A 43,530-nucleotide genomic window follows, 5' to 3' on the forward strand; every position below is an offset into this window, starting at 1 on the left:
CCACACCGTCTTCGCGTTGACGAACGCCGTCGGCCCGAAGTCGGCGAGCTCCCGGCCGTAGCCGGAGTTCTTCGCCCCGCCGAAGGGCACCTCGGGGGTCGAGGCCGTCAGGCTGTTGATGTAGACCATCCCGGACTCGATCCCGTTCATGAACCGCTCCTGCTCGTCCGGGTCGGTGGTCCAGGCGCTGGCGCCGAGGCCGAACGGGGAGTCGTTGGCGATCCGGAGGGCGTCGTCGGCGTCGCGAGCGCGGAAGATCAGCGCGACCGGGCCGAACAGCTCCTCGCGGTGCGCGGGCGACCCCGCCGGGATGTCGGTGAGCACGGTCGCCGGGTACCAGTTCCCGGGGCCCTCGAGCGGCGTCCCGCCGGTCAGCACCCGGCCCCCGGCGGCGACGGTGTCCCGTACCTGGGCGTCGAGGTCCGCGACGCCCTGGGCCTGGGACAGCGGGCCGAGATCGGTGCCCTCGTCCATCGGGTCACCGACCCGCAGGGCCTCGAACCGCTCGACGAGCCGGCGCTCGAAGTCGTCGGCGACGTCGTCGTGTACGACGAACCGCTTCGCGTTGATGCAGGACTGGCCGTTGTTCAGCAGCCGGGACTGCACGCCCTGGTCGACCGCGGCGTCCAGGTCGGCCGAGGGCATGACGACGAACGGGTCGCTGCCGCCCAGCTCCAGCACGCTGGTCTTGACGTTGCGCCCGGCGCGCGCCCCGACCTCGCGACCGGCCGGTTCGGACCCGGTCAGCGTGACCGCGCGGACCCGCTCGTCGTCGATCACGCCCTCGATCGCCGACGACCCGACCAGCAGGGTCTGGAAGGCGCCGTCCGGCAACCCGGCGCGGCGCAGCACGTCCTCGATCGCCAGCGCGACCTGCGGCACGTTCGACGCGTGTTTGAGCAGGCCGACGTTGCCCGCCATCAGCGCGGGCGCGGTGAACCGGAACACCTGCCAGTACGGGAAGTTCCACGGCATCACCGCCAGCACCGGGCCGAGCGGCTGGTACCGGGTGAAGACCCGGGCACCGTCCGGTGCCGACCCCGGTGACCACCCGACGTCGGCCAGGATCCGTTCCCCGTTGTCGGCGTACCAGCGCAGGCCGAGCGCGGACTTCGACACCTCGGCCCGCGCCGCGCCGAAGGTCTTGCCCATCTCCAGGGTCGCCAGCCGGGCGAGGTCGTCGGTCTCGTCGTCGAGGATGTCCGCGGCCCGGCGGAGCCAACCGGCGCGCTCGGCGTACGTCGTGCTCCGGTAGCTCCGGAACGCCTCCTCGGCGCGCTGCAGCTTCTGCTCGAGGTCGGCGTCGGTGAGCGCGTCGAACTCGCGGACCGTCTCGCCGTTCGCGGGGTTGGTCGTCGCAATGGCCATGTCCGGCGGTTACCCGCGCACGCCGCCGGAACACACCGGACGGCCGGGCGGCCTCACCCGCGCAACCGGTCCAGGCCGGGCCAGACCAGGGTCATGAGCAGTCCGGCGAGCACGTCCGGGTCGTCCGAGCCGCCAGCCGCGGACCAGTCGGCCAGCCCCTCCGCGGCCCCGACCAGCGCGGCGGCGACCGGCGTCGCGATGACGACGGGGTCGGCACCGGCCGGCACGGCGAGCTCGTCGGCCAGCAACCCGGCGACCCGCTCGACGATCCGGGACCGGGCATCGTGCACCTCGTCGGCGATCGAACCGGCGCGGGCCTGGCGGTAGAGCACCGACCAGCCGTCCCGGTGCGAGGTCAGCGTCGCGAAGAACGCCCGCAGGCCGTGCCGCAGCCGGTGTTCCGCGTCCGGGCCGGTGTCGGCCGGTGCGGCAGGCGTCCGGGCCCCGGTGGGCAGCGACGCGGCGGTCCGCGACCCCGCGGCCTGCGAGACCGGGACCAGCAACCGGTCGGCCTCGCGCCGGATGCAGCGGCGCAGGAGTTCCTCCTTCGAGCCGCCGCCGTGCGTGTACACCATCGGCTTCGACACCCCGGCCTGCTCGGCGACGTCGTCCATCGACGCGTCGTGGAAACCGGACCGGGAGAACACCCGGACGGCCGCGTCCAGCACCTGGCGTTCGCGCTGCTCCGGGGACAGCCGCCGGCGGCGCTGCGCCGCGGCCGGCGCCGGGTCGGTGGTCACCCTCGACACTCTATCTACTACTACGTAAAGTACCGCCCGTCCGAGCCGGTACGGCGAGTACCGGACACTTCTCCGGAGCCGCAGCCGTCCGGAATCACAGCGAGGTGGAGCGATGGCCGACACGGTCGATGTCAACGAACTGGGCCGCAGCGTCGACCCGCAGTCCCTGTCCGACGAGCAGCTGGTCGCCACGCTCGGAACCGCGCTCCGTGACGGTGACCCGAACGACGTCGACCCGTCGCTGTTCGCCCGGTTGGTCAAGACCGCGTCCAAGCAGCAGCTGGCGACCGTCATGTCCTCCGACGTCCGGCGGCCGGTGCTGGAGGCGATCTTCGGCCGGATGAGCGAGTTCTACTCCTCGAAGGGGGCGAGCGGGAACCGCCAGGTCGTGCACTGGCACATCAAGGACGGGGGACGCGTGGACAGCTTCCAGACCGTCCTGCACGACGGCACCTGCACCGTCACGGAGGGCACCGACGAGGAGCCGCGGACCGCGCTGACCATGCCCGGGACCGAGTTCCTCAAGGTCGTCACGAACAACGCCAACCCGGTGACGCTGTTCATGACGCGCAAGCTCAAGGTCACCGGCGACGTCGGTTTCGCGACCGCCCTGCAGAAGATGTTCACGATCCCGTCGGCCTGACGACAACACACGGAGACCAGCAGATATGACGTCGTTCGAGCTGTCCGAGGAGCACCGCGAGCTGCAGGAGTGGGTGCGCGGCTTCGCCACCGACGTGGTCCGCCCGGCCGCGGCCGAGTGGGACGAGCGCGAGGAGACCCCGTGGCCGATCCTGCAGGAGGCCGCGAAGATCGAGCTCTACAACTTCGAGACGCTCGCGTCGTTCTGGGGTGACGAGACCGGGCTGTCCATGCCGCTGGTCAACGAGGAGCTCTTCCGGGGCGACGGCGGCATCGGCATGGCGATCTTCGGGACGACGCTCGCGGTGGCCGGGATCTTCTCCTCCGGCACCCCGGAGCAGATGGTCGAGTTCATCCCGCAGTGCTACGGCGACGCGTCCGACCCGAAGGTCGGTGCGTTCTGCTCGTCCGAGCCCGAGTCCGGATCGGACGTCTCGGCGATGCGCACCCGCGCGGTGTACGACGAGGCGCGCGACGAGTGGACACTGACCGGTCAGAAGGCCTGGGCCACCAACGGCGGCATCGCGAACATCCACGTCGTTCAGGCCGTCGTCGACCCGGGACTCGGCAGCAAGGGGCAGGCGGCGTTCGTCGTCCCGCCCGGCACGCCGGGCCTGGAGTCCACCCGGAAGATCAAGAAGATGGGCCTGCGGGCCTCGCACACCGCGGACGTCTTCCTGGACGAGGTGAAGCTTCCCGGCAGCTGCCTGCTCGGTGGCAAGGAGAAGCTCGACGAGCGGCTGGCCCGGGCGCGTGAGGGTGTGCAGAGCAAGGGTTCGGCTGCGATGCAGACCTTCGAGCTGTCCCGGCCGACCGTCGGTGCGCAGGCGATCGGCATCGCCCGGGCCGCCTACGAGTACGCCCTCGAGTACGCACGCGACCGGGTCGCGTTCGGCCGTCCGATCATCGAGAACCAGTCGATCTCCTTCACCCTCGCGGACATGAAGACCGAGATCGACGCCGCCCGGCTGCTCGTGCACCGGGCCGCCTGGATGGGGCGCAACAACGTCCCGTTCACGGCGGGCGAGGGCTCGATGTCCAAGCTGAAGGCCGGCCGGGTCGCGGTGTGGGCGACCGAGCGCGCGATCCAGATCCTCGGTGGTGCGGGGTACTCGCGGGAGCACCCGGTGGAGCGGATGCACCGGGACGCGAAGATCTACGACATCTTCGAGGGCACCGAGCAGATCCAGCAGCTCGTCATCGCCCGCGCGATCTCCGGGATGCACCTGGCCTGAATCGGACCGCTCGCCCGGTGATCACGGATCGGGAAGCGGAGCAGTCACGAATGGCCAGATCCTTTCCCGATCCGTGATCAGCGGTCGACGCGCCCGGTGCGCCGGCGAATTTCTTGTCGACCCGACGACAACGGCGGTCCCGTGCACAGGGGCCGGAGATCCTCTTCGGTCCGGCCGGTGATCCGCGCATCCCCGGGCGCGACCGGGTGGCCGGTCGGCCACCCGGCTGGCCAAGATGGAGTGCGAGCCGGGCCCGCCGACGGAGCCCGGCCGTGTTGCGAGGAGGACGCGTGCCGAGCCTGACGTTCCGCGGACGCACCTGGAACCGCGACCGGGCGATGGTCATGGCGATCGTCAACCGGACCCCGGACTCGTTCTACGACCACGGGGTGACCTTCGCCGAGCAGGCCGCCCGGGACCGGATCACCGCCGTCGTGCGGGAGGGTGCCGACGTCATCGACATCGGGGGCGTGCCGGCCAGCCCCGGCACCGAGGTCACGGAGCAGGAGGAGATCGACCGGGTGGTGCCGACGGTCGAGTGGGCGCGCCGCGAGTTCCCGGACGTCGTGATCAGCGTCGACACCTTCCGCGCCGGGCCCGCCGACGCCGTCTGCGCGGCCGGGGCCGACCTCGTCAACGACAACTGGGCCGCGTCCGACGCGGCGATCCTGGACGTCACGGCCCGCTACGGCGTCGGCTACGTCAGCGCGCACACCGACCACGTCACCCCGCGCACCGAGCCGCACCGGCCGCACTACGCCGACGTCCTCGGCTCGGTGATCGCGCAGACCGTGGCGCTGGCCGAGAAGGCCGTCGCCGCCGGCGTCCCGGCGGCCGGGATCCTGATCGACCCGGCGATCGACTTCTCGAAGAACACCCTCCACAGCCTCACGGTGCTGCGCGGCGTCGACCGGATGGTGGCGACCGGCTGGCCGGTGCTGCTGGCGATGTCGAACAAGACCGTCGTCGGGGAGTCCCTGGCGGTGCCGCTGGAGGAGCGGCTCACCGGGACGCTGGCCGCGACCGCGCTGGCCGCGGACCGGGGCGTGGCGATGGTGCGCGCGCACCAGGCCCGCGCCACCCGGGAGACCTGCGAGATGGTCGCGACCGTGCGCGGCGAGCGGAACCCGTCGCGCGCGGTGAGGCTCCTCGCGTGAGCACCATCGACCAGATCTACCCGCCCGACGTGGCCGGACCGCTGACGACCGCGGCGCTGGAGGCCCTCTACGCCTACCCGGACGACGACCGCATCCGGATCTGCGCCAACTTCGTGTCCAGCGCGGACGGCGCGGTGGCGGTCGCCGGCACCTCCGCGGGCCTGTCCACGCCTCCGGACCGGACGGTGCTCCATCTGGGCACCGATCTCGCCGATGCCGTGCTGGTCGCCGCCGGCACCGCGACCGCCGAGGGCTTCTCCGGGGTACGGCCGGGTGAGCGGATGGCCGACCGGCGGCGCCGGTTCGCGCTCGCCGAGGTCCCGGTCACCGCCGTGGTGACCGGGTCCGGGCGTTCGCTCGCCCCGACCGCGCCGGTGCTCACCGACACCCTCGTGCCCACCGTCGTGCTCACCTGTGCCGCGGTGCCCGATGGCCTCCGTAGCCGGTGGTCCGACGCCGGTGCGGATGTCGTGCTGGTCGGCGACGGATCGGTGGACCTGCACGCCGCCGTCGCCGAGCTCGACCGCCGCGGCCTGCGCCGGGTCAACTGCATGGGTGGCCCGGAACTGTTCGGCGGTCTCGCCGCGGCCGGCCTGGTCGACGAGCTCCGGCTCACCCTGGCGCCGTTCCTGGTCTCCGGCGGGGCCGGACGGATCGCCCGCGGCGCCATGGACCCGTCCCGGCTCGAGCTGATCTCGGTCCTGACCGGGGACGACACGCTCCTGATGCGCTACCGGGTGCGCGGGCCGGCGATCCTGGGATCGTCACACTGACGACAACACCGGATCACCTTGATGGTAGGGGTCGGTCACGCACGGCGACCGGCTGATGCTTCGATGGCCGAGTGCCGCTGCCCCCGAACACGCTGTCGGACGACGTCGTCGTCCTCAGCCCGCTCGGGTGGGACGACGTGGAGCCGCACCTCGAGGGTGAGGACGCCGAGCTGGTCCGCTGGCTCAGCGGCGGGCGGGGCAGCCGCGCGACGGTCCGCGCGCACGTGCGCCGGTCGATCGAACGGTGGGCCGAGGACGGTCCCAAGCTGTGCTTCGGGATTCGGTTGCACGGCGGCGCCGTCCTCGCCGGGACGATCGACGCCGACCTGGACCCGACGCCCGGGTCGCGCCGGGCCGGGCTGTCCTACGGCATCTATCCCGCGTTCCGGCGGCAGGGACTGGCCACCCGGGCGGTGCGGCTGGCGTCGCGCTACCTCGCCGAGCGCGGGGACGTCGACCGGATCTGGATCGACGTCGACCGGGCGAACGTGGCGTCGGTCGGCGTCGCCCGCCGGTCCGGTTTCCGGTTCCTGCGCCACGTCGACGACGACGAGCAGGACTTCGACCGTTACGAGCTGATCGTGCGCGCGCCCGTCGCCCCGGCTCCGCCGCCCCCGCGACACGGCCGGCGACCCTCCTGAGCCGTGCCGGACGTTCCGGTACCCGCACACGACGACGGCCGCCCGCCGCCCCACCGCGGGGAGCCCCCGCAAAGCGGGCGCCGGTGGGGTGCGGACGGCCGTCGGACGCCGGTGGGGAGACCGGCGCGGCCCGTGCGGGACCGGTCCGTGCGGGACCGGTTCGTTCGGGACCGGTTACTGCATCGAGACGGTGGGCGCCTCGACGTACATGACACCCGGGATGTCCATCTTCGGCAGCGAGTCGGCCGAGGGGAGCGCTTCCGCGGGCGCGTCCAGCGGCAGGGCGTCGGTCGGCAGGGCGTCGGTCGGCAGCGCGTCGAGGGGAAGCGCGTCCAGCGGCAGGGCGTCGGTCGGCAACGTGTCGGCCGAGGGCATCTGCAGCTCGCCGAACGCGGACGAGCCCTCTCCGGAGCCGGAGTCCTCGGAGCCGGAGCCCTCCGAAGACTCGGAGCTGTCCGAGCCCTCGGAGTCGGACCCGGAGCCGGCGGAGTCGTCCGAGGTGCTCGGCATCTCGGGAATGTCCGGCAGCTCGGCGGCCGAGGCCTGGCCGACCAGGCCGGCACCGAGCACGGCGGCACCCGCGCCGGCCACGGACAGCCGGAGGGCGTTGCGGGCGAGCGAGTTCATGTCGCGCGTCCTTTCCTTGGGGGTTGGGGAGCGGAGGGCGCGAGACCCTCCGATGGCGCAACGAGAGGCCGTCGACCCGGTTCCGCTCCGCAGTGATCACGGACGCATGTTCACCCGAACGAGTGGCAACCTCGCGCGATATCGCAGAATCGCGACCAGGCGATGACGCGGAGTGCGCAACCGGCCGCGGCCCGGGTGGCGTGATCGGGTGGCACTACTCGACGGTGCTGCTGCACCCCACGTCGAGCCCGGGACTGCCCGAGCGGGTGCTCGAGGCCGATCAGGACGCCGTCGTGCTCGGCCGGTCACGGTTGGCCGCGCAACCGGGGGTGTGGGGACTGCGCGGCGCGGCCGGGCTCGCCGTCGTCGGGGAGGTCGTGAGCGGGGACCGTCGGCGGGTGCGGCGCGGCTGCTGGCCGGCCCGGTGCCGGTGCCGGGTCCTGCGGTCGTCGATGCCGGGCCGTTCGATCCCGACCCGGGCGCTCGCGGCCTGGCCTTCGACGACGTCGCGGTGCCGACCGCACTCGGTCCGGCACCGGCCTGGCACGTGCCGCCGGCCGGTGGTTCGGACATCTGGGCGTTGTGCGTGCACGGCCGTGGGGGCACCCGGCGCGAGGCGCTGCGGATCCTGCCCGCGCTGCACGTGGCCGGGCTGCACCAGCTGGTGCTCAGCTACCGCGGGGACGGCGCGGCGCCGCCCTCGCCGGACGGGCGCTCGCACCTGGGCGACACCGAGTGGCACGACGTCGCCGCCGCGGCCCGGTACGCGTACGAGCGGGGCGCGCGCCGGCCGGTCCTGGTGGGCTGGTCGATGGGCGTCGTCCTGGGCGGCGCGTTGCTGGACCGTGCGCCGGAGGCCGCGGGCGTCGCGGCCGTCGTCTGGGACGCCCCACTGCTGGACTGGCGCCGGACGTTGCGCAGGCAGGCCCGTAGCCGCGGCCTCCCGCCGTCACTGGCCCGGGTGGCCGCGGTGCTCACCGAACGCCGGATCGGGACCGACCTCGACCGGTTCGACCTGGCCCGGCGGCCACCCGCGGCGCGGCCGCCGACCTTGCCGCTGCACAGCGACGGCGACACCGCCGTACCGGTGTCGCTGAGCCGGGAACTGGCCGCGGCCGCCCCCGGGGCCGGGTGGCCGATGACCTACCGCGAGTTCGCCGGGACCGAGCACACCGGTAGCTGGAACGCCGACCCGGAGGGCTACGAGCGCGCCGTCACCGGGTTCCTGCGGAGTGTCCTGCGAGCGGTCCTGCGAGCGGTCCTGTGAGTGCCGTCCGGTGAGCGTGCCCGCGCGGAACGCCGGCTACGGCCGGCTCGGCGGCTGGGTCGGCGTCGTCTTGCCGTGCAGCTGGTCGGTCGACGGCGGGGTGGTCGAGACCGGGGTCCCCGGGTCCGCCGGGCCTTCGCGGCGCAGCAGCGTCGCCCACGCGTACGCGGCCAGCCCGGAGAGGACCAGCACGGCCAGGATCCACGGGGCGCGGCGGACCTTCACCGGCGTCGGATCGATGGCCTCGGCCAGCGCGTGCCGCGCGTCGTCCACCCGCCCGGACAGCGTGCCGGACAGCTCCGAGACGCTGCTGCCGACCGACGCGGCCGTCGAGCCGGCGACGATGCGGCCGGCGTCGGCGAGCGTGTGCACGGCCTCGGCGGCGTCCTTGCGAGCCTTGGCTCGCGCGACCTTGGTGCTCATGGACAGACCTGCTTCCCACGGATGAGGCTGGTTGCTGGCACGATGGTAGCCGTGACGGAACCAGGAAACGCCAAGACGACGGCCGTCCTGCACACCTCCGAGGGCGATATCCGCGTCGAGCTTTTCGGCGACCACGCGCCCAAGACGGTCGCGAACTTCGTCGGCCTCGCGGAGGGGTCCAAGGACTACACGGGGCCGAATGCGAGCGGGGGCGACACCGGGCCGTTCTACGACGGCTCGATCTTCCACCGCGTGATCAGCGGCTTCATGATCCAGGGCGGCGACCCGACCGGTACCGGTCGCGGCGGGCCGGGCTACCAGTTCGGGGACGAGTTCCACCCGGACCTCAAGTTCGACCGGCCGTACCTGCTCGCGATGGCCAACGCCGGCCCGGGCACGAACGGCTCGCAGTTCTTCATCACGGTGGGCCTGACCCCGCACCTGAACCGGCGGCACACCATCTTCGGTGAGGTGGCCGACGCCGAGTCGCGCGCCGTCGTGGACGCGATCGGTCAGGTGACCACCGGTCAGGCGGACCGCCCGCTGACCGACGTGGTCATCGAGAAGGTCGAGATCGAGCGGAGCTGAGTCCGCCCTGACCGAGAGATCAGACTCCTCCGGCCCCCCGTGGGCCGGCTCCCCGGGATCCGGCGCAGGGCCGCCGTCCGGTCCGGCCGGCGCCCACGGCGGGGCCCCGGCCTGCGCCCGGCACCCGGACCGGCCGACCCGTCTGCAGTGCACCCGGTGCGGCCGGCCCGCCTGCCCGGAGTGCCTGCGCGACGCCTCGGTCGGCCAGCACTGCGTGGACTGCGTCGGCGCGGCCGCCCGGGTCGCGCCGCGCTGGCGCAACGTCGCCGGGGCCAGCCGCACCGGCCGCCCGGTGATCGTCCCCGGCCTGGTCGTGATCAACGTCGCGATCTTCGTGCTGACCGTGGTCCAGGCCGGCAGCCTGAACCGCAACTTCGCCTCCGGCCTGTTCGACGTCGGTGCCCTGGTCCCGGTCCTGGTCGCGGACGGCGAGGTCTGGCGGCTGGTGACGGCGGGCTTCCTGCACATCGGGCCGCTGCACCTGGCGTTCAACATGATCGCGCTGTGGATCATCGGCCGGGAGGTTGAGAGCGTCCTGGGCCGGGCCCGCTTCCTCGCCGTGTACGGCGCCGCGCTGCTCGGCGGGTCCGCCGCGGTGATGCTGTTCGGCGCGGCCGGCACCCCGGTCGCCGGTGCGTCGGGCGCGGTGTTCGGCCTGATGGGTGCGCTGGTGGTGCTGCTGCGCCGGCTGCGGATCCCGGCGGGTCAGGCATTCACGATCATCGCGGTGAACGTGGCGATCAGCGTCGTCGTACCGGGGATCTCGCTGACCGCGCACCTCGGCGGCCTGGTCGTCGGCGCCCTCGTCACGATGGTGCTCGTGCACCTCGGTGTGAGTTCCCCGCACCGGCGCCGGATCCAGATCGCGGCCGTCGGCGGGATCGTGCTGCTCACCCTGCTGCTGAGCACGGGCGCCCTGCTGCTGCTGTGAGGCCCCGGGCGGCGCTGTTGCTGTGAGTCAGTCCGGGCCGGGTCGCAGACCGGCCAGGATCTCGACGACGTCCTCGGGGTCCGCGCCGAGTTCCGGCCGGCCGAGGACGACCAGGCGCTCGGTACCGTCGGCGTCGCGCAGGTCCAGCTCCAGCAACGACGACTCCCGGCCCAGCCGCCGGGTCCGGAGTATCCGGACGTCATCCACCCTGGCCCACGGTGTGTACCGGGTCCAGGTCAGCCGCCGCACCACGAGCCCGTCCGGGCCCGCCTCCAGGCGCGGCCGCGCCCGGGTACCGGACACCGCGGCGAGCCCCAGCCCGACCGCGGCCACCCCGGCGATCAGCTGGCCGGGCCGGTCGGCGGACAGGACCAGCAGGCCTGCGCACCAGGCCGCGGCCAGCACGGTGAGCGCCCACAGCAGCCCCACGGCCCCGGCCGGCGTGGCCCAGGAGTACCGCTGCGGTTGATCACTCATCGTGTCCGAATGGGAGTTGTCCACAGCCGCCGTCCACAGTGAGGATAACTCACAATCACGTGTTTCCGCTGCTCAACGCCAGCGCATGGTCATCAGGAGGCCAATCACGATGAGTGAGAACCCGATGACGAAGTTGGCGTTCCCCAGCGCGGCCATGAACGGGATCTGTGGACCGGCCAGGTAGTTCACGACCAGCCATGCCAGGCCCAGGATCCCGAACGCCAGCATGACGGCGATGTAGGCGGGGTGGGTCGGCCCCGCGACCTTCTGCGGGGTGCGGCTCACCGGCGGTGGGGTGTAGGCCGCCTTCTTGCGGACCTTCGACTTCGGCATCTGCAGACCTCTGGGCGTGCGGGGTCGGACACGGGTCCGGCCGGTGCGCCGGCCGGAGGCGGGACCCGCACAGGGCGGTCACCGGGGAGCGGCGCGGCACGGGCGGATCCTGGCACCACGGTAGCGCGGATCGTCGCGGGGCGTTGGGCCGTCCGGGTGCACGGAGCCCAACGCGCACCGGATCAGACGCCGGCGACCAGCCCGGCCATCTCGTCGGAGAGCTGCTGCACGACCGCCTCCGGGACGGCGAACCCGGCCGCGGTCAGCCAGTTCGCCAGCAGCCGGTGCCCGCCGTGCGTCAGCACCGACTCCGGATGGAACTGCACGCCCTCGATCGGCAGCTCGCGGTGCCGGACGGCCATGATCAGCCCGGTCTCGGTGCGTCCGGTGACCTGCAGCTCGGCGGGCAGGCCGTCGGGAGCGATCGTCAGCGAGTGGTAGCGGGTCGCGGTGAAGGGCGAGGGCAGCCCGCGGAGCACGCCCACCCCGTCGTGCAGGACCTGCGAGGTCTTGCCGTGCAGCAGCTCGGGTGCCCGCTCGACGACGCCGCCCCAGGCCGTGGCCAGCGCCTGGTGGCCCAGGCAGACCCCCAGCAGCGGAGTCCTGCGCTCGGCGGCCCCGCGGATCACCTCGACGCTGCGTCCGGCCCCCTCCGGGGTGCCCGGCCCGGGGCTGACCAGCACCGCGTCCACCCGGTCGAGCTCGTCGAGCTCGACCTCGTCGTTGCGCCGGACGACCGGATCGGTGCCGAGCTGGGCCAGGTACTGGACCAGGTTGTAGACGAAGCTGTCGTAGTTGTCGACGACGAGGACACGCACGGTCGGTTCCCTCCGGTCGTGGTCGGTCAGTTGAACGGGAACCCGGAGTCGGTGCTGTTGGGCTCGCTGCTGCTGCTACTCCCGCCGGTGTCGTCATCGCCCCCGTTGTCCCCGGAGTTCGACGCCTGCCCCACGGTCAGGGTGACCTCCTGGCCGTCCGAGGCGCCAGAGCCGCCGGACGGCGACTGGGACAGCACCCGCCCGTTCTGCCGGGAGTCCGACACGTCCTGGGTCTGGATCCGGAAGCTGAGGCCGGCCTGCTGCAGGGTCTGCACGGCGTCGTTCACCTGGCGGCCGGTCACGTCCGGCACCCGGCTCTGGTTGCCGCGGCTGACCTGGACGGTGATCGTCTGATCCTTCGCCACCCGGCTGCCGGCGGCCGGGGTGGTGCCGACCACCGAGCCGGCCTCGCCGCCGCCGTCGACCTGGCTGGTGGTGACCGAGGTGAACCCGGCGTCGCGCAGCGCGGCCTGGGCCTGCTCGGCCCGCTGGCCGGTCACGTCCGGCACCGCGATCGTGGTCTGCTCCTTGCCGACCACGATCGAGACCGGCGAGTTGCCGGCGACGGTCTCGCCCGGACCCGGCCTGGACGAGATCACCTTGCCGATCTGCGACGAGTCGGAGGTCTCCTGCTCGGTGGTGCCGCCCAGTTGCAGGCCGGCGTCGCGTAGCAGACCCCCCGCCTCGGTCGGTGTCCGCCCGTTCAGCGAGGGCACCGTGACCTGGGCCGGACCGGTGCCGACGAAGAGTGTCACCGCGCTGTTCTCGGCCACCTGGTTGCCGCCGCCCGGGTCGGTGCGGACGACCCTGCCGACCTGGCCGACGTCCGAGGGCTGGTTCTGGATGTCCACCAGCAGCCGCGCACCGGTGATCGCCTGTCGTGCCTGCTCCGGTGTCTGCCCGAGCACGTCCGGCACGGTGATCTGGTCCGGCGAGGAGCTCGAGAACATCTGGAAGCCGACGTAGCCGAGCAGTCCGAGCACGGCCAGCACGGCGATCCACAGACCGACCTTCTTCCCGCGGCCGCGGGGTTCGTCGTCGTAGTCCGGGTGGCCAGGGGGCATCGTGTGCCGGCCGGTCGGTGGCCCGGCGGTACCGCCGTTGAGCCGGCGGGTGGCCATCGCCGTCGTCGCACCGTCGTCGTGCGCCATCATCTCGGTGCGCTCGTGCTCGCTCATCACCAGCGGCGCGTGCACCGGCTCGCCGTTGCGCACCCGCACCAGGTCGGCCCGCATCTCGGCGGCCGACTGGTAACGGTTGGCCGGGTTCTTGCTCAGCGCCTTGAGCACCACCGCGTCCAGCGCCGGGGGCACCGACGGGTTCAGCTCGGACGGGGCCCGCGGGTCCTCCCGCACGTGCTGGTAGGCGACCGCGACCGGGGTGTCGCCGGTGAACGGTGGCTCGCCGGTGAGCAGCTCGAACAGCACGCAACCGGCGGCGTAGACGTCCGACCGGGCGTCCACGGCCTCGCCGCGGGCCTGTTCCGGGGACAGGTACTGCGCGGTGCCGATCACCGCGGCGGTCTGCGTGACGTTCTGGCCCTCGCCCAGCGCACGGGCGATGCCGAAGTCCATCACCTTGACCGCACCGGCACCGTTGATCATCACGTTGGCCGGTTTGACGTCCCGGTGGATGATCCCGTTCCGGTGGCTGAAGTCGAGCGCCGCGGAGACGTCGGCCATGACCTCGACGACACGCTGCTGGGTCAGCGGCCCCTGGGTCTTGACGATCTCGCGCAGGGTCTGGCCGTCGACGAACTCCATGACGATGTAGGGCAGCGGTCCGAACTCGGACTCGATCTCCCCGGTGTCGTACACCGCCACGATCGCCGGGTGGTTCAGCGATGCCGAGTTCTGGGCCTCCCGTCGGAAGCGCAGCTGGAACTGCGGGTCCCGGGCCAGGTCGGCGCGCAGCACCTTGACCGCCACGTCCCGGCCGAGCCGCGTGTCGAGGCCACGGTGGACCTCGGCCATGCCGCCGTAGCCGAGCGGGTCGCCCAGCTCGTAGCGCTCGGAGAGCAGTCGCGGTGTCGTCATCGGTTCAGGTTCCCGGGGTCGGAGGCGTACTCATCATGCCGGTCGGATGGGAGGGTCACGGCCGCTCGGCCGTCACGTGCGCCGGATCGCCGGTTCCGTGGGATCACCGGAGGTCCTCCGGTGCACCACGGGGCCACGGCGCGGCGAGCGGCCGTGGAACGGCCGCCGGTCCCGCGGCACCGGCCTCCTGCCCGGCCACGGTACCCGGGGCAGGCCCCAGTGAGCCGGTCCAGATGCCGCCGGGTGACGTCTCGCGCAGGATCATCACCGCCAGCAGTACCGCGGCGACGGTCAACAGCACGAACAGCACCGCCAGCCACGCCCGGCTGCGCCCGGACCGGCGCGGGGTCAGGTCCAGCGGCCCGGAGGGATGCTGCTCGGGTGCCCGGTCGGGGCCGGGCCGCCGGACCGGCGGCCGGGCCGGGACCTGCCGCTGCTGCTCGGGCGTCACCGGCCGGACCGGGCCGTGCGGTCGCCGGGGCGGCTGCTCCTCGGCTCGGAGGCCGTCCGGTCGAGGCCCGCCGGGCCGGTGCGCGGGCGGCGGTCCGGCGGGCGGCGGCCCGGCGTGCGGCGGGACCGGGCCGGAACCCGGCCGGGCCACCTGTGGGGGGCCGGGTGGGCGCCCGCCAGGGTCGCCGGGTCCGGCGTGCTGCGGACCGGTCGCGGGCCGGGCCTGCGGGAGGCCGCCGGAGCGCGGGTCTCCGGGTCCGGCACCGGGGGCGGCACGGCCGTGCCGCCCGGGCCGGGGCTCGTCGATGCCGGCCTCGTCCGGGCCGGGCTCGCGCCGGAAGCCGGGGGCGTCCCCGGACGGCGCCGGGATGCCGGCCGGCGGCGGCCGGTGCCCGCGGCGGACCGCGGCCACCGCCTCGGCGAACTCGGCGCCGTCGGCGTAGCGATGCTCGGGGTCCTTCACCAACACCGAGGCGATCAGCTCGCGGACCCGCTCCGGGAACTCGCCGGGCAGCGGCGGGGGATCGTCGCGGACCTGCATCATCGCGACCGCCACAGCGCTCTCCGCGCGGAACGGGCGCATCCCGGCCAGGCACTCGTAGCCCACGATGCCCAGCGAGTAGACGTCCCCGGCCGGCCCGGCCTCGTCCCCGGAGGCCTGCTCGGGCGCGATGTAGTGGGCGGTCCCCATGACCATGCCGGACCGGGTGACGGGGACGGCGTCGGCGGCCTTTGCGATGCCGAAGTCGGTCAGCTTCACGACCCCGTCGGTGCGCAGCAGGATGTTTCCCGGCTTGACGTCGCGGTGCACGAACCCGCGCTCGTGCGCGGCCTGCAGCGCCCGGGCGGCCTGCTCGAGGATGTCCAGCGCCTCGTCCGCCGGGATCGCGCCGCGCCCGATCCGCGTCGACAGCGGCTCCCCACGGACCAGTTCCATCACCAGGTAGGCGGTCCGGCCGCCGCCGGCCGGACCGTCGTCCTCGCCGTAGTCGTGAACCGCGGCGATGCCCGAGTGGTCCAGCGAGGCCACCGTGCGGGCCTCGATCCGGAAGCGGTGCAGGAACTCCGGATCGTCGGACAGGTCCGCCTTCAGCACCTTGACGGCGACGTTGCGGCCCAGGCGGGTGTCCTCGGCCTCCCAGACCTCTCCCATCCCACCGACGGCGATCCGCCGGTCCAGCCGGTACCGCTCGGAGATCAGCTGCCCGGCCGCGAGCGCACTCACCCGATCACCAGCGGCCGGTGGCGGGGGGACTCCGGGCTCACTGGGCGTCCCGGAGCGCTTCGCCGATGACCGCACGGCCGATCGGCGCGGCGACCGAGCCGCCGGTGGCCTCCAGCGCGCGGTTGCCTCCGTTCTGGACCAGCACGGCCACCGCGACCTTCGGGTCCTCCGCCGGGGCGAACGCCACGTACCAGGCGTGCGGCGGGGTGTTCTTCGGGTCGGTGCCGTGCTCGGCGGTACCGGTCTTGGACGCGATCCGGACACCGGTGATCTTCCCGCCGCCCTGGGTCCGCTCCTCCGAGCCGAGCATCAGATCGGTCAGCGTCCCCGCGACGTCGGCCGGCATCGACCGGGCCATCCGGTCCGGTTCGGTGGTGTCGACGGTGTCCAGGGTCGCGCCCTGGATCTCCTGGATGAGGTGCGGGGCCATGGTCTGGCCGCCGTTCGCGATCGAGGCACCGATCATGGCCAGCTGCATCGGGGTCAGCCGGACGTCACGCTGGCCGATCGCGGACTGCTGGGTGGACGGGGTGTCCTCCATCGGCCCCACCTGCGATGCGGTGACCGGCATCGGAATCTGCAGGTCGGTCCGGCCGATCCCGAACGCCTCGGCCTGGGCCCGCAGCTTGTCCGCGCCGACCTCCTGGCCGAGCTGGGCGAACGCGGTGTTGCAGGAGCGGGCCAGTGCCTCGCGCAGGGACGCCGTCGCGCCGCCGCCGCAGGTCGAGCCGTTGTAGTTCTCCAGCGTCGTCGTGGAGTCGGCCAGCGTCAGGTCGGGGGCCGCGGTCAGCCGGCTGTCCGGGGTGAAGCCGTTCTGCAGCGCGGCCGCGGTGGTCACCAGCTTGAACGTCGAGCCGGGCGGCTCGATCTCGCTGATCGCCCGGTTGACCAGCGGGGACGGCTCGGCGTTGTTGTACTCCCGCCAGGCGTCCTGCTGCGCGCCCGCGTCCGGCGCGGCCAGCGGGTTCGGGTCGTAGGACGGCGTCGAGACCATCCCGAGGATGTCGCCGGTCCGCGGCTCCAGCGCCACCACGGCGCCGGTGAAGTCCTGGGAGTTCATCCGGTCGTAGGCGACCTGCTGGACCTGCGGGTCGATCGTGGTCACCACGTTGCCGCCTGCCGGCTCCCGGCCGGTGATCAGGTCGGACAGCCGGCGCACGAACAGCCGGTCGTCGGTGCCGTTGAGCACCTCGTCGGCCGAGCGCTCCAGGCCGCCGCTGCCGTAGACCGTGGACAGGAAGCCGGTGACCGGGGCGAACGCCGGCCCGTTCGGGTACTGGCGCTGGTAGCGGAGCCGGCCCTCGGACTCCACGCTCTGCGCGAGCACCTGGCCGCCGCCGGTGATCTGACCGCGCTGGCGGGAGTACTCGTCGATCTGGGTGCGCTGGTTGCGCGGGTCGTCGCGGTACTGCCCGGCCATCACGACCTGCACGTAGGTGACGTTCGCGAGGAGCGCGACGACCATGATCATCACCGCGAGGGCGACGCGGCGGACCGGGCGGTTCACTGGTCACTCCTCTCCGGGGTGGTCGACGGCGCCTGGCCGGCGCTCGCGGGGCGCTGCACGAGCTCGGTGCCGGCCTCGGCGATCGAGGTCCGGGGCCGCTCCGGGCGCCGGGGCAGCGGCGCCCGGGCCACGTGCGAGATCCGCAGCAGGATCGCCACCAGCGCGTAGTTCGCGACCAGCGACGAACCACCGTAGGACAGGAACGGCAGCGTCAGGCCGGTCAGCGGGATCAGCTTGGTCACCCCGCCGATGACCACGAAGATCTGCAGCGCGATCGAGAACGCCAGCCCGGTCGCCAGCAGCTTGCCGAAGGTGTCCCGCACGGCCAGCGCGCTGCGCAGCCCGCGGGTGATCAGCACCAGGTAGACCAGCAGGATCGCGGCCAGCCCGATCAGCCCGAGCTCCTCGCCGAGCGAGGAGAAGATGAAGTCGGACGCGGCGAAGGGGACCAGGTCCGGCCGCCCGGCACCCAGCCCGGTCCCGCCGACACCGCCGGTGCCCAGGCCGAACAGCGCCTGCGCGAGCTGGTACCCGCCGCCGTCGAAGTCGGCGAACGGGTCCAGCCAGATCTGCACCCGGGTCTGGACGTGCCGGAACAGCTGGTAGGCGACCACCGCTGCGGCCGCGAAGATAGACAGACCGATGACCATCCAGGAGACCCGCTCGGTCGCGGTGTAGAGCAGCACCAGGACCAGGCCGAAGAACAGCAGCGAGCTGCCCAGGTCGCGCTCGATCACCAGGATGCCGACCGCGAGCACCCAGGCGACCAGCAGCGGGGCCAGGTCCCGGGCCCGGGGCAGCTCCATGCCGAGGAAGCGGCGCCCGGCGGTGGAGAGCAGGTTGCGCTTCTGCACCAGGTAGGCCGAGAAGAAGATGATCAGCAGGATCTTGGCGAACTCGCCCGGCTGGATACCACCGAGACCGGGGATCCGGATCCAGAGCTTGGCCCCGTTGACCTCGGAGATCGACGACGGCAGCAGGCCGGGCAGGGCGAGCAGCACGATCCCGACGAAGCCGACCGTGTAGCCGTAGCGGGCCAGCACCCGGTGGTCACGCAGGAAGAACAGCACCAGCGAGAACAGCGACAGGCCGAGCACCGTCCAGGCGATCTGCGGGGTGATCTGGGCGGACGGCACCTCCCGGCCGAGCAGCTCGGCACGCGCCGCCGCGGCCAGGTCCAGCCGGTGGATCATCACCAGGCCGATCCCGTTCAGCAGCGCCACCGCGGGCAGCATCAGCGGGTCGGCGTACGGGGCGAACCGCCGGACGCCGAGGTGGGCCAGCGCGAACAGCACCAGGTAGGCGAGGCCGATGAACAGCAGGTCGGTGGTGAGCGACTGCTCCTGGTTGGCCTCCACCAGCACCAGCGCGCCGGTGGTCAGCACCGCGGCCAGGCCGAGCATGAGCAGCTCGATCCCGCGCCCGGTGGGCATCGTGGTCTCGGCGCCGTCCGCCCCGTCGGTGCGGGCCGTTCCCGCATCCGTCCCGGCGGCGCGGTTCTTCCGGGCCGCCATCAGCCGTCGAGCCGGCAGTTCCGGCCCGGGTCCGGGGTCACGGTCGGCAGCGGGGTCGTCGTCACCGGGGGCTCGCCGGGCACGGCCGGTGGTACGACCACCGGTGTCGGTGGCGGGGCGAGCGTCGAGCAGAGCGGCAGCACCTTGGTTCGCAGCCGGTCCATCGTCGCGCGGGCGCCGGACTCGCCGTCGTCCGAGACGATCCCGTCCGCCACCTGGGCCCGCTCGGCCTGCGGGAGGTCGTCGAGGTCGATGTCGGACCGCTCCGCGACCCGCTGCAACGGGATCCCCAGCACGGTGCCGCGCACTCCCTGGTAGATCGCGACCTGGCTCTGATCGGCCGCCACGAAGTACTGCTGCAGCACCAGGGTCCGGGCGACGACCAGGCCCGCCACCAGCAGGACCAGCACCCCGAGCACCGCCACCAGCGGGCGCACACCGCGCCGACGGGACGGTTGCCGGGGCCGGTCCGGCTCGAGCCGCACCGGCTCGGTGCGGGGCAGCGTGGTGGCCGCGGCGCGCTGCGCCGACGATCCCGGCCCGCGGTCGTCGCGCCGGTAGTCGCCGTCGTCGCTGCGCGGGTTGCGCCCCGCGGACCCGCCGATGATCGGGGCGTCGTCGGCGTAGTCGACGTCGACGACGTCCGCCACGATGCAGGTGATGTTGTCCGGGCCGCCGCCGCGCAGCGCGAGCTCGATCAGGCGGTCCGCGCACTCGCGGGGGTCCGGGTAGTCCTCCAGCGTGTGGTGCAGCGTCTCGTCGCTGACCGGGCCGGACAGGCCGTCCGAGCAGAGCAGGAACCGGTCGCCGGCGCGGGCCTCCCGGATCGACAGCGAGGGGTCGACGTCCTGGCCGGTGATCGCACGCAGCAGCAGCGAGCGCTGCGGGTGCGTGTGCGACTCCTCCTCGGTGATCCGGCCCTCGTCGATCAGCGACTGGACGAACGTGTCGTCCTTGGTGATCTGGCTGAACTCGTCGCCGCGCAGCTGGTAGGCGCGGGAGTCGCCGACGTGCACCATGCCGAGCCGGGACCCGGCGAACAGGATCGCGGTCAGCGTGGTGCCCATGCCCTCCAGGTCGGGGGCGTCGGCCACGTGCCGGCTGATCGCGTCGTTGCCGTCGTGGGTCGCGGTACGGAGTTCGGCGAGCAGGTCGTCGCTGGGCACGTCGTCGTCCAGCGGGGCCAGGGCGGAGATCACCAGGGAGGAGGCGACCTCGCCCGCGGCGTGTCCGCCCATGCCGTCGGCGAGGGCGAGCAGGCGGGGGCCGGCGTAGACGGCGTCCTGGTTGTTCTGCCGGACCAGTCCGCGGTCACTGCGGGCCGAGTAGCGCAGCACCAGTGTCACGGGGCGGCTCCGGCTTCGGTCGGGGCACGTCGGGGCGATCCCGCGCCGCGGGATCGGTCGAGCGGCCGCGGCACCGGGGGAGCGGGCGGTCGCGGCAGTGTCGTCATGGTCGGTTCAGGCCCGTCACGATCGCAGCTCGATCACCGTCTTGCCGATTCGGACCGGCGTCCCCAGCGGGACCCGGGTGGGCCCGGTGACCTTATTACGTTCGAGATAGGTGCCGTTCGTCGACCCGAGATCCTCGACGTACCACTCGTCGCCCTGCTGCGAGATGCGTGCGTGCCGGGTGGACGCGTAGTCGTCGTCCAGCTTGAGGGTCGAGTCGTCGGCACGGCCGATCAGGATCGGCCGGGAGTCCAGCGTGATCCGGCTGCCGGCCAGCGGCCCCTGGGTGACGAGCAACTGGCGCGCGGAGCGGCTACGGCCACCGGCGCGGCCCCGGGACGGCTTGCCGGCCCGGCCCGGGACGGCGGCCTTCAGCCCGGACGCCGCGTACAGGTCCGAGCGGACCACCTGGAGCGCGAGCAGGACGAATAACCAGAGGAGGGCCAGGAACCCACCTCTGGTCAGCTGCAGCACCAGTTCCGGCACGCGCCCGCTCGCCTCTCTGTCGTTCCTCGTCCAGCACGGCCCGTGCCGCGCCCGCCCGGCCGCACCGGGCGGGCGCTCATCGTTCAGGGGCGGGTCAGCCCTGGGTCCGGAAGACCAGGCTGGAGTGCCCCACCCGGACCACGTCGCCGTCGGTCAGCTGGCAGGACTGCACCGGGCTGTTGTTCACCGTGGTGCCGTTGGTCGAGCCCAGGTCGTTCAGGGTCGCGACCTGGCCGTCCCAGGCGACCTCCAGGTGCCGGCGGGAGACCCCGGTGTCCGGCAGCCGGAAGTTCGAGTCCTGGCCGCGGCCGATGACGTGCGTGCCCTCGGCCAGCTGGTAGTTGCGGTTCGACCCGTCGTCCAGGATCAGCATCGCGGCCAGCTGCTGTGGGGCGCCCCAGCCGCCCTGGGGCGGGTAGCCGCCGTCGTAGCCCTGGTCGTACCCGCCCTGCGGGTAACCGGGGGGCGCACCGTAGCCCTGCGGCTGGCCGTAGCCGCCGTCGTAGCCCTGGTCGTAGCCGCCCTGCGGGTAGCCGGGCGGCGGCGCGTAGCCCTGGGGCTGGCCGTACCCGCCCTGCGGCTGGCCGTAGCCGCCGTCGTAGCCCTGGTCGTAGCCGCCCTGCGGGTAGCCGGGCGGCGGCGCGTAGCCGCCGTAGCCCTGGTTCGGGTCGGCGTAGCCCTGCGGGGGCTGGCCGTAGCCGCCCTGCGGCTGGCCGTACCCGGGGGGCGGCGGGGCGTAGGGGTCGTACCCGCCCTGCTGCGGGGGCTGGCCGTAGCCCTGCGGCGGCTGGCCGTACCCCTGCGGCGCTCCGTAGGCCTGCGGGTCGCCGTAGCCCTGCGGCTGGCCGTACGGGTCGTACCCGCCCTGCGGCTGGCCGTAGCCCGGCTGACCCTGCTCCTGGTCGTACCCCGGAGGCGCGTAGGTCTGCTGCTGGCCGTACCCGCCGGGGGCGCCCCGGTCGTATCCGTACTGCCCGTTCTCCTCGGGGTGGCCCGGTTGCTGGCTCATGGGTGCTTCTCCTGCGGTGCGAGCTCTGCCGGCGGCCCGACGGGAAGCGTCGGGGTCGACAGCGGAGCGGGTGCGGAATTGTCCCGTGTGCAGCGCCTCGGAGCGCTCCAGAAAGACTACGACCTCACCGTAGGTGTCCCATCCCTGGTCGGTGAGTTCCTTCGCTACGTGCGACGAGAGGGACCTGACGACCCCGTCCTCGTCGCCCGCCATCCGGTCGAGATCACTGGGACTCAGCAGCACGGTGTACCGGTTGGGTGCCAGCAGGCGACCCCCGGCGAGCTGCTCGACGTTGTCCTCGGCTTCCCTCAGCAGTGCCTGTGCGACTTCCTGTGGGACGACACTGCCTCCGAAGACCCGCGCGAAGGCGTCGCCAACGAACCCCTGAAGTCGGCGCTCGAAGCGATCCACGCGGCCCAAATGATCTCCTCCGTCCGCATCGGCGTGTCGGTGCTGTGTGACCGATCGTATCTGTGCTAACCGCCGGGCCGGGCGGCGCCCGACCGGAACCGCCTGCCCGGTCCGCCGGACGCTCCGGCGCACGTCCTCCGATCTACCCGTGCCGCGGCCGGAGCGCACCCCGGGACCCCCCTGCACGGAGCCCTCGGACCGGGGTGCTAACTTTCTCCTGTCGCTCAGGGCGAGTGGCGGAATGGCAGACGCGCACGGTTCAGGTCCGTGTGTCCGTAAGGACGTGAGGGTTCAACTCCCTCCTCGCCCACCCTCCCACTCCGGTGGCTCCCCAGCACCTCATCACAGCACCTCCGGGGGCGGATTCTTCCTCGCTGCCGGTCACCGGCGCCATCGCGAGATCGGTGGTCACCGTCACTCGAACCGGTTGCCCCGGCCGCTGCCGGCACTCCCCGTGATCACCAGCCCGTGATCACCTGCGGAGCGCCGATCAGGTGTCCCGCAGCGCCGGACGGTCGGGGTGATCGGACATCACCAGCACGTCGGCGTACCCACCGGGGTCACCCTCCGCCTCGTAGCGGGCGTAGGCCGCGGCGGTCCAGGCCAGGTCGGCGGGCAGCCGGCGTTCCAGCGCGGCCCGGCCCATCCGCAGGTGCACGGTCAGCTCGGCGGGCAGCCCGCGCCCGAGCAGCCGCCCGCCGGCCAGCAGCAGGACGCCGTCCGCGCCGAGCCCGACCGGGGAGTCCCGGAAGGCCCGGTCCCGCGCGGTGTCCCGCAACCGGGGCAGCACGTACCCGGACCCGTCCGGGGCGAGCGGGCCCAGCACCTCGCGGCGCAGCGCGGGCTCGTCCAGCCAGCCGTCCAGGAACATGTCCGGGTCGGTGTGCCCGAACTCGAGCCGCACCGACGCCGGCCGCAGGAAGTCGTCGGCGTCCACGGCCAGCGAGGACCGGCCCGCGGCACGGAGTCGTTCGGCGACCGTGGTCGCCAGCGGTACCGGTCCGGCCGGCGGCGGCCCGTCGACCAGCACCCGCGCCCGCCCGGGCAGCTCCCGCACCCGGTCGGCCAGGTGCGTCACGAGGCCGTCCCGGTCCAGCGGCCGGAATCTCCCCGCCACAGCGCCTCCCGGATCCGATGCGCGCTCCGCCTGCTCCGCGCGTGCGTTGGATGCGCGCTCCGCCTGCTCCGCGCTGGGGCCGATGCTCGCTCCGCGCGCTCCGCTGGGCGACACTAGGCGGGTGACGACAGGGGCTCCCGCCGAGGGGCACGGGGGCGCGCTGCGGCGCGCGTTACGGGTGCTGGAGGCGGTCGCCGAGGCCGGCGACGGGGTCACGGCCAAGGCGCTCGCCCGCCGCCTGGACATGCCGCTGCCGACCTGCTATCGGCTGCTCGGCACGCTCGTCGAGGAGGGGTACCTGGTCCGGCTGCACGGGGTACGCGGCTACGGCCTCGGGTACCGGGTGGTCGGTCTCTACCGGGGTCTCACCGACCCGATCGTGCCCCCGGCACCGGCTCGCGAGGTGCTCGCCGACCTGCACACGCGGGTCGGTGCGGCCGCGGTGCTGGCCGTGCTGCGCTGCGACGACGTCGTCGTCGCACACACCGAGACGTGCCCGGCGCACCCGGGGCCCGCCGCGATGGCGGGGGAGCGGCTGCCCGCGCACGCCACCGCCCCCGGGAAGGCGCTGCTGGCCGGCCTGGAGCCCGGACGGCTGGCCGAGGTGCTCGACGGCCCGTCACCCACCCGGCCCTCGGCGTTGCCGCGGCACACCCCGCACACCCTGACCGACCGCCGGCTGCTCGACCGGGACCTGCTGCGGGTGCGCTCGGCCGGGGTCGCGGTCGAGGTCGAGGAGCACGCCCGCGGCCGTGCCGGGCTGGCGGTCACCGTCCCGACCGGGACGGCCGAGCGGATCGCGCTCGCGGTCGTCGTGAGCCGGGCGGACTTCGCCGGGCGCCGCTGGGAGCTGGAGCGCGCGGTGCGGGACGCGGCGGGCCCGCTGGGCCGGCACCTGGGGTCCGCCGCCGGAGCGGCCGCCTCGAGCTGAGGGCGCTCGGCGATGATCGCGGCCCGGTGGTCCGGCTGCCAGGATGGCGCGATGGCCGAGGAGGGAGCCGGGCCGGTCCGCTACGAGCGGGACGGGCACGTCGTGACGATCACCTATGACCGCTCGGAGAGGCGCAACGCCATCGACGGCGACATGCGCCGGGCGATCAACGCCGCCTGGGACCGCTTCCGCACCGACGACGAGGCGTGGGTAGCGATCGTGACCGGCGCCGGGACGGCGTTCTGCGCCGGCGCCGACATGCGCTCGACGACCGGCAACCCGGCGGGCGACTTCCCCGGCAGCTTCTGGGAGCGGCCCACGGTGAACTCGCTGGAGAGCGGTTGGGAGATCTTCAAGCCGATCATCGCGGCGGTGAACGGTCCGGCCGTCGGGTACGGGGTCACCCTGCTGACCTGGTGCGACTTCGTGATCGCTGCCGAGGACGCGACGTTCTCGTTCCCCGAGGCCCGGATCGGCGTGCCGACGATCGTGGGTGCGCTGCGGCTCCCCGGGATGATCAACCGGCAGTACGCGATGGAGCTGCTGCTGACCGGGGAGACGATCGACGCGGCGCGGGCGCACGAGATCGGGCTGGCCGGCTGGGTGGTCCCGCCCGCCGACCTGATGACCGAGGCGCGGGCGCTGGCCGGCCGGCTGACCGCGGGCGCACCGCTGGCCCAGCGGGCGATCAAGGAGATGGCCGTGCGCGGGCCGGAGATGGGCTCGGTCGAGGCGATCCGGTTCGGCGAGACGCTCCGGCGGGTCGCCGGCGCCACCGAGGACGCCGCCGAGGGGGCCGCGGCCGCCCGGGAGAAGCGTTCCCCACGGTGGCGTGCCCGCTGACCCCACCCGCCGACCACCCACCCCGACCCGCGGGTGTCGGCAGGCTTCCGTGGAGGGGAAGTTCGGCTGCATCCATGGCCGGGTGGCGATACGTTCGCCCGCATGACGGAGACAGCGCAGTCGGAGAACAGCAACGTCCGCACCGAGCCGCCGTTCCGTGCCGATCACGTCGGCAGCCTGCTGCGCCCGCCGGCGTTGCTGTCCGCGCGCGAGCAGCACGCCGCCGGCACCCTGGACGACGCCGGCCTGCGCGCAGCCGAGGACGCGGCGGTCACCGACGTCGTCGCGTTGCAGGAGTCGGTCGGGCTGCGCTCGGCCACCGACGGGGAGTTCCGGCGCACCTCCTGGCACATGGACTTCATCTACCGGCTCGGCGGGATCTCGAAGACCTCCGAGAAGCTGGAGGTGAAGATGCGCAACGCCGCCGGCCAGAACAACTTCACCTCGGCCGGGATGGCCGTCAGCGGAAAGGTCCGGCTCGAGGAGCCGATCTTCGCCGACGCGTTCGAGTACCTGACCGACCAGGTCACGACCGCGACGCCGAAGCTGACGATGCCCTCGCCCAGCATGGTCTACGCCCGCGGCGGCGCCGCGGTGATCGACCGGGACGTCTACCCCGACCTCGAGGGCTTCTGGGCGGACCTCTCCGCCGCCTACGCCGACCAGCTGTCGGCGATGTACCAGCGGGGCTGTCGCTACGCCCAGCTCGACGACACCGCGCTGGCCTACCTGAACGACCCCGCGCACCGTGCGGAGCTGGCCGGTAAGGGCGACGACCCGGACACCCAGCACCTGCGCTACCTGCGCCAGATCAACGCCGCGATCGCCGACCGGCCCGCGGACATGCGGGTCACCACGCACATGTGCCGCGGAAACTACCGGTCGTCCTGGGCCGCCGAGGGCGGCTACGACCACGTGGCCGAGGCGCTGTTCGGCGAGCTGGCCGTGGACGGCTTCTTCTGCGAGTTCGACGACGAGCGCTCCGGCACGTTCGCCCCGCTGCGGTTCGTGCCGGCCGGCAAGCAGGTCGTGCTCGGCCTGGTGACGACCAAGCGCGGCGAGCTGGAGGACCCGGACACGCTCAAGCGCCGGATCGAGGAGGCCTCCCGCTACGTCCCGCTGGACCAGCTGTGCCTGTCCCCGCAGTGCGGGTTCTCCTCCACGGTGGAGGGCAACGCGCTCACCGTGGACGACCAGAAGGCCAAGCTGGAACTGATCGTGTCGGTCGCCGAGGACGTCTGGGGACGCTGACGTGCGCACCGCGGCCCCGTCCCCGCTGCACGACCGCGTGCTGGCCGGGGCGGGTCCCGGTGCCCGGATGCTCGACGTCGGCTGCGGTGCCGGAGAGCTGCTCGCCCGGGCCGCCGCCGACGACCTCGTCGTATCCGGTGTGGACGCCGAGCGGCGGGCGCTGGCGGCCGCCGAGCGGCTCGTCCCGGGCGCGGTGCTGACCCTCGGCGACGCCCACGACCTCCCCTGCGACGACGGCGTGTTCGACCTGGTCACCCTGGTCCAGGTGCTCGAGCACCTGGCGAATCCGCTGCTCGCGCTGCGCGAGGCCTGCCGGGTGTGCGCGCCCGGCGGCGCGGTGCGGGCGACCGTGTGGGGCCGCCCCGACGAGTGCGACGCCACCGCCGTCGGGGCCGCACTGGCCCCGCTCACCGGGGCCGCACCACCCCGGCCGGACCGGCCGGGACCCGACCGCAGCGGGACCGGCGCGCCGCCGCTCACCGACCCGGACCGGCTGGCGAAGCTGGCCGGGCTCGCCGGGCTGACGGTGCGCGAGATCGCCGTCCTGCGGGTGCCCGTGCACCATCCCGATCCGGACGACCTGGTGGCCGGGGTGCTCGCGTCCGGGCCCGGCCGGCATGCGGCCCGGGCCGCCGGACCCGGCGCCGTCCGGGAGGCGGTGCTGCGCGGGCTGGAGCCCTACCGGCACGGGCCCGGGTACCGGCTGGTCGACACCGTCCGGGTGCTGGACGCCGGCCCGGCCCGGGGCACGCAGGCCCCGGGACGCACGTGAGCCGTGGCCCCGGCGGCGGGCCACGGCTCACGTGGTGTCCGGGAACGGCAGGGTCCGCTCCCGGGTCCTCCTACTGGGCGGCGGCTGCCGCCTTGTCGGCGTAGCGCACCTGCAGCAGCGACTTGCAGTACTCGCCGTTGGTCTCGATCCCGACCCGCTGCAGCCGTGCCCGGCGCAGGTGCAGCGGGACCTGCTCGACCGTGACCCGGGCTCCGTCGGGATGCACGAGCAGCGGTGAGTCGTCCGCGGCAGGCAGGCCGATGATCGATCTCCGGTGCCGCAGCCGCGCCAGCTCGTCGGTGTCGGCGTCGGTACCGGCGAGCTCGCCCAGGGTGGTCCCGGCGAGCTCCTCCGGACCGGCCCCGGCCTCGACCAGCGGGCGGGCCACCCGGTCCTGCCCGGCCAGCGCGGCCTTGGACAGGAACGTGCGGCGCAGCTCGTCCAGCTCCGAGGCGGCCCGGCCGTTGATCGAGCCCTCGAACGACTTCACGAACCCGGCGTGGGCCGCGACGCCATCGTTGATCTCGTCGGCGGCGTGGTGGTCGGCCAGCGTCACCTGCGCCCGGCTCACCCCCGGGATCGCCGTCACCGCGTCGTAGGCGTCGGCGACCATCAGGAACGAGAAGTTCGGGGCGCAGAAGAACGTCGGCAACCGGAGCCCGACGGTGACCACCGTGTCACCGGCGGCACCGTCGGGATCCGGCGAGACGGTGCAGGTCTCGACGAAGTCGAGGTCCGTGATCGGCTCGTCCAGCTCCGGGTCGAGCACCGTCCCCAGCGCGGACCACACGGCCTGCCGGTCGACGGTGTCGAGTGCAGGCCCGGCGGTCACTGTCCCGCGACCAGCTGCTCGCCGGGAGCGTCCTGCAGCTTGCACTCGTCCGGCACCGGGATGTCGTAGAGCCGGGCCGCGTTCAGGCCGAGGATCTTCTTCTTCGACGCCGTGGTGAGGCGCGGGTAGTCGCTGAACTGGTCGTCGTCGGGCATCTGCCAGTCGACCAGGCCCTCGACCTGCCACTTCGGCGTCCAGATGTTGTAGTCGCTGCCGAAGGTCATCTTGTCCTCGCCGACCCAGAACAGCAGCTCGCCCATCACCTTGGCGAAGAACTTCGGCCGGGCGTGCATCAGCCCGCCGACGGCCACCGAGAGGCCGGCGTAGACGTTGGGCTCCTGCACCGCCATGAAGCAGAAGTCCTCGATCCGCGGCAGACCCACGTGTTCGACGATGAAGTTCAGGCCCTGGAAGTCGGTGGCGGCGTGGTCGACGTCGGCGACGTCGAATGCGTCCTTGTCCAGCGGCCAGATCGTCGGGCCCTTGTGGATGTGGATGTTCTTGATGCCCATGTCCTGCGCGGCCTGCAGGAAGCGGTAGGCCTCGGGGTCGGTCAGCTTGAAGCCACGGGAGTCGCCGTTCCACTCCGCGGTGTAGAGCTTGACGCCCTTGAAGCCGTACTTCTCGTGGTCGGCCTCGAGCTGACGCAGGCCGGCGTCGCCCTCGCGCGGGTCGAAGCGGCCGTTGACGATCAGCCGGTCGCCCCAGCGCTCGAGCAGCTCCGCGTTCTGGGCGGTCGTGTTGAAGCCGTTGGCGTACCACTCCTTGAGGTAGGTCGACTGGAAGATCGCGTAGTCGACGTGGCCCTCGATGAACATGTCCCGCTCGAAGTCGTCGGCCGAGACCTTGAGGAACTTCTCCCAGTCCCAGTGGGTCTCCGGCGGGCCCAGCTGGTGGTAGCCGTAGAAGCAGTCGATCCAGCCCTTGGCGTACTGCTCGCGACCCTGGACCCAGTTCTCCCGGGACGCGTCCCAGAAGTGGCTGTGGGAGTCGACGATGAAGTACTTCTCGCCATCCTTCTCGTACATGGGTTCCTCCTGCGCCGGCAGCGTCGCCGATCGGTGGTGGTCAGGACGTTCGTGTTGTACGGACGTATGGATGAGGGATCAGGGGACGAGGATCGCCCGGCCGCGGACCTTGCCCGCGTCGAGGTCGTGCAGCGCGTCCAGCGCGCGGTCCAGCGGGTACTGCGCGGTGTGCAGCGTGACCTTCCCGGCCTGGGCGAGCACCATCAGCTCGGCCAGGTCGTTGTAGGTGCCGACGATGTTGCCGATCACGTTCTTCTCGCCGGCGACGAAGTCCAGCGTCGGTGCGCGGAACTCGCCGCCGTAGCCGAGGTTGAACTGGTAGCCGGCCGGGCCGGTCATCTGCCAGGCCTCGAGCTCGACGCCCTGCTCGGCGACGTAGTCGAAGACCACGCTCGCGCCGCCGCCGGTCAGCTCCTGCACGGCCGCGACGTGCTCGCCGTCGGCGATGATCGTCTCGTCAGCGCCGATCTGCTTCGCGAGCTCCAGCGCGGCCGGGTTCTTGTCCACCACAATGATCTTCGTGGCGGTCAGCGCGGCGAGCGCCTGGATGCCGATGTGGCCGAGCCCGCCCGCGCCGATCACCACCGCGGTGGTGCCCGGATACAGGTACGGCACCGCCTTGCGGACCGCGTGGTAGGCGGTGATGCCCGCGTCCGCGAGTGCGGCGACGTCGGCCGGGTTGGTGTCCGGGTTCAGCTTCACGCAGGCCCGGGCGGTCGTGCGCAGGTACTCCGCCATCCCACCGTCGTTGTTGGACAGGCCGGGGAAGAACGCGTCCCCGGTGCACTGCATGTCCCGGCCAGCCCGGCAGGACAGGCAGAGCCCGCAGGACGGCTGCGGGTGCAGGATGACGGTGTCGCCGACCTGCACGTTCGTGACGGCGTCGCCGACGGCGTGCACCCAGCCGGCGTTCTCGTGACCGATCACGTAGGGCAGCTCGGGGTTCTGGATGTCGGCCCAGTCGCCGTTGACGATGTGCAGGTCGGTGCGGCAGACGCCGGCGCCGCCGACCTTGACGATGACGTCCAGCGGGCCCTGGATCTTCGGCTCGGGGACGTCGTCGATCTGGGGATCCTGCTGGTACGCGTGCACCCGCACGGCCTTCACGGGGTACCTCCTGGCCTCTGGCATGTGCTCCCGGTCACAGCGATCCCATCGCCCGAGCGCACGACGAACAAGGGGGTCCATTCCCACATATCGATAATCCGGACCGAACGGACAGTTCTCGGATTGGAGTTACTGGCGAGTAGCCTGCGGGTATGACGGACGACGCGAGCTGGGTGGCCGGAGCGATGACGCAGGCCGTGCCGTGGGTCTCCACGGCCGGCATCACGTTCGGCGAGATCACGACGGAGCGGGCCGTGGCGCACCTGCCCGACCGCCCCGACCAGCAGAACCACGTGGGCGGACCGCATGCGGCGGTTATCTTCGGACTGGGCGAGACGGCCTCCGGCGCGATCGGGCTGGCGGCGTTCGCCGCCGCCGGGGACCGGGCCGTCCCGCTGGTCGTCCGCTCCGAGATCGGCTACCTGAAACTCGCTCGCGGGGACCTGCGCGCCGAAGCGATCTTGACCCGATCGGTTGGTGAGGTACTGGCCGAGCTCGATGCCGGTACCCGGCCGGAGTTCACCGTGGACGTGTCGATCACCGACGCCGACGGCCGGGAGACCGGCCGGATGAGCGTGGTGTGGACGCTGCGGCCGCACTCCTGACGCGGGAGGCGGTCCGGCCGTCGGTCCGCGGGCGATCAGCGAGCCGATGGGCCGGACCCTGAGCCAGACCGAGCGGAGCTGGCAGATGCGGAAGGCCCATGCTGCGCGCCTGGGCGTCATAGCCCTCGAGGCGGGCTTCGAGCGACTCCGGGGTCTGGCGGCCCATGCCGGTGATGACGGCGGGCCCGCGGTGATTCCGTGGCACCACCCGGCTCGCCGACCGTTCACGGCCGGGCGAGCATCGCCGCGCCGGTGTCCTCCCAGCACGCTGTCCGGAATGGAGAGCTGCGCGATGACGCGCACGTAGTCCAGGAGGTCCGGCACCGCGCGGAGCTGTCGTCGGCGGTCTAGCGTCGTCCGGTATGGATGTGGTGATCGCCGGTGGGCACGGCCGGATCGCGATGCGGCTGGCCACCCACCTGACCGGACAGGGGCACACGGTGCGGTCCATCGTGCGCAACCCCGACCATCTCGACGAGGTGCGCGGCACCGGCGCCGAGGGGGTGCTCGCCGACATGGAACAGGTCCCGGCGGACGAGCTGGCCGGGCACCTGCGCGGCGCTGACGCGGTCGTGTTCGCGGCCGGGGCCGGACCGGGCAGCGGGGTGGCGCGCAAGGAGACCGTCGACCGGGACGGCGCGACGCTGCTGGCCGACGCCGCCGCGGCGGCCGGGATCCGGCGTTACCTGCTGATCTCCTCCACCGGGGTGGACGCCGAGCCGGACCCGCAGGCGGGCGAGGTCTGGGCCGCCTACATCCGGGCCAAGAAGGCGGCCGAGGAGGCGGTCCGCGCCGACGACCGGCTGGACGCGACGATCCTGCGCCCCGGCCGGCTCACCGACGACCCCGGCACCGGCACGGTGCTGCTGGCGCCGCCCCCGGTGGAGCGGGACGACGTCACCCGGGACGACACCGCCGTCGTGCTGGCGGCGCTGCTCGCCGCGCCGCACACCGTGGGCACGACCCTGGAGCTGCGCGGCGGCGGCACCGCGATCGCCGACGCGGTCGCCGCGCTCGGCTGAGCTCACCCGATTGGTGGGGGCGTGCCCCGGGCCGGAGCGGGAAGGCTGCGGGCATGGAGCATGAGTACGACGTCGTCGTGATCGGCGCGGGCCCGGTGGGCGAGAACGCCGCCGGCTACGCGGTGCAGGACGGGCTGTCCGCGGCCCTGGTGGAGGCCGAGCTGTTCGGCGGGGAGTGCTCGTACTGGGCGTGCATACCGTCCAAGGCACTGCTGCGGACCCCGCAGGCGGTCGCCGACGCGCGCCGGCTGCCGGGGGTGCGCGCGGAGCTCGACCCGGCCGAGGTGCTGGCGCGGCGGACCTCCTTCACCTCGAACTGGGACGACAGCGGCCAGGTCGAATGGGCCGAGGGGGCCGGCGCGGCGGTGCTGCGCGGGCGCGGCCGGCTGGCGGGGGAGCGGACCGTCGTGGTGACCGGTGGCGACGGTGCGGAGACCACGGTGACCGCCCGCCGGGCGGTCGTGCTGGCGACCGGCAGCGTGCCGGTGACCCCGCCGGTGCCCGGTCTGGACACCGTCCGGACGTGGGGCTCCCGGGAGGCCACCTCGGCGAAGGAGATCCCGGGTCGGCTCGGCGTGCTCGGCGGCGGGGTGGTCGGCTGCGAGATGGCGCTGGCATTCGCCCGCCTCGGCTCGGCGGTGACGCTGTTCAACCACGGCGCCCGGGTGCTCCCGAACGCCGAGCCGGTCGCCTCCGGGCGGGTCGCCGACGGCCTGCGGTCCGCGGGCGTCGACCTGCGCCTGGAGACCGGCCTGGACGCGGTCGGGCCGGGTTCCGGCGACGCCATCGCCCTGCAGGGCGGTGGGGAGACCATCGAGGTGGACGAGTTGCTGGTGGCGACCGGCCGTCGGCCCGCCTCGGACGACCTCGGACTGGACACCGTCGGCGTGCCCACCGGCGAGCGTGGCGCGATCGTGGTGGACGACTCCGGGCTCGTCGAGGGCGGCGGGGACTGGCTGTACGCGGTCGGCGACGTCAACGGCCGGGCCCCGCTCACCCACCAGGGCAAGTACCAGGCCCGGATCGCCGCGCACGCGATCGCCGCCCGTGCCGCCGGCCGGAGGCTCGATACCGCGCCCTGGGGCGAGGACGCCGCCACCGCCGACCACCACGCCGTCCCGCAGGTGGTGTTCACCGACCCCGAGGTCGCCTGGGTCGGGTACACCGCGGCGGCCGCCCGGGACGCCGGCCTGCCGGTCCGCGTGATCGACATGGAGCTCGCCGTCGCCGGGTCCGCGCTGACCGCCGACGACTTCTCCGGCCGGGTCGTCGCAGTGGTCGACACCGAACGCGAGGTGCTGGCCGGGATGACCTTCGTCGGGCCCGGGGTGGCCGAGTTGCTGCACGCCGCGACGATCGCGGTCACCGCGCAGGTACCGCTGGCGCGGCTGTGGCATGCCGTGCCGGCGTTCCCGACGATCAGCGAGGTCTGGCTGCGGCTGCTGGAGACCTACCGGGAGGGGTAGCCGGGTGCCGGATGGGCCACTGGACGACACCGCGCCACCCGACGGCATCGCGTTCAGCGATGCCGGGGGCGGTGATGCCGCGCCTAGCCACCTGGCGACGCCGCGGCCCCTGATGCTCAGGCGCGGACGCCCAGGTGGTCGAGCAGCTCGACCTCGATCCGGTCCAGGTCGTGCGAGACGGTCCGGAACGCGGCCTTGCGGCGGCTCGCCGGCATCTGCTCGGCGGCCCGCACGGCCGCGGCCAGATCGTGCAGCCGCGGCTCGGTCTCGTCGGCGAACCGCTTGGCCGCCGGGTCCCGGTCGACGGTGCCGTCCGCGCGCAGCTCGCTGATCGTCGACGCGATCCGGGACAGCCGCACGTGCAAGCGCCCGGCCGGACCGGAGAAGCTGCCCAGCTGGTCCGGGGAGACGCCGAGCCGCCGGGACCGGTGATCGTCCCAGCGGTGCCGCAGCGAGCCGGCCGCGGCCATCGCGTACGGCGCGGCGACCGGGGCGAGCAGCCGCGCGATCGCCAGGTAGCGCTTGACCCGGGCGGCGTTCCACTCGCGGGCGGCGCGCTCGCGCTCGGCCTCCTTCTCGGCCCGTGCCTCGCTCTTCAGCCGACCCTTCTCGGTCGCCCGGGCGGCCTTGGCCTCGGCCTTGCGGGCGTTCGCGTCCGCCTTCGCCGCGGACTTCTGCACCTTGCGGTCCGCGGCGCGGGCCTTCAGACCGGCTTCGCTCAGTGCGGCCGGCGCGGCACCGGCGATCCGGTCACCGGCACCGGCGGTGGCCCGGCGGGTGCGGCGGGTGGCCCTGCGCCCGGCCTTGTCCGCCCGCCTGCTCGCGAGCTCGGCCTTCCGGCGTGCCTTGACCGCCCGGGCGTGCAGCTTCTCGGCGGCCCGGTCGGCCTGCTCCCGGGTGACGTCCGCGGCCTGCACGGCGGTGTCCTGCACCCACGCCGATGCGTCGACCGCCGCCTCCTCGGCCGCCGCCGCGGCGCGCTCGCCCGCGCTCGGCTTCCTGCGCAGCAGTCCCATGTCGTGTCCTCCCGGGTCCGGTTCGCTCACGATGTCGCCTGGCGGGTGCTCGCCTGATCGTCGCCGCAGCCTAGGGCCCGCGCCACCGCAGGCGCAGGAACGACACCGCCGGGGTGACCGCACCGTGTCCGGAACGGATGCGGCGTCCGCGGTCGTTGTCGGGGGTGTTCTCTACCCTCGGGGACCGTGAGCACCTCGACCGGAGCCCGAACCGCGCCGCACGTCCTCCTGGACGCTGCTGCGCTCAGCGGATGCCGGCGCCGGGTGCACCTGGACCACGACCCATCCGTGATCGATGCGCCGCGCGCGCTGCCCGACCCGGCCATCGAGCAGCGCCGGGCCGATGCGGCCGCGCACCGGGTGCGGGTCGGCGAGCTGCTCGCGGGGACCTGGGGCGCGGACTGGGCGAGTGTCTGGCCGGGCGGTGCGGCCGGTCCGGTCGCCGGCGCGGCCGGTGCGGTGGCGGCTGCGAACGGCGCGGATCCGGCCGCGAACCGTGCGGACCCGACCGGGACCGGGGTGGATCCGGTCACGAGCGGGGCGCGCCCGGCCGCGACCGGCGGTGCGGGCCCCGGGGCGCGGGCGGGCTCCCGGGCGGAACGGGCGGCGCGGACCGCAGAGCTGGTGACGGCCGGCGCCCCGATGATCTGGGGCGCGGTCCTCCCGCTCGACGGTGACCGGCGGGGCACGGCCGAGCTGCTCGTCCGGGTGCCGACCGGTGGATACGTGCCGGTGCTTGTGGTCCGCCGCCGGATCACCGACCCGGGGGAGGGCGCCCGGACCACAGCCGTCACCGACCCGTGGCCGCAGCGCGCCCGGCACGATCCGGACCGCAAGGTCCGCTCGCAGCCGCGCGACCTGCTCGCCCTGGCCCAGCTCACCCGGCTGCTGGAGATCGCGGGCTGGGCTCCCGGGGAGTCCGGTCCCCGGCACGGCGGGGTGATCGGGCTGGACGCCGACGTCGTCGTCTGGCACGATCTGCGCGCCGGGCACTGGCCGGGCGGCCGGTCCACGCTCGAGGAGTACGACGCCCGGTTCGCCGACCGCTCGGCCGTCGCCCGAGCCGCGGTCACCGGCGCCCCGGCGCTGGCCGCGCCGTCCCGGATCACCGAGTGCCGGCGCTGCCCGTGGTGGCCGACCTGCGAGGCCGAGCTGACCCGGACCGACGACGTCAGCCTGGTCGCGCACGGCGAGACCGGGCGCCTGCTGCGGGAGGCCGGGGTCGGGACGGTCGCCGCGCTCGCCGCGCTGGACCCGGCCGCGCCACCGGCCGCGCTGGTCGGGCCGCTGCCAGGGCCGCCGTTCACCGACCTGGTGGCGCTCGCGCGCGCCCGCCGCGCCGGTCTCGCGGTGGCCCGCCGGGTGCCCGAGGTGCCGGTCCCGCGCGCCGACGTCGAGGTGGACGTCGACATGGAGAGCTTCGGCGAGGCCGGGGCCTACCTCTGGGGCGTGCTGCTGAACTTCCCCGGCGGCCGCCGGGACGGCGATCCGGAGCCCGGGTACCGGGCGTTCGCGACCTGGCAGCCGCTGCCGACCTCGGACGAGGGGCGGTCGTTCGGCGAGTTCTGGACCTGGCTGACCGGGATCCGGGAGAGCGCCGCCGCGTCCGGTCGCACGTTCGCCGCCTACTGCTACAACGAGCAGGCGGAGAACCGCTGGATGCTGGCCTCGGCGCAGCGCTTCCCGGGGATCGCGGGCGTCCCCACCGAGGCCGAGGTCCGCGCGTTCATCGAGGACCCCTGCTGGGTGGACCTCTACGGCGTGGTCTCCACCTGGTTCCTCTGCGCGCAGGGCAAGGGCCTGAAGAAGATCGCCCCGGCCGCCGGCTTCGCCTGGCGGGACCCGGAGGCCGGCGGCGAGAACTCGATGCGCTGGTACCGGGACGCGGTAGCCCTCGACGGGGGTGCGCCCGACCCGGCACAGCGCGAGCGGCTGCTCGGTTACAACACCGACGACGTGCTCGCCACGCACGCGTTGCGGGAGTGGATGTCCTCGGCCCGGGTCCGCGAGGTACCCCTGGTGAGTGAGTTGCGCGACCCCGACGTGTGAGGATGCGTCGGTGGCACCCCGTGGATTCGACCGGATCGGGCCGCGTGGCGCGGTCAGCAGCACCCACCACCTCGGCACGGCGGCGGCGGCCGGTGTGCTGGCCCGCGGCGGGAACGCCTTCGACGCCGCGGTGACCTGCGGGTTCGTCCTGCAGGTCGTCGAGCCGCACCTGTGCGGTCCGGGCGGCGAGCTGCCCGCGGTGTTCGTCACCGCGTCCGACCCGGTACCGCAGGTGCTCTGCGCGCAGGGCGTCGCACCGGCGGCGGCGACGATCGAGCGGGTGCGCGGTGCGGGCTGCGAGATCGTGCCCGGGACCGGGTTGCTACCCGCCACCGTGCCCGGAGCCTGGGATGGCTGGCTGAGCCTGCTGCGCGATCACGGGACCTGGGAGCTCGCCGACGTCCTGGAGCCCGCGCTCGGCTACGCGGCGGGCGGGTTCCCGCTGGTCCCGCGGATCCCGGGGGCGATCGGCACGGTGGCCGAGCACTTCCGCACGCACTGGCCGAGCTCGGCCGCGACCTGGCTCCCGGGCGGCCGGGTACCCGGCCCCGGCGAGGTCGTGCGGCTGCCGGCGCTCGCGGCGACCTGGCGGCGGTTGCTGGACGCGGCCCGCGGCCCGGGCCGGGAGGCGCGGATCGACGCCGCCCGGGACGCCTGGTACCGCGGCTTCGTCGCCGAGGAGATCGAGCGCTTCGCACGCACCCCGGTCCGCGACGAGACCGGTCGTGACCACACCGGCCTGCTCACCGCCGACGACCTCGCCGGCTGGTCGTCGCACTACGAGGACGCGGTGCTCGCCGACGCCGGCCGTGGCTGGACGGTCGCCAAGTGCGGGCCGTGGTCGCAGGGACCTGCGTTGCTCCAGCAGCTCCGGTTGCTGTCCGGTGTGGACCTCGAGCTGCCCGGTGGGGTGGCGACGGCGGACACCGTGCACGCCGCCGCGGAGGCCGCGAAGCTCGCGTTCGCCGACCGTGAGGCCTGGTACGGCGACGCCGCCGGAGGCGTCGTCCCGGTGGCCGAGCTGCTCTCGGACGCCTACACCACCGAGCGCCGCGCGCTGATCGGGTCCACGTCGGACGGTGGCCTGCGCCCCGGCTCGCCGGGCGGTCGGGAGCCCAGGATCGGGGTGTACGCGGCCACCCCCGGTGCGGGACGCGGGGCGGGCACCGAGGGTCCGGGCACCGGTGAGCCGACGGTGTCCCCGCACGGCGTTGCGCGCGGGGACACCGTGCACGTCGACGTGCTGGACGCGGCCGGGAACATGATCTCGGTGACGCCGTCCGGCGGGTGGCTGCAGTCGTCGCCGACGATCCCGGAACTGGGCTTCTGCCTGGGCACCCGCGGCCAGATGTTCTGGCTGGAGGACGGCCTGCCCAGCTCGCTGGCCCCGGGCCGGCGCCCGCGCACCACGCTGAGCCCGTCGCTGGCGCTTCGCGACGGCGAACCACGGGTCGCCTTCGGCACCCCCGGCGGCGACCAGCAGGACCAGTGGCAGCTGTGCTTCCTGCTGTCGTTGATCCACGGCGACGATCCCGCAGGCGGCGCCCACGCACTGGACCTGCAGGCCGCGATCGACGCCCCGACCTGGCATTCGACGGCCTTCCCGGCATCGTTCGCGCCGCGCGGCTGGGAGCCGCACGGGCTGGTCGTCGAGTCCCGCCTGGGCGCGGACACGCTGGCCGACCTGCGCCGCCGTGGACACGCCGTGGACGACAGCGGCGCCTGGGCGCTCGGCCGGATGTGTGCGGTCGGCACCTCCGCCGGGGCCCGGCACGCCGCGGTCGACCCGCGCTCCGGGGTCGGTGCGGCCATCGCGCTGTAGCCGGCGCGCCGGCGTCCCGCCATCGGTCGTGGGCCGTGCGCGGGCGGCGTACCGTGGTCGCCATGTTCGGCTGGGGGCACGAGGCGGAGATGGTGTCAGCCGAGGACGCCCTCCCGGGGAGGTCGGTCGCGATGCCGGTCCCGGAGACCCACCAGGTGAACGGCCATCGGCTGGTCCCGCCGTTCCCGGAGGGCACGGCGACCGCGGTGTTCGGGATGGGCTGCTTCTGGGGTGCCGAGCGGCTGTTCTGGGAGACCGAGGGGGTCTACTCGACCGCCGTCGGGTACGCGGGCGGCTACACGGAGAACCCGACGTACGAGGAGACCTGCACCGGCCTGACCGGGCACACCGAGGTCGTGCTGGTGAAGTACGACCCGGCCGTGGTGAGCTACGAGCAGCTGCTGCGGATCTTCTGGGAGGGGCACGACCCGACCCAGGTGATGCGCCAGGGCAACGACGTCGGGACCCAGTACCGGTCGGCCGTCTACACCGTCGACGACGCCCAGGCCGCGATCGGCGAGCGTTCGGCGCGGGCCTACGGCGCGGCGCTGGCCGCGGCGGGGCTGGGCGAGATCAGCACCGAGGTCGCCCCGCTGACCCAGTTCTACTATGCCGAGGGCTACCACCAGCAGTACCTCGCCAAGGTCCCGGGCGGGTACTGCGGCATCGGGGGCACCGGCGTGCGATGCCCGGCCGGAACCGGGGTCGGCGCCGACTCCTGAGCGGCCCGCCGCCCGCGCGACACAGAACGGCTCGGCACCCCGTACGGGGTGCCGAGCCGTTCTGCGTGGACCCGTGGTGCCGCCCGTCAGCTCGGCTCGCGGGCCTGCTGGTGCTGGGCGTGCTGGCCGTCGCCGTTCGCGGAGCCGTTCCCGTTCCCCGCGGCGGGGTGCGGGCCGGGCTCCCGGCCGACGCCCCCGAGCGGGTGCGGGAACTCGACGTCGGAGTGCGTGACCCGGCCCGGGTCCAGCGCCACCACCGTCGCCACCGGCGCGTAACCGCTGGTCGCGAGGGTGTAGGAGCCGGCAGCGAGGTTCTCGAAGGTGAACGTGCCGTCCGGGCCGGAGAGCCGCGACCCCACGACCGCCCCCTCGGAGTCGATCAGCGTGGCCAGCGCCTGCGGGACCGGCAGGCCGTCCGGCGCGGCGGTGACCCGGCCGGTGAGCCGGGACCGCTGCGGCAACCGCAGGTCCTGCTCGGCGGTACCCACGGCGGGCACCTGCACCCCGACCGCCACCGGGTCCAGGCCCTCACCGGCCCCGGTGAGGGTGTAGCTCCCGGCCGGGACGCCGGTCAGCGCGAACAGCCCGGCCTCGGTGGTCCGGCCGGATGCGGTGACGTCACCACCGGCATCGATCAACGTGACGGTCACCCCGCCGACGCCGTGTCCGGCCGTGTCCCGGACGGCGCCGCGGACGCCGCTGCCACCGGCCAGCCGGACGTCGTGCCGGACCGGCTGGGTGCCGACGGTCACGGTCGCCGCCTGCGGGGGCAGCGACCCGGCCGCCGCGACGACCAGGAACCGGCCCGGTTCGCCGAGCGCGACCCGGTAGTGGCCGTCGTCGTCGGTACTGGTGCGCCCGGCCTGCTCGCCGGACAGCCGGGTGACGGTCACGGTCGCGCCGGCCAGCGGGCCGCCGTCGCCGCGCTGCACCTGGCCGGTGACGGCCGGGCCGTCACCTCCGGCCGGGCCGGCGCCGGCGAGCCCGGCCGCCCGCGCCGCGTCGGCCACGGTCCCGTTGGCCGGGCTCGGCTGGGCCGGAGCGGGCTGTGGCAGGGCGGGCTGTGGCGGGGCGGACTGTGCCGGCGCGGGCTGGGCCGGAGCGGGCTGCCGTGCCGGGGGCACCGGGTCGTCGTGCTCCCCGGGGCGGGGACCGGCGGACGTCCGGCCGAGCACCGGGATCGGCGTCGTGGCCGGGGCGTCCGGCACGGAGGTGGCGGACGGCGCGGCCGCCGCCGGGACGGTGGCGAGCGCCTCGGTCGGGGCCGCGGTCTCGGTCGCTCCCCGGCGCGCGGCCTCCTCGGCCCGCGCGGCCTGGGCGCCTGACATGGTGCGCAACGGCAACTCCTTGATGAACAGTACGAGCACGAAGGCCACCGCGATGACGCAGGCGGCGATCATGAACGCCAGCGTCATCGACTCGGTGAAGCCGGCCTGGAACGGTGCGGCCAGCCGCGGATCGATCTGCTGCAGGAACGACGAGTCGCTCAGCACCCCGGCGCTGAGCCCGCCGGTCCGGCCGGACTGCAGGCCCTGCAGGACGGTCTGGTTCGCCGGGTCCGCGGCCACCGCGGGATCGGTCAGCGCGGCCCGGAACGAGCCGGTGCCGAGCGCGTCGCGGAGCGCGGCGGCGATCCTGTCGCCGGCCGTGGAGAACACCACGGACAGGAACACCGCGGTGCCCAGCGTGCCGCCCATCTGCCGGAAGAAGGTGACCGACGAGGTCGTCACGCCCATGTCCCGGGCCGGCATCGCGTTCTGCACGGCCAGCACCAGGGTCTGCATGCACAGCCCCAGCCCGAGGCCGAGCAGGGCCATCGTCAGGAACAGCTGCCAGAGCGGGATCTGTGGGGTGACGGTTTGCCACAGCAGCACCATCGCGATCGTGATGAACGCGGTACCGACCACCGGGAAGATCTTGTAGCGGCCGGTGCGCGAGGTCAGCTGGCCGGAGGTCACCGAGGCCACCATGATCCCGAGGACCATCGGCAGCATCATGAACCCGGCCTCGATCGGCGTCGCGCCGTGCACGAGCTGCAGGAACTGCGGGAGCAGCGCGATCCCGCCGAACATCGCCATGCCGATCAGCAGGTTGATCACGCTGGACAGCGAGAAGATCCCGCTCCGGAACAGCCGCAGCGGCAGCAGCGCGTCGTCGCCGTAGGCCCGCTCGGCGACGATGAACAGCAGCAGCCCGACGACGCCGACGGCGTAGCAGACGACCGCCGAGGTGGAGCTCCAGCCCCACCCACGGCCCTGCTCGGCGACGATCAGCAGCGGCACCAGGCACAGAGCCAGCGCGATCGCGCCCGGCCAGTCGATCCGCGCCTTCCGCGGGACGTGCGGGATGTTCAGCACCCGTTGCACGACGATCAGCGCGATCAGCCCGATCGGCACGTTCACCAGGAAGATCCAGCGCCAGCCGGAGATCCCCGCGATCGAGTCCACACCGGACAGCAAGCCGCCGATGACCGGTCCGATGACGCTGGACGTGCCGAACACGGCGAGGAAGAAGCCCTGGTACCGGGCCCGCTCCCGGGGAGGGACGATGTCGCCGAGGATGGTCAGGGCCAGCGACATCAGGCCACCGGCCCCCAGGCCCTGCAGCGCGCGGAACGCCGCGAGGGAGTACATCGACCAGGCCACGGTGCAGGCCACCGAACCGACCAGGAAGATCGAGATCGCGATCATGAACAGCGGCTTGCGGCCGAAGATGTCGGAGAGCTTGCCATAGAGCGGCGTGCTGATCGTGCTGGTGATCAGGAACGCGGTGGTGGCCCAGGCCTGCATGGACAGGCCCTGCAGGTCGTCGGCGATGGTGCGGATCGCGGTCGACACGACCGTCTGGTCCAGGGCGGCCAGGAACATTCCCAGCATCAGCCCGCCCAGGACGGTGAGGATCTGCCGGTGCGTCAGCTCCCCGTCCCCCCTCGGTGGGGCGGCGGTAGCGGCGGTCATGCGGACTCCCGTGCTTCGTAGTTCTGGTAGTCGTCGAGGAACCGGGCGAGGAGCGTGGTGAGCGAGTCCCGGTCCCCGGCGTCCCAGCCGGCGAGCACCTCGGCGATCACCCGGGCGCGGCGGCGGCGCTCGGTCTCGATCACCCGGACGCCGTCGTCGGTGGCGGCGAGCAGGCTGGCCCGGCCGTCGTCGGGGTCGGCGCGGCGCTCCACCAGCCCGGTCCGGACCAGGGCCGCGGTCTGACGGCTGATCGTCGACGGGTCCGAGTGGAAGAACGCGGCGATCTCGCCGGCCCGCTGCGGGCCGCCGAGGTGCAGGTGGGCCAGCAGGTGGTAGCCGGCCATGTCGACGATCATCTCGGGCCGGTGTCGCTCGGCGGACCGCTTGACCTGGCGGACGAGCTGGAACAGTTCGCGGACGACGGTGTCGGCGAGCTCCAGCTCCGCTTCGCTCGGGTCACGCGGCTCGGCGGGCGCGCGCTCCGCTGTGCTCACGGCGCTCCTCCGGGGGTGATGCGTGTATCACGCAACTAGTTGATCCGTGCAAGAATGCTCCGATGCATTTCGCGATGCAAATCGTTTCGGCATGACACGCGCCACGTCACCCGGAGGTGCCGCGCACCTGCCGGTCGGGGCTCGGACCGGGGACGGGCCGTGGGTGGCGTAGCGGGCATCGACGTGTTCGACCCGCGGATCTTCGCCCGTGGCGTTCCGCACGACGACAGCCGTCCCGGAGGGACGCGCCGTACGGGAGTGGATCGAGTCCGGCGCGCGGCCGGGGTGAGCGGACCGCCGCCTGCGCCCGCATGCTGGTCGGATGCGACGCCGATCCGGGTACCGCGCCCTCGTCGTCGTGCTCGCCCTGCTCGTGGCCGGCTGCGGTGCCCGTCCGGCCGCGCCCCCGGACGGCTGCGGCGCCGAGGTACCCGGGCTGGAGCGCCGGACCGCCGAGCTGCCCGGGGTGCGGCTGCACCACGCCGTCGGTGGTCGCGGACCCGTGATCGTGCTGGTCCACGGCTTCCCGGAGACCTGGCGGGTGTGGGCGCCGGTCGGATTCCGGCTGCTCGACCGGTTCACCGTGGTGCTGCCCGACCTGCGCGGTATCGGCTGCTCGTCGGTGCCGACCGGCGGCTACGACACCAGGACCCGCGCCGCCGACCTCGGCGCGCTGCTGGACCGCATCGCACCGGGCCGCCGGGTCGTGGCGGTCGGGCACGACCTCGGCGGCATGGTCGCCTACGCCTGGGCCCGCGACCGGCGCGACCAGGTCCGCGGCCTGGTCGTCACCGGGGCGGGGGTCCCGGGCGCCGGGCTGGCCGAGCTCGCCCCACCGCACGTGGCGCGGTTCGCCGCCGACCCGGACGGCGTGGCCGACGAGGCCCGCGGCCGCGAGCGGGAGTGGCTCGCCGCGTTCACGGCGAGCCAGGCGTTCGCGACGAGCGGAGCCCTCGACGACGCCGTCGCCGCCTACGACCGGCCCGGCCGGCTGCGGACCGCGTTGGCCCAGTACGCCGCGCTGCCCCGCGACGCCGCCGTGCAGCGGGCCGAGCGGTCCGACCCGCTGACGATCCCGGTGACCGCGCTGGAGGGCGGGGCGCCGGGGACCGCCTCGGCGACGCTGCCATGGGTCGCCGCACGGGTGCGCACCGTCGTCGTGCCGGGTACCGGGCACTACCTGCAGGTCGAGCGTCCGGAGGCGGTCGCCGCGGCGATCGCCGGGGCCGCTGGCGGCTAGTGCCCGTCAGACATCCCACAGGCTGGGCTGTCAAGCGGCGGTCTGGTGATCGTGCTGGTGGTGCCCCCAGGCGGTGGCTTCGTCGTAGCGGGTTCCGGTCTTGAGGCAGCCGTGCAGGATGCCGACCAGTCGGTTGCTGAGTTGGCG

The 43,530-nt window shown here is 73.8% G+C and carries 40 protein-coding genes and 1 tRNA gene (1 of these 41 running past the window's edge); 20 read left to right on the forward strand and 21 right to left on the reverse strand.

Annotated features, from left to right (window positions below; all coding sequences use genetic code 11):
- Positions 1-1,368 carry the 5' portion of an NAD-dependent succinate-semialdehyde dehydrogenase gene (locus ACLFMI_RS06640; RefSeq protein ID WP_410946841.1) on the reverse strand. The gene continues 9 nt to the left of window position 1, outside the view, so 1,368 of the gene's 1,377 nt are visible here — the first part of the coding sequence; its start codon is at positions 1,366-1,368; its stop codon lies beyond the left edge, outside the window.
- 53 nt (positions 1,369-1,421) lie between these two features.
- A complete protein-coding gene (locus ACLFMI_RS06645; protein ID WP_410946842.1) occupies positions 1,422-2,108 on the reverse strand; it encodes a TetR/AcrR family transcriptional regulator in 687 nt (228 codons plus the stop codon).
- Positions 2,109-2,220: 112 nt separating this feature from the next.
- Here ACLFMI_RS06645 and ACLFMI_RS06650 point away from each other — a divergent pair, with 112 nt between their 5' ends.
- From ACLFMI_RS06650 to ACLFMI_RS06670, 5 genes are all read left to right on the forward strand, one after another.
- Positions 2,221-2,751 carry an SCP2 sterol-binding domain-containing protein gene (locus ACLFMI_RS06650; RefSeq protein WP_410946843.1) on the forward strand — a complete coding sequence of 177 codons (531 nt, stop codon included), beginning with the start codon at positions 2,221-2,223 and terminating at the stop codon, positions 2,749-2,751.
- Between the two features lie 25 nt (positions 2,752-2,776).
- Positions 2,777-3,985, forward strand: a complete 1,209-nt coding sequence (locus ACLFMI_RS06655; protein ID WP_410946844.1) for an acyl-CoA dehydrogenase family protein — start codon at positions 2,777-2,779, stop codon at positions 3,983-3,985.
- Positions 3,986-4,275: 290 nt separating this feature from the next.
- Positions 4,276-5,142, forward strand: a complete 867-nt coding sequence (gene folP, locus ACLFMI_RS06660; protein ID WP_410946845.1) for a dihydropteroate synthase — start codon at positions 4,276-4,278, stop codon at positions 5,140-5,142.
- Positions 5,139-5,915 (forward strand): dihydrofolate reductase family protein, encoded by a 777-nt coding sequence (locus ACLFMI_RS06665; protein ID WP_410946846.1) that lies wholly within the window; start codon positions 5,139-5,141, stop codon positions 5,913-5,915. Before folP ends, ACLFMI_RS06665 begins: the two co-directional genes overlap by 4 nt.
- Positions 5,916-5,986: 71 nt before the next feature.
- A complete protein-coding gene (locus ACLFMI_RS06670) occupies positions 5,987-6,556 on the forward strand; it encodes a GNAT family N-acetyltransferase (protein WP_410946847.1) in 570 nt (189 codons plus the stop codon).
- 174 nt (positions 6,557-6,730) lie between these two features.
- On the opposite strand, the gene ACLFMI_RS06675 is transcribed toward ACLFMI_RS06670, so the two are convergent.
- Complete coding sequence (locus tag ACLFMI_RS06675; protein WP_410946848.1) at positions 6,731-7,183, reverse strand: hypothetical protein; 453 nt, start codon at positions 7,181-7,183, stop codon at positions 6,731-6,733.
- A gap of 430 nt (positions 7,184-7,613) precedes the next feature.
- Here ACLFMI_RS06675 and ACLFMI_RS06680 point away from each other — a divergent pair, with 430 nt between their 5' ends.
- Entirely contained in the window at positions 7,614-8,450 is an 837-nt protein-coding gene (locus tag ACLFMI_RS06680; RefSeq protein WP_410946849.1) for an alpha/beta hydrolase family protein, read from the forward strand.
- 36 nt (positions 8,451-8,486) lie between these two features.
- Here the strand turns inward: ACLFMI_RS06680 and ACLFMI_RS06685 are convergent, their stop codons facing one another.
- Complete coding sequence (locus ACLFMI_RS06685) at positions 8,487-8,873, reverse strand: hypothetical protein (RefSeq protein WP_410946850.1); 387 nt, start codon at positions 8,871-8,873, stop codon at positions 8,487-8,489.
- A 42-nt stretch (positions 8,874-8,915) separates the two neighbouring features.
- On the opposite strand from ACLFMI_RS06685, the gene ACLFMI_RS06690 reads away from it, so the two are divergent.
- Together ACLFMI_RS06690 and ACLFMI_RS06695 are read left to right on the forward strand one after the other, a co-directional pair.
- The gene (locus tag ACLFMI_RS06690; protein ID WP_410946851.1) at positions 8,916-9,461 is read left to right on the forward strand and encodes a peptidylprolyl isomerase; all 546 of its coding nucleotides are present in this window, start codon (positions 8,916-8,918) and stop codon (positions 9,459-9,461) included.
- Between the two features lie 214 nt (positions 9,462-9,675).
- Positions 9,676-10,392 carry a rhomboid family intramembrane serine protease gene (locus ACLFMI_RS06695; protein WP_410946852.1) on the forward strand — a complete coding sequence of 239 codons (717 nt, stop codon included), beginning with the start codon at positions 9,676-9,678 and terminating at the stop codon, positions 10,390-10,392.
- Positions 10,393-10,419: 27 nt separating this feature from the next.
- Here the strand turns inward: ACLFMI_RS06695 and ACLFMI_RS06700 are convergent, their stop codons facing one another.
- The 10 genes from ACLFMI_RS06700 to ACLFMI_RS06745 form a co-directional block, all read right to left on the reverse strand.
- Entirely contained in the window at positions 10,420-10,869 is a 450-nt protein-coding gene (locus ACLFMI_RS06700) for a PH domain-containing protein (protein ID WP_410946853.1), read from the reverse strand.
- A gap of 72 nt (positions 10,870-10,941) precedes the next feature.
- Entirely contained in the window at positions 10,942-11,202 is a 261-nt protein-coding gene (gene crgA / locus ACLFMI_RS06705; RefSeq protein WP_410946854.1) for a cell division protein CrgA, read from the reverse strand.
- A 182-nt stretch (positions 11,203-11,384) separates the two neighbouring features.
- Positions 11,385-12,020: an aminodeoxychorismate/anthranilate synthase component II gene (locus ACLFMI_RS06710; protein ID WP_410946855.1), complete on the reverse strand. Its 636-nt coding sequence runs from the start codon at positions 12,018-12,020 to the stop codon at positions 11,385-11,387.
- 26 nt (positions 12,021-12,046) lie between these two features.
- Complete coding sequence (gene pknB / locus ACLFMI_RS06715; RefSeq protein ID WP_410946856.1) at positions 12,047-14,056, reverse strand: Stk1 family PASTA domain-containing Ser/Thr kinase; 2,010 nt, start codon at positions 14,054-14,056, stop codon at positions 12,047-12,049.
- Between the two features lie 103 nt (positions 14,057-14,159).
- Positions 14,160-15,731 (reverse strand): serine/threonine-protein kinase, encoded by a 1,572-nt coding sequence (locus ACLFMI_RS06720; RefSeq protein ID WP_410946857.1) that lies wholly within the window; start codon positions 15,729-15,731, stop codon positions 14,160-14,162.
- A 37-nt stretch (positions 15,732-15,768) separates the two neighbouring features.
- Positions 15,769-17,238 carry a peptidoglycan D,D-transpeptidase FtsI family protein gene (locus ACLFMI_RS06725; protein WP_410946858.1) on the reverse strand — a complete coding sequence of 490 codons (1,470 nt, stop codon included), beginning with the start codon at positions 17,236-17,238 and terminating at the stop codon, positions 15,769-15,771.
- A complete protein-coding gene (locus tag ACLFMI_RS06730; RefSeq protein ID WP_410946859.1) occupies positions 17,235-18,752 on the reverse strand; it encodes an FtsW/RodA/SpoVE family cell cycle protein in 1,518 nt (505 codons plus the stop codon). The genes ACLFMI_RS06725 and ACLFMI_RS06730 overlap by 4 nt, the downstream gene beginning before the upstream one ends.
- Positions 18,752-20,098, reverse strand: a complete 1,347-nt coding sequence (locus ACLFMI_RS06735) for a PP2C family protein-serine/threonine phosphatase (protein WP_410946860.1) — start codon at positions 20,096-20,098, stop codon at positions 18,752-18,754. The genes ACLFMI_RS06730 and ACLFMI_RS06735 overlap by 1 nt, the downstream gene beginning before the upstream one ends.
- Before the next feature lie 123 nt (positions 20,099-20,221).
- Positions 20,222-20,689 carry an FHA domain-containing protein FhaB/FipA gene (locus ACLFMI_RS06740; RefSeq protein ID WP_410946861.1) on the reverse strand — a complete coding sequence of 156 codons (468 nt, stop codon included), beginning with the start codon at positions 20,687-20,689 and terminating at the stop codon, positions 20,222-20,224.
- Positions 20,690-20,783: 94 nt separating this feature from the next.
- Positions 20,784-22,118, reverse strand: coding sequence for an FhaA domain-containing protein (locus ACLFMI_RS06745; protein ID WP_410946862.1), 1,335 nt, complete (start codon positions 22,116-22,118; stop codon positions 20,784-20,786).
- Between the two features lie 218 nt (positions 22,119-22,336).
- Here ACLFMI_RS06745 and ACLFMI_RS06750 point away from each other — a divergent pair.
- A tRNA-Leu gene (locus ACLFMI_RS06750) sits at positions 22,337-22,419 on the forward strand.
- Between the two features lie 180 nt (positions 22,420-22,599).
- Here the strand turns inward: ACLFMI_RS06750 and ACLFMI_RS06755 are convergent.
- A complete protein-coding gene (locus ACLFMI_RS06755; RefSeq protein WP_410946863.1) occupies positions 22,600-23,226 on the reverse strand; it encodes a nucleoside/nucleotide kinase family protein in 627 nt (208 codons plus the stop codon).
- A gap of 121 nt (positions 23,227-23,347) precedes the next feature.
- Between ACLFMI_RS06755 and ACLFMI_RS06760 the strand changes: the two genes are divergently transcribed.
- The 4 genes from ACLFMI_RS06760 to ACLFMI_RS06775 all read left to right on the forward strand — a co-directional run bounded on the left by ACLFMI_RS06760 (position 23,348) and on the right by ACLFMI_RS06775 (position 27,023).
- Positions 23,348-24,157, forward strand: a complete 810-nt coding sequence (locus ACLFMI_RS06760) for an IclR family transcriptional regulator (RefSeq protein ID WP_410946864.1) — start codon at positions 23,348-23,350, stop codon at positions 24,155-24,157.
- A gap of 51 nt (positions 24,158-24,208) precedes the next feature.
- A complete protein-coding gene (locus ACLFMI_RS06765; protein WP_410946865.1) occupies positions 24,209-25,000 on the forward strand; it encodes an enoyl-CoA hydratase/isomerase family protein in 792 nt (263 codons plus the stop codon).
- Positions 25,001-25,102: 102 nt separating this feature from the next.
- Positions 25,103-26,251 (forward strand): 5-methyltetrahydropteroyltriglutamate--homocysteine S-methyltransferase, encoded by a 1,149-nt coding sequence (locus ACLFMI_RS06770; protein WP_410946866.1) that lies wholly within the window; start codon positions 25,103-25,105, stop codon positions 26,249-26,251.
- A gap of 1 nt (position 26,252) precedes the next feature.
- Positions 26,253-27,023, forward strand: coding sequence for a class I SAM-dependent methyltransferase (locus tag ACLFMI_RS06775; protein ID WP_410946867.1), 771 nt, complete (start codon positions 26,253-26,255; stop codon positions 27,021-27,023).
- Between the two features lie 70 nt (positions 27,024-27,093).
- On the opposite strand, the gene ACLFMI_RS06780 is transcribed toward ACLFMI_RS06775, so the two are convergent.
- The 3 genes from ACLFMI_RS06780 to ACLFMI_RS06790 all read right to left on the reverse strand — a co-directional run bounded on the left by ACLFMI_RS06780 (position 27,094) and on the right by ACLFMI_RS06790 (position 29,990).
- A complete protein-coding gene (locus ACLFMI_RS06780; protein ID WP_410946868.1) occupies positions 27,094-27,855 on the reverse strand; it encodes an iron-sulfur cluster assembly protein in 762 nt (253 codons plus the stop codon).
- The gene (locus ACLFMI_RS06785; protein ID WP_410946869.1) at positions 27,852-28,883 is read right to left on the reverse strand and encodes an amidohydrolase family protein; all 1,032 of its coding nucleotides are present in this window, start codon (positions 28,881-28,883) and stop codon (positions 27,852-27,854) included. The genes ACLFMI_RS06780 and ACLFMI_RS06785 overlap by 4 nt, the downstream gene beginning before the upstream one ends.
- A 78-nt stretch (positions 28,884-28,961) precedes the next feature.
- Positions 28,962-29,990: an NAD(P)-dependent alcohol dehydrogenase gene (locus ACLFMI_RS06790; protein WP_410946870.1), complete on the reverse strand. Its 1,029-nt coding sequence runs from the start codon at positions 29,988-29,990 to the stop codon at positions 28,962-28,964.
- 152 nt (positions 29,991-30,142) lie between these two features.
- Between ACLFMI_RS06790 and ACLFMI_RS06795 the strand changes: the two genes are divergently transcribed.
- From ACLFMI_RS06795 to ACLFMI_RS06805, 3 genes are all read left to right on the forward strand, one after another.
- Complete coding sequence (locus tag ACLFMI_RS06795) at positions 30,143-30,595, forward strand: DUF4442 domain-containing protein (RefSeq protein WP_410946871.1); 453 nt, start codon at positions 30,143-30,145, stop codon at positions 30,593-30,595.
- A 362-nt stretch (positions 30,596-30,957) separates the two neighbouring features.
- Positions 30,958-31,617, forward strand: coding sequence for an NAD(P)H-binding protein (locus ACLFMI_RS06800; protein ID WP_410946872.1), 660 nt, complete (start codon positions 30,958-30,960; stop codon positions 31,615-31,617).
- 53 nt (positions 31,618-31,670) lie between these two features.
- Positions 31,671-33,083: a dihydrolipoyl dehydrogenase family protein gene (locus ACLFMI_RS06805; protein ID WP_410946873.1), complete on the forward strand. Its 1,413-nt coding sequence runs from the start codon at positions 31,671-31,673 to the stop codon at positions 33,081-33,083.
- Positions 33,084-33,199: 116 nt separating this feature from the next.
- On the opposite strand, the gene ACLFMI_RS06810 is transcribed toward ACLFMI_RS06805, so the two are convergent.
- Positions 33,200-34,099, reverse strand: coding sequence for a DUF6474 family protein (locus tag ACLFMI_RS06810; protein WP_410946874.1), 900 nt, complete (start codon positions 34,097-34,099; stop codon positions 33,200-33,202).
- Between the two features lie 186 nt (positions 34,100-34,285).
- Between ACLFMI_RS06810 and ACLFMI_RS06815 the strand changes: the two genes are divergently transcribed.
- From ACLFMI_RS06815 to msrA, 3 genes are all read left to right on the forward strand, one after another.
- Positions 34,286-36,148 carry a TM0106 family RecB-like putative nuclease gene (locus ACLFMI_RS06815; RefSeq protein ID WP_410946875.1) on the forward strand — a complete coding sequence of 621 codons (1,863 nt, stop codon included), beginning with the start codon at positions 34,286-34,288 and terminating at the stop codon, positions 36,146-36,148.
- Positions 36,149-36,158: 10 nt separating this feature from the next.
- On the forward strand, positions 36,159-37,970 hold the full coding sequence (locus tag ACLFMI_RS06820) for a gamma-glutamyltransferase family protein (RefSeq protein WP_410946876.1): 1,812 nt from the start codon (positions 36,159-36,161) through the stop codon (positions 37,968-37,970).
- Positions 37,971-38,032: 62 nt separating this feature from the next.
- Positions 38,033-38,692, forward strand: coding sequence for a peptide-methionine (S)-S-oxide reductase MsrA (msrA, locus tag ACLFMI_RS06825; RefSeq protein ID WP_410946877.1), 660 nt, complete (start codon positions 38,033-38,035; stop codon positions 38,690-38,692).
- Between the two features lie 86 nt (positions 38,693-38,778).
- On the opposite strand, the gene ACLFMI_RS06830 is transcribed toward msrA, so the two are convergent.
- Positions 38,779-41,649: an MFS transporter gene (locus ACLFMI_RS06830; protein ID WP_410946878.1), complete on the reverse strand. Its 2,871-nt coding sequence runs from the start codon at positions 41,647-41,649 to the stop codon at positions 38,779-38,781.
- On the reverse strand, positions 41,646-42,143 hold the full coding sequence (locus ACLFMI_RS06835; protein ID WP_410946879.1) for a MarR family winged helix-turn-helix transcriptional regulator: 498 nt from the start codon (positions 42,141-42,143) through the stop codon (positions 41,646-41,648). The genes ACLFMI_RS06830 and ACLFMI_RS06835 overlap by 4 nt, the downstream gene beginning before the upstream one ends.
- Before the next feature lie 322 nt (positions 42,144-42,465).
- Between ACLFMI_RS06835 and ACLFMI_RS06840 the strand changes: the two genes are divergently transcribed.
- Positions 42,466-43,383, forward strand: a complete 918-nt coding sequence (locus tag ACLFMI_RS06840) for an alpha/beta fold hydrolase (RefSeq protein ID WP_410946880.1) — start codon at positions 42,466-42,468, stop codon at positions 43,381-43,383.
- Positions 43,384-43,530: the final 147 nt, after the last annotated feature.

This window comes from Pseudonocardia nantongensis (genome assembly GCF_046546495.1).
In the GTDB taxonomy this organism is placed as follows: domain Bacteria; phylum Actinomycetota; class Actinomycetes; order Mycobacteriales; family Pseudonocardiaceae; genus Pseudonocardia; species Pseudonocardia nantongensis.

Bases quoted from the DNA above. Each gene is read 5' to 3' on its own strand.
- ACLFMI_RS06650 (WP_410946843.1), top strand. From the start codon at position 2,221: ATGGCCGACACGGTCGATGTCAACGAACTGGGCCGCAGCGTCGACCCG.
- ACLFMI_RS06805 (WP_410946873.1), top strand. From the start codon at position 31,671: ATGGAGCATGAGTACGACGTCGTCGTGATCGGCGCGGGCCCGGTGGGC.
- ACLFMI_RS06685 (WP_410946850.1), bottom strand. From the start codon at position 8,873: ATGAGCACCAAGGTCGCGCGAGCCAAGGCTCGCAAGGACGCCGCCGAG.
- crgA (WP_410946854.1), bottom strand. From the start codon at position 11,202: ATGCCGAAGTCGAAGGTCCGCAAGAAGGCGGCCTACACCCCACCGCCG.
- ACLFMI_RS06690 (WP_410946851.1), top strand. From the start codon at position 8,916: ATGGTAGCCGTGACGGAACCAGGAAACGCCAAGACGACGGCCGTCCTG.
- ACLFMI_RS06840 (WP_410946880.1), top strand. From the start codon at position 42,466: ATGCGACGCCGATCCGGGTACCGCGCCCTCGTCGTCGTGCTCGCCCTG.
- ACLFMI_RS06770 (WP_410946866.1), top strand. From the start codon at position 25,103: ATGACGGAGACAGCGCAGTCGGAGAACAGCAACGTCCGCACCGAGCCG.
- ACLFMI_RS06810 (WP_410946874.1), bottom strand. From the start codon at position 34,099: ATGGGACTGCTGCGCAGGAAGCCGAGCGCGGGCGAGCGCGCCGCGGCG.
- ACLFMI_RS06700 (WP_410946853.1), bottom strand. From the start codon at position 10,869: ATGAGTGATCAACCGCAGCGGTACTCCTGGGCCACGCCGGCCGGGGCC.
- ACLFMI_RS06795 (WP_410946871.1), top strand. From the start codon at position 30,143: ATGACGGACGACGCGAGCTGGGTGGCCGGAGCGATGACGCAGGCCGTG.
- ACLFMI_RS06730 (WP_410946859.1), bottom strand. From the start codon at position 18,752: ATGGCGGCCCGGAAGAACCGCGCCGCCGGGACGGATGCGGGAACGGCC.
- ACLFMI_RS06785 (WP_410946869.1), bottom strand. From the start codon at position 28,883: ATGTACGAGAAGGATGGCGAGAAGTACTTCATCGTCGACTCCCACAGC.
- ACLFMI_RS06675 (WP_410946848.1), bottom strand. From the start codon at position 7,183: ATGAACTCGCTCGCCCGCAACGCCCTCCGGCTGTCCGTGGCCGGCGCG.
- ACLFMI_RS06765 (WP_410946865.1), top strand. From the start codon at position 24,209: ATGGCCGAGGAGGGAGCCGGGCCGGTCCGCTACGAGCGGGACGGGCAC.
- ACLFMI_RS06655 (WP_410946844.1), top strand. From the start codon at position 2,777: ATGACGTCGTTCGAGCTGTCCGAGGAGCACCGCGAGCTGCAGGAGTGG.
- msrA (WP_410946877.1), top strand. From the start codon at position 38,033: ATGTTCGGCTGGGGGCACGAGGCGGAGATGGTGTCAGCCGAGGACGCC.
- pknB (WP_410946856.1), bottom strand. From the start codon at position 14,056: ATGACGACACCGCGACTGCTCTCCGAGCGCTACGAGCTGGGCGACCCG.
- ACLFMI_RS06800 (WP_410946872.1), top strand. From the start codon at position 30,958: ATGGATGTGGTGATCGCCGGTGGGCACGGCCGGATCGCGATGCGGCTG.
- ACLFMI_RS06830 (WP_410946878.1), bottom strand. From the start codon at position 41,649: ATGACCGCCGCTACCGCCGCCCCACCGAGGGGGGACGGGGAGCTGACG.